Here is a 40594-nt window from a genome sequence, read left to right as displayed (position 1 = left end):
GGCCTAGTGCTAGAGAAAATATTTATGAGCTTGTTATGGATACTAAACTTATTTTTGACGAATTAAATTCAAATAAAAATAAACTTTTTTCGTTAGCTTATGCTAAAAATTACCTAGTATAATTTTAATTCTGAACTTGGAACCCTATAGATGAAAAAAATAGATGCTAGTTCAAAGAATAATAAAAAATATCAATCATCCATAATGACCAAAATTAGTAACAATAATAATATTTTGTAATAAAATGGTATTAAAGCTTGGAATATGGAGATGATATATTTGAAAGTAGGAGATGTCGTTGTGAGAAAATCCTATGAAGGTGATATAGCTTTTAAAATAATTGACATAAAAAATGAAAATGGAAAAAATGTTTATGTTCTTAAGGGACTAAATATAAGAATAGAAGCGGATGCTACGGAAGAAGATTTAGAAGTACTAAGTGGAAGCAGATTAGGTGAGATGGATAAAGTTTTTAATAAAAAAGTTAATAGTTCTTTAAAAAGAATTGTAAATAAAAGAAAAGGTAATTATAGAGGTGAAGCTGCACATATATTAGACAAGTCTTATTATGATTATATGAAAAGGCATAATAGTGTTATAGATAAAAAAGAATTATTTTTTGGAAGACCAGGAAAAATACTTCATATTGATGGAGACTTAAATTATTTAGAGATATGTTTAAAAACTTATAAAGAATTATCTATTGATGCTGAGGGGAGAATTGTAAAAGAGTGTGACCAGCCCAAAGTAATATTAGACTTAGTAAAAGAAGTTAATCCGGATATAGTTATAATAACAGGTCATGATGGAATGAATAAGGAGATAAATGATTATATGGACTTAGGTCAATATAGAAATTCTAAATATTTTGTGGAAGCAGTTTCTATACTAAGATCTTATAAATCTAATTATGATGATTTAGTTATATTTGCAGGAGCATGCCAATCGTGCTATGAGGCACTTCTAGATGCAGGTGCTAATTTCGCTAGCTCTCCGAATAGGGTACTTATTCATTGCTTAGACCCAGTTTTGATTTGTGAAAAAATAGCCTATACAAGTATAGATTCTATAGTGAATATACAAGATGCATTAGAAAACAGTATAACCGGTATAAGGGGGGTAGGTGGATTACAAACTAGGGGAAAATATAGAGAAGGATATCCAAAATCTCAATATATAAAGTAATAAATAATAGAAATTAAGGTTTGTATATAAGTATATTTTTAGCGAGTATATAATTTGTATTTAACTATAAATTGTATACTCGTTTTATGTATTTTAAGTGAGTTAAACCGTTAGAATTCAGGATTATAGACTTTTTTATGTTAACAATTTGAAAACAAAAGTAGTTGTTAAGTATATAAAACTAGAAGACTACACATACTAAACTCGTTATTGTTTAATTCATAAGTTGAAAAACAAAGGAATATGGATTTATAATGAGGAAAAACTATAAAATTCAATAAAAACTTAATTATTATAACAGCTATAAAGCATTGACAATATGGCTTGAAAATAATAGAATTAAAATTTTGCATTGAATTTTAAGAGGTTTTACGATATAATGATAATGAAAGAAGGTGTTTCCCATGCATACCAAAAATGTTCTACTTTCAATAAAACAAGACATTGAAAGTCATGTAGGTGAAAAAGTTACATTAAAAGCTAACGGAGGCAGAAGAAAAATCCTAATTAATGACGGAGTATTAGAAAAGGCATATGAGAGCATCTTTACAGTTAGGTTAGAAGATTGTGCACAAAGAACCGTTTCATATAGTTATTCAGATGTATTAACTAAAACAGTTCAGTTAGTATTTGCTAGTTAGACATTGACATAAATAGAAAAGGATACATGAAAATGTATCCTTTTTTTTATATAAAAATATTTTTATAATGTTCTATTAAATAGTTTTTCTCAATAATATTATATTATAAGAGTTAGTTTATAAAAAAAATGAAAGATGGGGGATCCATCTTTCAGCTATGGTATAAAAGGGTATTGAGAATTTATGAGAGGTTATATGGTCAATAACCAATTTTATAATATAACAAATATCGACAAATGTCAACAATAAATTTAAAAAAGATAACAAGAAAAATTTTGTAATTTAGTTGTTTAATTTGAAGATAAATGTAATTTATTTTTATTAAAAAATATAAGGATTTAGTAATAAATAATATAAATTATATATATAAATTACTAGTAGGTATTTAATAGATAGGAGGGATTCTTTTATGGATTTGAATCTAGTTAAAGATAATATAGACTACGAGCAATCAATTGGAGAAAATTCTCAAGACGTTGTAATAAAAGAAGAATATGTCATACCAGATACGCTTCCAGATGTTTCAGATGTATTGATGCTAAATGCAAAACCTTTAGTTGTAAATAAGGAAGTTATGAATGGTAAGGTGTTAGTGGAGTTTGAGGTTGATTTTAACATTCTTTATATGAATAAAGAGGAAGATAACACAGAGGCGCATGCTGTAAACTACACAACAAAAATAAGTACAAATGTAGATGCAGATGGAGCAACTGCTGATATGAATTGCGACTCAAATGTAGATATTGAACATATTCAATGCATAATTGTAAACGAAAGAAAAATATGCATTCAAGGAGTAGCTAATATTGTTTGTAATGTGATAAAGAAAAATACTTTTGAGATTGTTAAGGATGTTGAAAGTGATGGAGATTTACAATTTTTAAAACAACCTATGATTCTTGATAAAGTTATTGGTAGTTTTGAGGGAGAAATGATAGGTAAAACAGAACTTAAAATTGATATGGATAGACCAGAAATAGGAAAAATAATTAAGTACTTCATTACATTGGGAAAAAAAGAAGTAAGGTTATATGATGGTGGTATACACTTAGAATGTGTAGCAAATCTTCAAGTGTTATATAAAGGGAAAAATAGTAAAGAAGTTATATGTATAAGTGAAAATGTACCTATAACAAAAGAATTAGAAAACGATAAAATAAAAAATGGTATGGAACATAATACAGATTTTTCAGTACATTCTTTTGAATATGATATAAAAGAAGATGATATGGGAGAGAATAGAATTTTAGATATAGAATTTTTAGTTAAAACAATCACTCATGTTATGGCTAAAGAAGAAATAGAAATGATAGAAGATGGGTATTGTCCAACAAAAATGATTAAGATGGACAAAGAAGAATTTAATATTAATGTTATTCAAGGACAAAATCAAATAGAAACATTAGCAAAAGGTGATATAGAAATTTCAGATGATATGCCTAAACCTAGTAAGGTTATAATGACAACTGCAGATGTAAATATCACGGAGAAAAAGTTAATGGATGATAAAATTTTAGTAGAAGGAGTATTAAAAGCAGATGTGCTTTATTCTACTGGCGATGATAAAGAATATTTAGCTTGTGCAAGTGATGAAATACCATTTTCAACAACTATAGATATAGATGGCGCTAAAATAGATATGGACTGTATTTGTAAATTGAATTTAGAAATGCTAGAATCCTCTATTGAGGCTGGAAATGTATGTGTTAGAGCTATAATAAAAGGATATGGAATAGTATCATATCCTATTAAACAAAAGTTTTTAGTTGAAATGGATGTAATTGAAGGTGAAATTCCACAGAAGAAAGCAAGTGTAACTATATATGTAGTTCAAAAGGGCGATAATTTATGGAAAATATGTAAGAGATACTATACTACAAAAGAAAAAATATTAAATATTAATGGTATTGAAAATGAGAAAGATATAAAACCTATGGATAAATTAATAATACCAGGTAGAGCAGTTATTTAGATTAGAAAAATTATATTATGATAATAGACTATCTTAAGGGATAGTCTATTTTTTAGCTTGAATTTAAAGTTTATATATAAATTACGAATTAATCTTTAAACTTTTCAATAGCTTTGGTATACTAAATTGTAAAATAATTTAATTTGGTGGTGAATAACTTTATGAGAGTTAAAGCTTACGGTAAAATAAATATATCATTAGATGTAGTTGGAAAAAGAGAAGATGGGTATCATTTATTAAGAATGATAATGCAAACAGTTGATATATATGATGAATTAGAGTTTGAAAAATGTGACGAAGATATAATTATAAATTGTAATAAGAAGTATTTGCCTGTTGATGAAAATAATTTAGTGTATAAGGCTATAAAATTATTTATGGAAAAGTATAACATTTCATCTGGGGTAAAAGTTAATATAGTAAAAAATATACCGGTTGCTGCTGGCATGGCAGGTGGAAGTGCAGATGCAGCTGCTACACTTAAAGCTATGAGAAGTATGTTTAAAAAAGATGTCACTGATGGTGAGTTAATGGAGTTAGGGCTTAAAATAGGTGCTGATGTTCCTTATTGTGTAGTGGGGGGAACTGCTTTGTGCGAAGGTATTGGCGAGGTTGTAACGAAATTAAAGCCATTTAAGAATAAAATATTAGTTGTAGTAAAACCTAATTTTGGAGTATCTACAAAAGATGTATATAAAGCATTAGAAATAAATAAAATACATAAACATCCAGAAACTGAAAAATTAATAAATGCAATGAAGCAAGAAAATATAAAATATGTATCTAAAAATATGAGAAATGTGCTTGAAAATGTAACTATAAAAAAACACTTACTTATAAAACAAATAAAAGAAGAAATGATGAGAAACGGAGCTTTAGGTTCTATGATGAGTGGTAGTGGACCTACAGTTTTTGGATTCTTCGAGGATATGTTAAAAGCACAAGATTGCTATGATAAACTAAAAGAAAAATATAGAGATTGTTATATAACAAGGACAATATAATTAATAAGAATTTATTGTAAGATATAAAAACAGACTAGAATTTAAAAATGCTAATTTTAAAGGTAACTTTAAAATTAGCATTTTTTTTGAATATAGAAACAAAATATTGCAAACAATAAACTGACTGGAAAAATGAGAGGTGATAATTTTGCAGCTAATTGAAAAATTTGATTTATATTTATTGATTTTAGTGATAATTTCTGGGAGTATGGTATTTTTTGCTGATGCTAAGTATTTTAAGCTTAAGGGAAATTATAAAGCGTATAAACAAGCAAGATATATTAGTGGCGGGGTTATGTTATTAACAATAATATTATTTTTTATAAGATTGATATATGTAATTTAATAATAAGATTAATATACTATTGTGTTTTTCAAGATTGGGAGTGATAGTTTGGAATATAAATTAGAAAATATGGAAGAAAAAATTCATTTATCTACTAAAGAAAATATGGATTTTGTTAAAGCTGTATTTAAAAATGCTACTGATGTAGTTTTTAGAGATTTTTATGCTGGAAATAGAAAATTGGGATTAGTTTATATTGATGGTATGGCAGATAAAGATTTACTAAATGATTTTTTATTAAAACCAGCTATGGCAAATAAAGATAAAATAGATGGGTTTGAAACTTTAAAAAATAGTATAATATCGGTTTCTGATATTAAAGATGTCACTAAAATGAGTGATGGAATACTGTCTGTTCTTTCAGGGGAAACACTAGTGTTTGTTGAAGGACTTCCTTATGCTCATGTAATAGCAAATAGATCTTGGCCTAATAGAGGTATTGGAGAGCCAGCAGGTGAAACTGTTATTAGAGGATCTAGAGAAGGGTTTACTGAAACTATAAGATTTAACACCGCTTTAGTAAGAAGGAGAATAAGAGATACTAGATTAAAAGTAGAGTCTAAACAAATTGGAGTAAGATCTAAAACTGATATTGCAATAATGTATATTGAAGATATTGTTGATCCAGAAATATTAGAAGAATTAAAAGAAAGATTAGACAATATAAATTTAGATGCTATTTTAGATAGTGGATATATAGAGCAGTATATAGAAGAAAATCCTTTTAGTCCATTTCCACAAATTCAAAGTACGGAAAGACCAGATGTGGTAGCAGCTGGTTTATATGATGGCAGAATTGGTATATTAGTTGATAATTCACCTTTTGCATTAATTGTACCAGCAGTAATGGCTACTTTTCTTCAATCTCCAGATGATTATTATAATAGATGGTTAAATGGATCAATTGTTAGAATCATAAGGTTTCTAGCTATAATGTTAGCAATAGTATTGCCAGCATTATATGTTGCTATAACTTCATTCCATACCTCATTAATACCATCGAAACTTGCTTATGCAATGGCTAGGTCCAGAGAGGGTGTTCCATTTCCTGCATATATGGAAGCTTTATTTATGGAGTTCAGTTTAGCTCTTCTTATAGAAGCTATAACAAAGCTTCCTAAACCTGTTGGTTCTACAATAGGTATTGTTGGAGGTTTAATTTTAGGGCAATCAGCAGTAACGGCAGGACTTGCAAGTCCTATAATGGTAATAGTTTTAGGAATTACAGCAATAGCTACGTTTTTGATACCAAATTATGTTATTACCTATGCCTTTTCTTATTTTAGGGTAATGATTATAATATTGGCAGCATTTTTAGGTTTATATGGAGTGGTTATAGGAGTTATATTTTTACTTATTCACTTAATAAGGTTAAAGAGTTTTGGAATACCTTATTTATCTCCAGGAGTAAATCTTTCAGAGAAAGATATGAAGGATATGTATGTAAGACTGCCATTTAGCATTTTTAAATATAGACCTAGATTTATGCATACTCAAGATAAGATTAGACAAAAAGAGTAATTTAAAATTATATGGCATAAATCTTAATGGAGGTTTTAAAAATGAAAGATAAATTTATGATAAAAGACTATGGATTATTTACCACTTTAGTAGCTTCTATGGTTGGTATAGGTCTATTTTATGGGCCCTCTTTTGTAGCAAGAATAGTGGAACAAGATAGTTGGATTTCATGTATACTTATGACAATATTTCTTTTTATAGTTCTTTATATGATACATAGTTTAATTAAGATGAATGATTATCAAGGAATAGTAGTAATACTAAGAAACACATATGGACGGTTTTGGGGCAATCTAATAGCTCTGGCATATTCAATAGCCATGATAATTGTTTTATCAGTATCATTGAGATCATTTGCTGATGTTGTTAAAATATTTTTACTACCAAAGACAGAACTAGAAGTGGTAATAGTGTTAATAATATTTGTTGGTATATATTTAGTTAGAGGTGGTTTAGCTAATTTAGTATATTTTAATGAAATAATATTCTTTTTATTATTCATACCGGTAACAATAATATTACTACTTGCAATACCAACTGCAGATTTTCAAAGAATATTACCAGTGTTTACCCACACACCTACAGAGTATATGAAGAGTGTTTTTGAGTTATTTTTTCTGGTAAATGGATTTTGCATAGCATTTGTGTTATTGCCACTTGTAGAAAATAAGAAAAATATAAATAAAATCTTAAGAAGAAGTACTATATTTATAGGTGTTTTCTATACAATCACTATAATTTTAGTAACTGCTAATTTATCTGTTGCTCAAACAGCAGAAAGAATATTTCCTACCATAACTATGCTAAGATCAATCAATGTAAGAAGTGGTGTATTAGAAAGATGGGATGGATTGGTTATGGCTTTATGGGTTTTATTTTATTATGCAACATTTGTTAGTACATATTATTTTTCCACACATATGGTTAAAGATATATTTAATATAGAAGACATAAAGATTGCGGCGATAATATACATACCTTTAGTCTATGCTATGTCCTTATATCCAGAGAATATGGCTCAAATATATACTGCTGGGCTTGGACCGTTTAAAATTATATTTGGAGTAGCTTTAATAATAGTTATATTCCTATCTTACTTTATAAATCTGATAAAGAAGAAAAGGAGTGCTTAAATTATGAAGATGAAAAGAATTATAGTAATAATGATTATGAGTTTAATGTTAGTTGGATGCTCAGATAGTGTAGAAATTGATAATAAAGCATTTGTATCAACTATAGCTATAGATGTAGGCAAAGACATAGAAAATAGAAATAATATAAAAGAAATTAAAACCAAGGATCCATTTACTGAAGAAGGATTAGCATTAATAGAAGTTACTTATGGTATGCCTGATATAAGAAATATGGAGCCAGAAAAAGGGTCCGCAGAAGAAATATCTATAACATCTACTGGGTATTCTATGACAGATGCGTATTTTAATGCATTATCTAAAACTAGTAGAGAATTGCATTTTGGACATAGTAAATTATTATTATTAAGTGAAAGAATTTTTGACTATCCAGATGTGCTAAGTGGAGTTTTGGATTATATAAGTAGAGATTCTATTTTAAATAGATCTATGCTTATGGTTATAACAAAAGGTGATGCTAAAGATTATGTGGGATATAAACCTGTAACAGAAGATAATATAGAAAATTACATATCAGGGCTTATGCTTAACAGCAGTAAGAAAAGTATAATAGTACCAGTGACTCTTCATAATTATTTTTCAAGTATTGGAAGGGATGAGGTGCTAATACCTTATATAGGAATAGAAGGGGAAGATTTAAAGATTTATGGTATGAAGGTGCTAGAAAAATTAACACCAAAGGGAATTTTAAATAATTCTCAAGTATCTAATATTCAGCTTATAAAGGGTGATATAGGAGCTACTGAAAAAATAGCATTTATAGAAGATAAAATAGTTGATTATCAAATTGATGATACTGATGCAAAACTTAGAGTTTCTTATGATAAAGAAAAAAATAAGCTGCATTTAAATTATCATGTTATTACAGAAGGTGAAATAACAGGGGCTTATATGGGTGCTAGAATGCTTGATAGTGATAAAATAAATAATATACAAAATCAACTAAGTGATTCTATGGAAAGAGAATTTTTGGAAACCTTTAAAGTATTGCAAAAGGACTACAATATAGACCCACTAGAAATACGAGATCATATAATAAAATTTAAGCCAATGCTTTGGAGTGAGATAAAAGACAATTGGAGTCAATTGTATAAGGATGCAGATATAACTTTTGATGTAGAAAGCAAGATAAGAAATGTAGGGGTTTCTAATTAAATTTAACAAGAAGACTGCTGAAAGTCAGCAGTTTTTTTATTTTGAAAAATTATAAATTTAAAGATAAATTTTTTATAAAAATATATTAAAAAATAATTTTTGATGTATAAAATTTGAAATCATGTAAATAATTAAAATATAAGTTGAAAGTTATAGGGGGAGTTAAAATGAAAAGTGTACAAGTTAATATAAAAAAAATAATAGCATCAGCAATGGTAGCAACTATGACCTTGGGAAGTATATTAGGTTTTTCAATATATAAAAAAAATTCAAATCCATCTATAGAGGAAGTATCTAAAAAGATTATAAGATTTCATGTTATTGCAAATAGTGATGATGAAAATGACCAAGCTGTAAAATTAAAAGTTAGAGACAATGTTTTAAAATATATATCTCCAAAGTTAAAGGATTCAAAATCTATAGGCGAATCTAGAGAAATACTAAAAAAAGAAGATAAAGAAATATTAGATATTGCACAGAATACTCTAAAAGAAAACGGATATAATTATAAATTACAAAGTACATTGTCTAATGAGTATTTTCCTGTTAAAACATATGGAAATATTACATTACCACAAGGAAAATATGAAGCTTATAGAATAATAATAGGGAACGGAGAAGGCCAAAATTGGTGGTGTGTCATGTTTCCACCTCTTTGTTTTGTAGATGTAGAACAGGGGAAGGTAGCCTATCAAGAAACAGAAAAAGAAATGAAAGAAGTTTTAGATGACAAAGAGTATGATATGGTTAATAACTTAAAGAATAATCCTACAAGTGATAAAATAATAGATAATACACAACAAAATGATATAGTTATAAAATCAAAAGCAGTAGAAACAATAAAAGAAATAATAAAAAAATAAATTATATAATAAAGTAGTAATGAAATTATTTGGAAATTAATATAATTATTACTTTATTTTTTTATTTTAGACAATAAATGTAATATTAAAATCGATTTCATTTTAAACTACCTACATAAATCGTAAAAATAAGTATCTACATTTCGGTAGTGGGCGAAAAATTGATTTAAAACCTATATTTATCAAAAAGTAAAAAGTTTTAAGGGTTAAATTGAGGTTGAAACTATTAGGTGAGTTCATTTAAAATAAGATTACATTTATCAATATCATATTAAAAATGTAGCAATTGATAAAACTATAAATGTATAAAACGGCATTTGAAAAAATTTTTATCTAAATAAACAGGATAAAAATTCATAGTTCAATTCTATATACATATGAACAGATTTAAAGTAAAATTTTATTATGATAGTATAAAATGATGATTGACTTTTTAAATGAAATCTAAGGAGAGATGAAGAATGAAGAAAAAAGTAGCAGTTTTATTTGGTGGACAATCAACAGAGCATGAAGTTTCTAGAGTATCTGCAACTTCTGTATTAAAAAATATAGATCAAAATAAATATGATATATATCCTATTGGTATTAACAAAGAAGGAAAGTGGTTTGAATACACTGGAAATGTAGATAATATAGAAAGTGGAAACTGGGAAAATGATGAATTTTATAAGATTCCATCAGGAGAAAAAATAATATTTAATAAAGAGGTTGATGTAGTATTCCCTGTTTTACATGGTCAATTTGGAGAAGATGGTACAATACAAGGTTTATGCAAGTTAATGAATGTTCCATGTGTTGGTCCTGGAGTTATGAGTTCAGCTGTTTGTATGGATAAAATATATACAAAATATATTTTAGAACATGCAGGTATAAAACAAGCACCTTATGTTGTTGTTGTAAATAGTGAATATAATAAGAATAAATTAGAATTAATAAATAAAATAGAAAACCATTTAACTTATCCTGTGTTTGTTAAACCAGCTAATAGCGGATCGTCAGTTGGAATAACTAAAGCTCACAATAGCGAAGAATTAGAAAAAGGAATAGAAGAAGCATTAAAACATGATAGAAAAGTTTTAGTTGAAAAAGGTATAAATGCAAGAGAAGTTGAAGTTGCTGTACTTGGAAATGATAATCCATCAGCATCTATACCAGGAGAAATAATACCTGCAAAGGAATTCTATGATTATGAAGCTAAATATCATAATGCAGCTTCAAAACTATTAATTCCAGCTGCGTTCAATGATAAAGATATAGAATTAATAAGAGATTTAGCTGTGAAAATATTTAAAGCATTAGACTGTGCTGGCATGGCAAGAGTAGACTTCTTAGTAGATAAAGATACAAATGAAGTTTATTTAAATGAAGTAAATACAATTCCAGGATTTACAAGTATAAGTATGTATCCAAAAATGTGGGATGCAACAGGAAAACCTTATAAAGAATTAATAAGCGATTTAATAGAATTAGCTATAGAAAGAAATAATAGATAATTAAACTATAAGGCACTGTTAGAGGAATCTAGCAGTGTTATCGCTTTATATAGGAAAAAACTTTTTAAAAGTATAAGTTGAAAATAATTTTTTATTGTTATATTAAAAAAGGATAAAATAAAATCAAAGTTAGAGGTATAAAAAATAAATAGTATAAACGGTATTTGCATAAATAAGTTTTGTATTATAATATAAAATGTAATAATTATTTAAATTTAAATGATTTTATTATTATGTTTATAAAAAAATACATATTGAACAAAATAATAGAGATATAAACTATAGTAAATTATTATATATAATGTTTTACGTATAAATAAAAAAATAAGGAGAGTATAATATATATGACAAGAGCATTAGCGATGATTTCAGGTGGGCTTGATAGCATATTAGCCGCTAAATTAATGAAGGATCAAGGGATAGAAGTTATAGGAATATGTTTTAAATCATATTTTTTTAATGAAGACAGTGCAAGAAGGATGGTTGACCAAATCGGTGTTAGACTTGAAGTTGTAGATTTTAGCAAAGAACATTTTGAAATGGTTAAAAACCCTAAAAATGGTTACGGAAAAAATATGAATCCATGTATAGATTGTCATGCTATGATGATGAGATATTCTGGAGAACTGTTAGAAAAGTTCCAGGCTGATTTTATAATAACTGGTGAAGTTTTGAATCAAAGGCCTATGTCTCAAAATAGAACAGCTTTAGATAAAGTTAAAAAGGAAAGTGGAATAGGAAATAAGATATTAAGACCGTTATGTGCTAAAAATCTTCAACCAACTGAGATGGAACAGCAAGGTTTAGTTGATAGGGAAAAACTTTTAGATATAAGTGGAAGAAGTAGAAAAGTTCAGATGGAACTTGCAGAAAAGTGGGGTATTAAAGAATATCCGTCTCCTGCAGGTGGATGTAAGTTAACAGAACCAAATTACTCAAAAAGATTAAAGGATATACTACAAAATAAAAAAGATGTAGAAGAAAGAGAAATACAACTTTTAAGATTTGGTAGACACTTTAGGGTAAGCGAAAATGCAAAAATAATATCAACAAGAACAGCTGACGAAGCAGAACACATTAAAAAATTATTAGGTAAAGATGATACTATATTCTTAGCTAGAGATTTTAAAGGTTCTATGGTTATTGGTGTAGGAGAATTATCACAAGAAGATATCGAGTTTGCAGCAAAAGTAACAGCTAGATATTCAAAAGGAAAAGATTCAGAAAAAGTTGTTGTTAAATATGGCAAGTATGGTAAACCATCAAATAACATAATAGAAGTAGAAACGATAACAGATAAGGAATTAGATAAATATATTGTAAACTAGTGGAGGGCATATGGAGAAAGAATCTATAAAAAAAGAAGCTATAATAAGTATTATAAGTACACAAGGGGATGATGGGGCAGTAGAAGTTGTGACAGCTGGGTCTTTTTATAAAGAAGATGGCTATTATTATGCTACTTATGAAGAAACAGAAGCATCTGGTATGGAAGACACTAATACTACTCTAAAAATAAATGAAACAGGATTTTCTTTAATAAGAGAAGGTTCTATAACTACAAAAATGAACTTTGAAAGAAATAAAGAAGATGATATACTGTATAGTACACCTCATGGTGGGTTATCTTTAAAAATAAGAACAAAATCTATTAAAATTGATATAGGTGATTTTGGAGGAGAAATAAAAGTAGAATATGATATGTCTGCTATGGGTCAACCACCATTAGAAACAAAATTAATTGCAAAAATAACTATAAAAGAGTAATGTGAGATAAAAAGGTGACATGGAAAATGTCACCTTTTAAAATTATAAAATATTAATAAAATCCCAATGGGTATAATTCAATATGAATATTTTCTATTTGTTGAATTTTATAGTACCAGTATGTATAATGGACTATTATAGTTTGAAAAAATATAAAAATATAATTGAAATGTTAAAAAGAGTAATGATTTTTTGCTTTTTAACACATATTAATATTAAATTATTGTAAAAATTTATTAATAATATAAAAAAACATGTTAATTATTTGAATAATATGGATAAAATAAACTATATACGTTATAATTTATTTCAATGACGTATATTTAAATAATTTAAAAAATGTTAACATATTGTTTGTGATATAAATTTTATTATAAAAATGGTTATAATAAATTTTAAAAATAACTAGGAAGAGAGGATTGTGTAGGTGGAAAAATTAATGGAAAAGAACTTAGAAGATATGAATTTATCAGAGCTTAAAGAAATTGCAAAAGAACTTTCTATAAAAGGAATCTCTAAGTTTAAAAAGTTGGAATTAATAGAAGCAATAAAAAAAGTTTCACCTGTTTCAATAGAAAAATCAGGAGTAGTATTAAGAGAAAAGATTGCTCCTAAGGACAATAAGAATGATGATACTAAAACTATTGAAAGCGATGACATAGATAATAGACAAAGCCAAAACAACGGGGTAACAGAACGAGAATCTTTTGAAGAAAAGAAAGAAAGATTAAAGGAACTTATAAGTGAGTCTGGTTCTTCGAAAGGTGTTTTAGAGATTAGTGATAATGGAAACTTCGGGCTTTTAAGGTCAAACAATTATTTAAGTGGTCCAGATGATATTTATGTTTCTTTATCTCAGATAAGAAGATTTAATTTAAAAACTGGAGATGAAGTATCCGGAAAGGTGAGAATACCTAAAGAGGGAGAAAAATATAAGGCTTTATTGTTTGTTGAAAGTATAAATGGAGAAAACCCAGAGATAGCTGCAAGAAGAACATCTTTTGAAAAACTTATTCCAATATACCCAAAGGAAAGAATACAATTAGAAACTGATTCAAGTGATTTATCTTCTAGATTAATGGATATAATATCCCCAATCGGAAAAGGTCAAAGAGGAGTTATAGTAGCACCTCCTAAAGCTGGAAAAACAACACTTTTAAAGAAAATAGCTCAAAGCATATCAAAAAATCACCCTGAAATTAATTTAATTGTTTTATTAATAGATGAAAGACCAGAAGAAGTAACGGATATGCAACGTTCTATCCAAGGAGATGTAATTTATTCTACTTTTGATGAAGAACCAGAACATCATGCAAAAGTTGCTTATATGGTTCTTGAAAGAGCTAAAAGAATGGTAGAACAAGGTCAAGATGTTGTAATTCTTTTAGATAGTTTAACAAGACTTGCAAGAGCATATAATTTAACAATAACAAGAACAGGAAGAACTTTATCTGGTGGATTAGATACCGGTGCACTTTTAATGCCTAAAAAGTTTTTTGGCGCAGCTAGAAATGTTGAGCAAGGAGGCAGTTTAACTGTACTTGCAACAGCGTTAGTTGAAACTGGCAGTAGAATGGATGATATGATTTTCGAAGAATTTAAGGGTACAGGAAACATGGAAGTTCATCTAGATAGAAAACTTCAAGAAAGAAGAATATTCCCGGCTATAGATATATATAAATCAGGAACTAGAAGAGAAGATTTATTATTAAGTAAAAATGAGTTGGAAATTACATATAACATTAGGCAAACTATGTATAGTGATGGAAATTCACAAGGGGTTACGGAAAAATTAATAAATCTTTTATCAAAAACAAAGAATAATAAAGATTTCTTTGATATAATTGGAAAAAGTTCTGACTTATTAAAATAAATAACTAAAAAAATAGAAGCTATGAATTAAAAAAATAATTCATAGCTTTATTTTTTTATAAATTACAAAAAAATAAAAGCAAGAAAACATCTTGCTTTTTATAACCTTACTACTTAAGGTTGAATTTTTTCATGAACTTGTCAACTCTTCCACCAGCATCAACAATTTTTTGTTTTCCAGTGAAGAATGGGTGACATTTAGAGCAAATCTCTACTTTTAATTCATCCTTAACAGATCCAGTTGTGAAAGTTTCACCGCAAGCACATTTAACTACTGCTTCGTGATTGTAATTTGGATGTATTCCGTTTTTCATGTATTTCACCTCTTTCGAATTACATATCCGTATTGTCAACTACTAAATTATATCACGGCATAAAATATAAAGTCAACAACATTAACATTATATCCAATATTTAATAACTATAGTCTTTAAAAATATTGAAACTAAAGGATAGGAAAAATTTTCTTTGTTTGATTTAAAAATAATAATGGATTACAATAAAATATGCAATTTAAAGTGAAGTGAAAAAATATATCTTGGAGGTGTTTTATGAGTAAATTGTATTTTAGGTATGGTGCAATGAACTGTGGAAAATCTACAAATTTATTGCAAGTAGCTCATAATTATGAGGAAAGAGGAATGAAGGTTCTTATAATAAAACCGAAAACAGATACTAAGGGAGCAGACAAAGTAGTATCTAGACTAGGTGTTACAAGAAACGTTGATTTTTGGATAGACAAAAATATAAATATATATAATTTGATAAATGATTATATAAAAAATAATGGAGGTGTGAATTGTGTACTGGCAGATGAAGCTCAATTTTTTACATCAAAGCAAATAGATGAGCTATTTGAAGTAGCTGTAAAATTGGATGTGCCTACAATATGTTATGGCTTAAGAACAGATTTTCAAATGAAGGGGTTTGAAGGAAGTGCAAGATTGCTTATGTTGGCGCATAGCTTAGAGGAACTTAAAACTATATGTAATTGTGGGAAAAAGGCTCTTTTAAATGGTAGAAAAATAAATGGGAAATTCGTATTTGAAGGAGAACAAATTGCTATAGATAAAGAGGATAATGTAGAGTATGAAGCATTATGCCCAAAATGTTACTTTGACTATAAAGAAATATATGAAAGTGATAAAAATTAATTTTATATTTAAGTAGGTGTTTATTATGGAAGAGGGTTTAAATAGTAAAAAAAGAAAGACTTCTGTTGGCGGGCAAGCTGTAATAGAAGGCGTAATGATGAGAGGAAAAGAACGAATAGCCACTGCTGTTAGAGTTGATGATAAGACTATAAAAGTTGATGAAAAAGAATGCAATATAGCCAGTAAGAGATTTAAAATATTATCCTTACCTATAATAAGAGGTTTTATTGCACTTATAGAATCACTTATTATAGGTATAAACAGTTTAAATTATTCAGCATCACTATTTGAAGATTACGAAGAAGAATCTAAGTTTGATAAATGGTTTGAAAGTATTTTTAAAGATAAGAGTAATGATGTACTAGTAGGAATATCATTGGTTTTAGGAGTAGCTTTTGCATCGGTATTGTTTTTTATAATACCAACGGTACTAGCGAGTTTTATAAAAAAGTATTTAACTGCTAATACTATAATTTTAAATATAGCTGAAGGGGTCATAAGAGTTTTAATATTTTTCTTGTATGTAGTATTAATAGGAAAGCTTGATGATATAGAAAGAACATATATGTATCATGGCGCGGAACATAAGACTATAGCATGTTATGAAGCTGGAGAAGAGTTGACTCCTGAAAATGCGAAAAAATACACAAGATTTCATCCTAGATGTGGAACAAACTTTTTATTTTTGGTTATGATTATAAGTATAATGATATTTTCATTAACTGGTTGGGAGTCAGTATGGCAAAGAATAATATCAAGATTATTATTATTGCCAGTAGTTACAGGGGTTACCTATGAAGTAATAAGATTTTTAGGTAAAAGTGAAAGTAATTTAGCAAAAATAATAGCAAAACCAGGTTTAATGTTACAAAAACTAACAACAAAAGAACCGGACTTAAAAATGTTAGAGGTTGCTATTATTGCATTAAAATCTGCTGAAGGAATAGAAGATTCTAAAGAAGAGGTAAAAAATGAAAATAGCACAGTTATTAACTAAAGGATATGATATATTAAAAAAAAATAGTATAGAAAGTTATATGATAGATACCCAATTATTGCTTTGCAATGTTTTAAAGGTTGATAAATTGTATATAATGATTAATAGGGACAAAGACATTGAAAATGAAAAAGTAGAAAAGTTCCTAGAATTTATAAAATTAAGAAGTGAAAAAATGCCTATAAAATATATTTTAGGTGAAACTGAGTTTATGGGTATTAATTTAAATGTAAAAGAAGGTGTATTAATACCAAGACCAGATACAGAGATTTTAGTTGAAGAATGTATAAAAATTATAGAAAATAACAATCTTAAGGATATATGTGATTTGTGTTGTGGAAGTGGTGCTATAGGATTATCCATAGCTTACCATACTAAAAATACTAATATAAATTTATATGATATTAGTAGTGATGCAATAGAAGTTACTGGTGATAACATAAAAAAACTTAACATGGATGAAAGATGTCATTTAGAATTTAGCAACTTACTAGAAAAAAGTATTTTAAATAAAATAGAGTTTGATATGATAGTATCTAATCCACCATATATAAGAAGGGATGTAATTCCAAACCTTATGGATGATGTTAAAAACTATGAACCACATTTAGCTTTAGATGGTGGGGAAGATGGTTTAATTTTCTATAGGAAAATAGCTAAACAAAGCAAAAATGTATTGAGAAATAATGGATATATTGCTTTCGAAATTGGTCATGATCAAAAGGAAGCTGTTATGGAAATACTAGAAATAGAAGGCTTTTCAAAGGTTTATAGTTTAAAAGATTTATATGAAAATGATAGAGTTGTTATAGGTCAAAAATAGTTAAATAAATCTGATTAAATTGCAAAGAAAAAAAAATATTGGTATAATGAAATGATGAAATTTATTACTTAAATAGGACGTTAAAAAGAGTGATTCATGGCAATGGTAATAAATCTAAAAGATTGAAATATAATAAAAATTTCCTTAAGAATTAATAAGGTTTAAAAATAAAATTTATGATGTACGGAGTGATAAAGTTATGTTAGAGAGATTGGAATTCATAGAAAATAAATATGACGAGCTTTCAAATAAAATAAGCGATCCTTCTGTTATGGCAAATCAGAAAGAATGGCAAAAACTATGCAAAGAGCATTCAGATATGGAAATTATGGTTGCTAAATATAGAGAATATAAAAATGCTTTATCTAGTTTAGAAGAAAACAAAGCAATGCTAGTTGAAGAAAGTGATAAAGAAATGAAAGACATGATTCAAGAAGATATTAAAAGTCTTAATGAAATAATTGAATCATCACAAGAAGAATTGAGAATACTACTATTACCTAAAGATCCAAATGACGATAAAAACGTATTTATCGAAATAAGAGGTGGAGCAGGTGGAGATGAAGCTGCACTATTTGCTGCAAACTTATTCAGAATGTACACAAGATATGCTGAAAGAAATAGATGGAAAGTAGAAGTTATGAGTGCAAATGAAACTGATATTGGAGGTTTCAAAGAAGTTGTATTCATGGTAAAAGGTGATAAGGCCTATAGTAAGTTAAAATATGAAATAGGAGTTCATAGAGTACAAAGAGTTCCAGATACAGAATCAAGTGGTAGAATTCACACTTCAACAGCTACAATTGCAGTTTTACCAGAGGTTGATGATGTAGATATAGAAATAAATGCAAATGACTTAAAAATAGATGTATTTAGAGCATCAGGAAATGGTGGACAGTGCGTTAACACTACAGACTCAGCAGTTAGAATGACACACTTACCAACAGGACTTGTAGTATCTTGTCAGGATGAAAAATCACAGCTTAAAAATAAAGAAAAAGCTTTAAAAATATTAAGAGCTAGATTATATGAACAAGCAGAAGCGGAAAGATCAGCAGGAATAGCAGAAGATAGAAGAAGTCAAGTAGGAACAGGGGACAGAAGTGAGAGAATAAGAACCTACAACTATCCACAAGGAAGAGTTACTGACCATAGAATAGGTGTAACATTATATAAATTAGAAAGTTTCCTTGATGGAGATATAGATGAAATGTTAAATGCTTTAATAACAGCAGATCAAGCGGAAAAAATGAAGTCAATGGGAAATAATATTGGCTAATAAATAGATAAATCTATGCTCAAAAAATATGGTATACCTAATAATATTTGGGGCTTACTTAGTATAAAAGTCATAAGAAATTCTAATTATATTAAAATTACAATTGATTTAAATTAGAATTCTTATATGGGTTCTAAAATGTATTTTAATTTAGATATTGTGAATTTTAGACATTCATAAGAGTGGAACACATGCTCGGAAGTATTTTCAATTTAAATTCGAGCTTGTATCCATGTAATATACAAAAGTGAAAATGCGTTAAAATTTGAATAATGAATAAAAGTTTTTATATTTAAATTTTTTATTGGAGCGTGAGAGTATGGATATATATAAAGTCCTAAAGAAGCAAAAAAAATCTTATAAGAGATTTGTGCTGTTTATGGGCTTTATTTTTATATTATTGCCAGCAGTACTTATCTATTCAAAGATGCTTAGTGCTTTCTTTATAGGATATTTGATAATACTTGAAATATTAATATTTCAACTAATACTTATAAGATATAATGAGGAACATTTACATTTTAAACAAGTTAATAAAAAGATAGTGATAGAAGTCGGTGTATTAAGAAGAAAATATACTATATCAACAGATAAAGTGGCGATAATACATACTGTGAAATCTGTTAAAAGTTTTGAAATTTTAATTATAACTAAATCAAGATTTAGAAATAAAAGGCTGAAACATGTAGATTTTAGATTTTTAGATAAACAAAAAACAATAAGCAAATATTATAATAGAGTAAAATTGGAAAGTGACGATCCTTATTTTTATTTTGTAATAAGAAAAGGTGGAGTGAAAAAGTATTTATTATTAGATTTTTTATATAGAACTTGTGTTGGAGCTGCATTTACAGATGAAGCTATAGAAAAGATAAAAGAATATAGAAGTTAAGAATAAAATTAGTTTCCTTAAAATACATTGATTATGTAGGGAGTCAAACTTAAAGTTAAGTTTATCATTCAAAATTTTCTAATGATAAAGTTATAAAATAAAGTTTTATACCTTATAATTTGTAATGAGTGAGGGATTTTTATGGGAACTATAATTTATATAGGTATATTTTCAGCATTAATATCTGTATTAGGAACACTAATAGGAGCTTCAATAGGTGTTTTATTGAAAAAACCATCTAAAAAATTAATGGGAAGTATTTTAGGCTTTGCTACCGGAATAATGATTGCGATAATATTTTTAGAACTAATTCCAGAGGCCATAAAATATAATGGTTTTGGAATTACGTTAATATATATTCTTTTAGGAATAATAGTAATTTTAATTACTGATGTATTAAGTCAAAAGATAAATGAAAAAAGAGATTCTCATTTAAAAGTTGCTTTTTTATTGGCTTTGGCGATGATGTTACATAATTTTCCAGAAGGACTTATAATGGGATTTGGTTTTTTAAAAGAAAGTAATTTAGGAATGAAAATGGCTATTTTAATATCTATACATGATATACCAGAAGGCTTAGCTATTGCTACACCTTTAGTTGTATCAGGGGTTAAACCAAGTAAAATATTAAGATATGCATTTTGGGTTGCATTTCCAACAATGATAGGTGCGTGGCTAGGAATAGTATTAGGTACAATATCGCCGCTAATTTTAGGTGGATGTATAGCTTTTGCCAGTGGTGTTATGATATATGTAGTCTTTGGTCAAATGATGTTGGAAACAAATGAGTTAACTGATGGATTTACAGCAGGAATAACTACAATTTTAGGTATAATTATAGGATTTATAATGTTAAATACTATTTAAAACATTATGATAAATTAAAATCATTAAATAGATAAAAAATAGAGGTGTTTTTATGGAAACAAAAGTTGCAAGATTAACAGAAGAAAATTTAGATCATGTTATATTGGAAGAAGCTGGACAAGTAATAAAAGAAGGTGGATTAGTAGTTTTCCCAACAGAAACAGTTTATGGATTAGGTGCAAATGCCTTAGATGAAGAAGCTGTAAAAAAAATATTTTTAGCAAAAGGAAGACCACAAGATAATCCTTTAATAATCCATGTTGCAGATTTTGATATAGAAAAGTATGTAAAAGAAATACCAGCTGCAGCAAAAGAGATTATAAATAAGTTTTGGCCAGGCCCAATAACATTAATTTTAGAAAAAAAAGATATAATACCAGGAGTTACAAGTGCGAATTTATCTACAGTAGGGGTAAGAATGCCTAGCAATAAAGTCGCTTTAGAACTTATAAAAGCCTCTAATACCCCTATAGCAGCACCATCTGCAAACATATCAGGAAGACCAAGTCCAACAGATTTAGAAAGTTGTATTGAAGATTTAAATGGCAAGGTAGAATATATATTAGGTGGGAATGAAAGTGAAGTAGGTATAGAATCTACTATAGTTGATTGTACTTCTGAACCACTATGCATATTAAGACCAGGTGGAATAACATTAGAAATGTTGAAAGAGATAGATAAGGATGTTTATATAGATCCATCGGTATGTTCAAAACCAAAGGAAGATTTTAAGCCAAAAGCGCCAGGAATGAAGTATCGTCACTATGCACCAAAAGCTCCTGTGAAAATTTTTAAAGGAGAAATTAAAAAAACTATTGCAAAAATTAACGAAATGATGTTAAATTATATAGAAAATGAAAAAAAGGTAGGAATCATAGCAACAGATGAAACTATGGAAAAATATAATGGTGGATTAGTAAAAACTTTAGGTAGTAGAGATAGTTTAAATGATGTTGCAAAACATTTATTTAGAGTTTTAAGAAGCTTTGATTCTGAAGATGTGGATGTTATATTTTGTGAAGCCTTTGATGAAACTGGAGTTGGTTTAGCTATAATGAATAGATTAAACAAAAGCGCAGGCTTTGACATTATAGAAATTAAATAAAAAAATATAGTTTGAATAAATATTGAAAGGAGAAGGATAATAATGAAGATATTGTTTATATGTACTGGTAACACCTGTAGGAGCAATATGGCGGAAGCATTGTTTAATTATCATTGCAAGCTTAAAAATGTATCTGCAATTTCAGCAGGCTTATTTATTAATCCTTCTTCTAAAACCTCTTTTAATACAGGGTTTGTATTAAAAGATAAGTATGACATAGATATATTGAACAGAAAGCCAGTACAATTAAATATGGAAATTATGAAGCAATCACATTTAGTCTTAACAATGACTAAATATATGAAAACTTACATATTAAATGAAGAGCCTAGCTTTAAGGACAAGGTATTCACATTTAATGAGTATTTAGGTAAAAGTGATGATATCATCGATCCTTTTGGTGGTGACGTTGATATGTATTTAAAGACTTTTAACCAGTTAGAAGAAAATATTCTATTGCTTATTGATAATTTAAAAAAAGATACTAGTAATTAACTGATATCTTTTTTTTTATATAATTTGGAGGTGTTCAATTTGAGAATTGCATTAGGCAGTGATCATGGTGGATTAAACTTGAAAAAAGAAATAATACTACATTTAGAGAAAAAGGGATATGAAATAAAAGATTTCGGAACATATACTGAAGACTCTTGTGATTATCCAGATTTTGCGTTACAGGTTGCAGAATCAGTAGTGAAAAAGGAATTCGATTTTGGAATTTTAGTATGTGGTACAGGAATAGGAATTAGTATAACAGCTAATAAAGTACCGGGAATTAGGGCAGCGCTTTGTAGTGATACTTTCAGTGCACATGCAACAAGAGAACATAATAATGCTAATATATTAGCTTTAGGTGAGCGCGTAGTTGGAAAAGGTCTTGCATTAGACATAGTAGATACTTTTTTAAATGCAGAATTTCAAGGCGACCGTCATCAAAAGAGAATAGATAAAATTACTAAAATAGAAGAAAAATATTCAAAATAGGGGGAACAAATAATGAGTAAAGTAACAATAATAACACATCCATTAGTACAACATAAATTAGCAATAATAAGAGATAAAAATACAGGGGCTAAAGATTTTAGAGAATTAGTTGAAGAGGTAGCTATGCTTATGGCATATGAAGTTACTCGTGATATGCAAGTTGAAGATGTAGAAATAGAAACTCCTATATGCAAAACAACTTGTAAAATGCTTTCAGGTAAAAAGATGGCTATAGTACCAATATTAAGAGCAGGTCTTGGAATGGTTGATGGTATGTTGAAATTAATACCAGCAGCAAAAGTTGGTCATATAGGAATGTATAGAGATGAAGAAACATTACAACCAGTAGAATATTTCTGTAAATTACCTCAAGATATTGAAGAGAGAGAAGTAATAGTTACAGATCCAATGCTTGCAACAGGTGGTTCAGCAATTGATGCAATATGTGCTCTAAAAAGTAGAGGAGCTAAAAGTATTAGATTAATGTGTTTAGTATCTTCACCAGAGGGAGTAAAAGCAGTTCAAAATGTACACCCAGATGTAGATATATATCTTGCAGGTTTAGATGAGAAATTAAATGAGGATGGCTACATAGTTCCGGGATTAGGCGATGCCGGAGATAGATTATTCGGAACAAAATAAGTTATTAAAATGATAAGTAGAACCTATCTACTTATCATTTTTTATTTGAAAAACAAATAGATAAATATTAATTATAATAAATTTACATAATTGTTACAAATGCTCAAATTCTGTGCTATTCTCTATTAAGACTATTTACAAAATAAGTTAAATAAGGGGAGATTTTTATGAAGAGCAAAAGATTTTTATGTTTTGCATTATCAGCTTTTTTAACATTAGGGCTTGTAGGCTGTGGCAATAAAAATTCAGTTAACACAAAAGGGGATTCAGCAAAAACAGAACAAACACAAATAAAAGATGGAGGAACAATGATATTTTCATCATCTACTGATCCAACATCTTTAAATCCATTTTTTCAACAAAACAGGGTAACATATACTATAAATAGAGCACTGTTTGATCCATTATTTGTAATAGATAAGGATGAAACAAGATATTATCTAGCAGATTCTATGGAAGTATCAGAAGATAAACTTACATATAAGATAAAATTAAAAGACAATTTAAAATGGCATGACGGAGAAAAAATAACAGCAGAAGATTTAATATATACTGTTAATGTTGCTAAAGATGAAAAACAAGGAATAGAAGATAGAGAAGTTTTTATAGTAGATGGTAAGGAAGTTGAAATGAAAAAGGTTGATGATTTAACAGTTGAATTTAAGTTACCTCAACCGTATGCACCATTTGATGCAGGAATAGGTTCTTTGAAAATAATTCCAAAACATGTATTTGAAGGGGAAGCAGATTTAGCAAAATCAGAAAAAAATAATAATCCAGTTGGTTCTGGTCCATTTAAATTTAAAGAGTGGAAAAAAGGAGAAATGGTTACATTAGAGAGATTTGATGATTATTATAGTGGAAAACCACATTTAGATAGTGTAGTTTATAGAATAATACCAGACGCTAATACATCTAGAGTTGCCTTTGAGAATGGTGAAATTTCAGCATCTTATTTAACAGAAGAAAGATATGAAAAATTTTCTCAAGATTCTAAATTTAATACTTTAAAATTTGAAGAAGGTATGTTGAATTACTTGGTATTTAATGAGAAAAATGAAAATTTAAAGAAAAAAGAAGTAAGACAAGCTATATGCTATGCCTTAAATAAAGAAGAATTATTGAAAACTATGTTTAAAAATTTAGATAACACTCAAAAAGCATACTCAATTTTAACGCCAAATACTAAATATTATAGTGACGACGTTGAAAAATATGATAATAATATAGAAAAAGCTAAAGAACTTATGAAAAGTGCTGGAGTAGATAAAATAAAAATTAATTTTCAATATATAGAGGGTGATGACAATTTAGTTATGATGATTAAGCAACAATTAGAAGCTATAGGAATAGAAATTGACCCTCAAAAACTTGATAAAAATACATTCTTTGCTAAAATGTTTGGTGAAGTAGAAAGAGATTATGACATAATTTATAATGGATATGTTATGGGAAATGACCCAGATGGCTATTCAAGTGCATTTACTTCAGATGGAGAGATGAATGCTCAACTATATGAAAATAAAGAATTAGATGAATTATGGAAACAAGGTGCAAAAGAAGTTGATGAAGCTAAAAGAAAAGAAATATATATAAAAATTCAAAAGACACTAGCAGAAGATGCAGTTGTTTATCCTATTGAATATTCAAAGTCTTTAATAGGGGTAGATGCTAAGTTTGGTGGAATTGAAGAAGCTAAATTAGTGCCTATATATATGTTTGAAGATTTATCAAAAATTTATATGAAACAAGAATAAAATAATAAACTAGGCTCATTTACCTTTTTATATGATACATTAGGTTTTTGAGCCTTTTTTAGTGAGGAAGTGAAATTTTTGAAGAAAAAAATTTTAAAAAGAGTTACTCAAGCAATACCTATGTTGTTTTTCATATCTTTTATATCATTTATGCTTATGAACTTAGCACCTGGTGACCCAGCGCAAGGTTTTATAACAGCTAGAATGTCAAAAGAACAAGCTGATTTAATAAGAGCAAGTTTAGGACTAGATCAACCGGTGATGATAAGATACTTTTCTTGGCTTAAAACAATATTAAATGGAGATTTAGGATATTCATTAATAACAAAACAGCCAGTAATTAGCGAAATTGCCTCAAGAATATTGCCAACACTAGGTCTTATGGGAGCATCACTTGTTTTATCGGTAACAATATCTATTCCATTAGGATTATATACAGCATTACATAAAAATAAGTTATTAGATAATATAGTAAATTTTTTTAGTTACATTGCTATATCAATACCAAGTTTTTGGTTTTCTATGATATTAATAACTATATTTTCTTTAAAGCTTAGGTGGTTACCAAGTGTTGGGATGAGGACTATTGGTATAGAATCTGCATGGGATATAATAAAACATGGAATACTTCCTACTGTTGTTCTTAGTTTTTCAAGTACAGCAGTTTTAACTAAATATGTAAAATCTAGTACAATAGGTCAACTTAAAGAGGATTATATAACTACTGCTATGGCAAAAGGATTGCCACGTAATAAAGTTTTATTTAAACATGTTATGAAAAACTCTCTTTTACCAATAGTAACAATACTAGGTATGAGCTTACCATCGCTAGTATCTGGTGCTTTTATAACTGAAACAGTTTTTGGATGGCCAGGAATGGGAAGACTTGGTGTAAATTCTATTCAAGCGTTAGATTATCCAATGATTATGGCTATGACTATGTTAACATCAATAATGGTTCTTATAGGTAATCTGCTGGCAGATATATGTTATCTTATTATAGATCCAAGAATGCGTAGAGGTGAATAACTGTTAAAGTAAACCTATAAATATGTATAAAAAAATACTGTTATTTTATAGATGTAGTTGTATAATTTAATTGAGGTGATAAAGTATGAAATACTACTCAATAGGAGAATTTGCAACTCAAATAGGTAAAACAATTCAAACTCTTAGAAATTGGGATAAAAATGGAACACTAAAACCATCACATATAACAGCAGGAGGAACAAGATATTATTCACAAGAACAACTTAATCACTTCTTAGGTTTAAAATCAGAAGTGCAACTAAGTAAAAAGACAATTGGTTATTGTAGGGTTAGTTCTCATAAACAAAAAGATGATTTAGCAAGACAGATAGAAAATGTTAAGACATATATGTACGCTAAAGGTTATCAATTTGAAATCATACAAGACATAGGAAGTGGGATTAACTATAATAAAAAAGGTCTTAATCAATTAATAGATATGATTACCAATTCAGAAGTAGATAAAATAGTAGTTCTTTACAAAGATAGACTAATCAGATTTGGATATGAGCTAATCGAAAATCTATGTAATAAGTACGGAACAACTATTGAAGTCATTGATAATACTGAAAAATCAGAAGAACAAGAATTGGTTGAAGACTTAATTCAAATAGTAACTGTCTTTAGTTGTAGATTACAAGGTAAAAGAGCTGATAAAGCGAAGAAAATGATTAAGGAGTTGTTAGAAAGTGATTCTAGCCAAGAAAGTTAGACTATATCCAACTAAAGAACAGGAACAAAAGTTATGGCAATCAGTTGGTACTGCAAGATTTATATATAATTGGACACTTGCAAAACAACAAGAAAATTATAAAAATGGTGGTAAATTTATTTCTGATAATGTTTTGAGAAAAGAGATAACTATCTTAAAGAAAACAGAACTTAATTGGCTTAATGAAGTATCCAACAATGTAGCAAAACAGGCGGTTAAAGATGCTTGTGATGCTTATAAGAGATTTTTTAACGGTTTATCAGATAAGCCAAGATTTAAAAGTAGAAGAAAGTGTAAACCATCATTTTATAATGATACTTCAAAGCTTAAAATTAAAGACAATATAGTATTAATTGAAAAAGTAGGTTGGATTACTATAAGGAAAAACTCAATACCTATGAATTGTAAATATACTAATCCAAGGATAAGTTTTGATGGAAAGTATTGGTTTATAGCAGTTGGTATTGAAAAAGAAAAACTATTAGTAGAACTAACTAATGAAAGTATAGGCATAGATGTTGGAGTCAAGGACTTAGCTATATGCTCCAATGGAATGACTTTTAAAAATATAAATAAAACTAAAGAAGTTAAAAGACTTAAAAAAGTTTTGAAAAGAAAGCAAAGGAAAATTAGTCGAAAATATGAAATAAATAAGATTGAAAGTGAGGTGAAAAGCCGTTGTCAATTCAAAAAAACTAATAATATTATAAAACTTGAAAAAGAAATCAAATTACTTCATAGAAGATTAGCAAATATAAGAAGTAATCATATTCACCAAGCAACGAATATGATAGTGAGAACCAAGCCATCAAGAGTTGTTATGGAAACACTTAATATCAAAAATATGATGAAAAATCGTCATTTATCAAAAGCTATTGCAGAGCAATCATTATATGATTTTAAAGTTAAGATGAAATATAAATGTGCAATATATGGAATAGAATTTGTAGAAGCTGATAAGTGGTTTCCATCCAGTAAAACTTGTAGTAAGTGTGGCGCTATCAAGAAAGATTTAAAGCTAAAGGATAGAGTTTATCAATGTTCTTGTGGACTAAAGATAGACAGAGATTTTAATGCTTCAATCAATCTCTCAAGATATAAATTAGCATAATATCACTTAAAAGATAATGCTAATATGTAGGATTCGTTGTATCCGAATTTAAGCCTTTGGACTGTCATATCAAATGAGAGTAGTAAATGAATTTATTCATTGCAAAATCAGACAGGGTGAATAAGGAATTAAACAAGATTTATAGATCTTTATAGATTTTTGGCAACGGTGATAGGGATGTTTAGTAATGGATGTAAGGAAAGATTAAAAAGAGAGTTTCAAAAAAATAAATTAGCCAAATTTTCTTTGATAGCATTACTTATTATAGTAATATGCTCAATATTTATATTTTTAAGTCCCTATGATGCTAATAGAATAGAATTGGTTCAAAAATTTGAAGGGCCAACTTTGAAACATATATTTGGAACTGATGAGTTAGGAAGGGACTATTTTACTAGGGCTATGTATGGCACAAGAGTATCGTTAGTAGTTGGAATAATGTCTATGATAGTATCAGTATTTATTGGGACTTTAGTTGGAGCTTTAAGTGGATTAATAGGGGGAAAAGTAGACTCTATAATTATGAGGTTTATAGATATGCTTATGAGCATACCATTATTCTTTTTACTTTTAATTGCAAATGCTTATTTAAGACCTAGTGTAATAAATATAATAATAATAATAGGTGTATTTGGCTGGATGGGTATAGCGAGAATTGTCCGTTCAGAAGCATTATCTATAAAAGAACGAGATTATGTGTTATGTTCTAAGGCTTTAGGTGCTTCGAATAAAGATATATTAAAAAGGCATATTATACCTAATGTGCTTTCTACAGTAATAGTAGCATCAAGTATAAACGTAGCAGATGCAATATTAACAGAATCTGCTCTTAGTTTCTTAGGGCTCGGTGTTCAACAACCAATGTCATCCTTAGGAAGTATGTTACAACAGGCACAGTCAAGAATGGGAGATCAAATATATTTGGCGTTGTTTCCAGGATTATTGATATTAATTATAGTAATGAGTTTTAATGTATTAGGTGATATTTTTAGGATGGGATTAGAGCCTGAAAGTAATAATTAATAAAAAAGTACTTTAAAATAATTCTTATTTTAAAGTACTTTTTAGTATTATTATAAGTTATAAATAATTATTTTTCTCTAGATTTAACATCACATAAAATGTTCTTTATGCTGTTTAAATGATAAATCATATCTTCTATTTCGTTTTCTGTAAAAGAAGATAAATTTTCCTTAATTTTACAAATAGTTAAATTCTTTTGATTTTCAACAAAACTTTCACCTTTGCTAGTTAATTGTATATTATAAATTCTTCTATCGTCGTTATCAACAATCTTATAAACTAAATCTAAGTTTATAAGATTGTTGATTATTGGTGTCAAATTGCACTTGTTGATACATAGTTTTTTAGATATATTAGACATTGTTAAAACTCCAAAAGTATCTAAAAGGCATAATATATTTTTATGAGAATTAGGAAGACAATGATTTTCTTCTAAGTCATCTATTTTACCAAAATTTTTCATAAAAATAGGAAAAATTGAAAGTATACCTTCCGCAAAAGCTGTAAGATTTTTATCATCCATTACAATTACTCCTAACTTTTATTTTTAAAAAGCATCATAAATTTATTAAATTTTGTATCAATTTATATTGTGACTGTTATATTGTGAAATGTCAATAAATTTTACAAAAAATTACAAAAATCGAGTGATTAAAAAATGATTATAAATTTTTACAAAGAGTTATAAACAGTAAATATGAATTTTATCAACATATTTGTGTATAAAGTTATATTTGATTGTTTATAATTTATAAGATTTTTTATAAGTTTTATAAGTGATATAATTATAGGGTTCAAAGTTGATTGTTGAAATTCTTTATTGCAAAGTTTGAATCCCTATAATATTTAGTTTCCTAATAGAAAAATAATAAAAAATTATTAAGATAACAATAATAAATACTAAAGAAAAGATGGAGTGATAGTTGTGGATAGGTATAATTTAATAAAAGGAAAAAATGAAAGAGAGATTGTTCTTTTAAAGGGGAGCCCATGTGTATGGGGAAGGTGTACTTTCTGTGATTATATACATGATAACGATGAAAATGAAAAAGAAATGATTGAGTTAAATAAGACAGTTCTTAAAAACGTTACTGGTGAATTAAAAGCATTGGAAGTAATAAATTCAGGAAGTGTATTTGAACTTCCAAAAGAAACTTTAAATGATATAAAAAAAATAGTGGAAGAGAAGGATATAAAAAAACTGTTTTTTGAAAGTCATTGGAGTTATAGATATAGATTGGATGAAATTAGAGAGTTTTTTAATGTACCTATAATATTTAAATGTGGAATTGAAACTTTTGACAATTATTTTAGAAATAAAGTTTTAAAAAAAGGTGCTATTTTTAGTGGACCTAAAGAGGTTAGAAAGTATTTTGAGTCCATATGTCTTTTGGTAGGCATACAAGGGCAAACAAAAGAAATGATAGATAAAGATATTGAGTATCTTTTAAAATATTTTTCAAAAGGGTGTGTAAATATATTCATTGAAAATACTACTGATATAAAAAGAGATGAAAAGCTTATAGGGTGGTTTCAAGAAAAATATAGTTATTTACAAAATGATTCTAGAGTAGAAGTTCTCTTTGAAAACACAGATTTTGGTGTAGGAGAATAAGAAAAAACAGTTTTAAGTAATGTTACTTAAAACTGTTTTATTATATATTATTTTCCAAAATATCTGTTTAATAATCCGTTAAAAGCAGCACCGTGTCTAGCTTCATCTTTACACATTTCATGAACTGTATCATGAATTGCATCTAGGTTTAATTTTTTAGCAAGTGTAGCTAAATCCTTTTTACCTTGACATGCTCCGTGTTCAGCATCAACTCTAGCTTGTAAGTTTGCTTTTGTATCAGCAGCTACAACTTCTCCTAATATTTCAGCAAATTTAGCAGCATGTTCAGCTTCTTCAAAAGCTATTCTTTTATAAGCTTCAGCAACTTCTGGATAGCCTTCTCTATCGGCTTGACGACTCATAGCTAAGTACATACCAACTTCAGTACATTCTCCCATAAAGTTAGCTCTTAATCCTTCTACAACTTCAGCATCTATATCTTTAGCAATTCCTATTCTGTGTTCATCAGCCCAAGCCATTCCATCTTCACATTTTTCTATAAATTTATCAGCTGGAGCTTTACAAATAGGGCAAAACTCTGGAGCTGAATCTCCTTCGTGAATATATCCACACACAGTACAAACAAATTTTTTCATAATAAAAACCCTCCTAAAACTTAAATAATATTTTTAAAGTAATATATTTTTATTTATAATTTTTTTCCAAATTCCTTATGATATTATTATATATCATTGGAAAGTAATTATCAATAGAAAATCATTATTTTTATTAAAATTTTTAGAAATATCTTTTAAATTCCTAATATATACTTAATTTCTTCTAAATTTAATATTTCAATAGATTTTCTATCAAAATTAATTATACCCTCATTTTTCATATTTATTAATTCTCTAGATAAAGAAGGGCGCTGGACTCCTAAATGTTCAGAAAGTATTTTTTTAGACATGTTTAATGAAAGCTTTAAGCTATCTTGTTTTTCATATTCTTCCATTATAAAAAAACAAATTTTCTGTCTTAAATTTTCTAATGAAAGGATTGTAACTTTTTTATTTAACATTAGTATTTTAGAAGATAGCACTTCCATAAAATTTCTTAAAATAGTTTGATTTAAGCTACACATCAATAACACATCTTCTTTTGAAAAATAAATAATCTCAGTATTTTTATAAGCTACAACTGTTGAGGGATAATTGTGTTCTTTGGAAAATAGTATAGCTTCACCAAAAGCATTTCCAGGATAAAGCGTGCTAAGAGAAACTACTTTACCATTAGAATAATGCTTTTGAATTTCAACTCTACCAGACAAAACAATAGCTAAACTATTGCAAGGCTCTCCTTCTAGAGCTATGACGCAATTTTTACATTTTAAACAATTTTTACATTTATCATATATTGTGTAATTCAAATTTTTAATTAGATTTATAATGTCATCCTCTGATAGACTCTTGAAAAGAATAGACTTTTTTAAAACTTTTGCATAAAAATTTATCATATAATCATTCCTAACTGTAGTATTAGATATTATAAATAAGAAAAATATCATTATTGTTACAAAACATTATTCTAAATTTTAATTTATAATTAAGTCTAGAATTTATATCCCTATAATAAGAAAATGTAATATAACAAAGATATAAAAGTCAAGAAAATGAAATTTTGTTAACTTATTATTTATAGAATCATAATAAATTATGTGCTTTCAGAGTTATTTTTATAAGGTTTCAATTTATATTCTCTGAAAGTAAAAAAATTTAAGATTAAAGACAACTATATATTAGGGGATAGTGGTTAGTTGCAAATGGATAGTGAAATTTAATATATAAGTTAAATTTAGACGCTGTACACTTATAATTAACGATATTATTTGCTTACTATTTTTTTATTCTATATAATAGAAAGGAATGATAAATGATAAAGTAAATTTTACAGTAGAAAAATCAGGTTATAAACAGTGATTAAAAGAGAGGTTAATGTATGAACAGAATAGATAAACATAATTACTACTTAGATATATGTGAAACTGTTTTAGAAAGAGGAACTTGTTTAAGAAGAAATTTTGCAGCGATAATAGTTAAAAATGATGAAATAATGGCAACAGGCTATACTGGTGCTCCTAGAGGTAGAAAAAATTGCAGTGATATAGGCCATTGCAAAAGAGAAGAGTTGAATGTTCCAAGAGGAACAAGGTATGAAATTTGTAGGTCTGTCCATGCAGAACAAAATGCAATAATATCAGCAAGAAGACATGATATGATAGGATCTACTTTATATTTAGTTGGAAAAGAATATAATACAGGCGAGTTAGTGAAAAATGCATCTCCATGCACTCTTTGCAAAAGATTTATAATAAATGCTGGTATAGAAAATGTTATAATAAGAGACACAAATACTTTTTACAGAGAAGTTGAAGTTAAAGAGTGGATAGAAAATGACGATTCTTTAACTGATGATATTTCTTACTAAAAACGAAGTAGGAAGGTTAATTATGAATAAAGTTTTTTTATTAATGGTTTTAACTGCTATAATTTCAGCATGGATAACTCCTATTGTAAAAAAGATAGCTATAAAATTTGGGGCAATTGATGTTCCAGACGATGACAGAAGAATACATAAAAAACCTATACCTCGTATGGGAGGAGTAGCTATATATATAGCCTTCATTTTAGGAGTAATAATAAACAAAGAACAATTTTCCATGGATGATTTGGGACTTATATTAGGTGCTAGTGTAATTGTTTTAGGTGGAGTTATAGATGATATTAGAGAATTAAGACCTAAATACAAATTGATTTTTCAAGTTATAGCAGCTATTATACTTGTAGCCTTTGGGTTGAGGGTAAATTTTGTGACTAATCCACTATATATAGGTGAAGATTATATCAATTTAGGATTTATAGGAATACCATTAACTATTATTTGGGTTATTGGGATTACAAATGCATTTAATTTAATAGATGGATTAGATGGTCTTGCTGCTGGTGTTGGTATAATATCGTCATTAACTCTAATGATAGTATCTTTCATAAATGGAAGAGTGGATGCGGTGTTTTTAACAGCTATATTAGCAGGCTCTATAATGGGATTTTTACCATATAATTTCAATCCAGCAAGTATATTTATGGGGGATACAGGATCTCAATTGTTAGGTTTTTTACTTGCTGCAATATCTATAAATGGAGCTATAAAATCTGCTACAGCATTGGTCATAGCTGTTCCTTTGTTAGCATTGGGACTTCCTATATATGATACATTGTTTGCAGTTATAAGAAGAAAGGCTAGTGGAAAACCTATAATGCAAGGTGATAATGGACATCTTCATCATAGATTGCTAGCTTTGGGGTTAAGTCAAAAACAAGCTGTAATAATAATATATTTAATAAATGCTATACTTGGAGGCATTGCAATAATAGCTATGCAATTAAGCAATAAAAAGTCTTATTTTTTACTTGCTACAGTTGTTATTATTATTACTTTTATAGCTTGGAAAGTTGGATTATTAAAAGAAGATAAAAATAATTAAGGTTTGAAATAAAATATCTAATTTAAATGCATCTTAAAATATTTAAGGTGTATTTTATTATTTTGAAATGGATCTTAAAAAAATATGTGTTTTATTAAAAAGAAGAATATTTCAATGAAGTTAGTGAAAAAATAATTAAAAGAGGCAATATTCATTGTTGTTGGTGTAAAAAAATGAGAAATGTAAAGAAGAAAACGATTTACTTCCATGAGAACTGTGAATTTAAATTTTTCAATTAACTCCAAATCAATGATTTGATTAGGGCTAATGTATGAATTAATAAAAAAATATTATTTCATACATAAATGCCTATGTCGTAAAAAGTAGAAAAAGGTCATATTATTTCATGCTAGGCAAATCAATGTTTCATAAAGATGAGTCTAGATTCATAAAAACATTGACAATAGATGGAATAATGTTTAATATAACAAATAGTGACTTTATTCATAAAAAACAATTCAAAATACAGAAAATACAGAAAAGTAAATATTTATAATTTACTAAAAAATGAAATTTTGAATAAAATTTCTTTCAAAATTACGAGTGTAAAATATACATTTGTCATTAATAGTGAATAATAAATAAAAAAGTTATTCATAACCATTTATTCATTTTGTAAAAAAAAATTTAATAAGTTAAAAAAATGAATTAGAGTTCTGAGAAATATTTAATACTGTAGTAAAAGTGAGATAAAAAGAGTAAAACACATTAAAAAATAAATATTTTCAAACAACTAAGGTACACTATTAAATATCAAGGAATACAGTGAAATTAGCTTGTTTATTTATATGAGCACCAGGCATATAATCTTATAATGTAATTAAAATATTGAAACGAGGAAATGAAGTTGCATAAAGAAAATAAGTTGCTTTTAAAAAGTATATTTAAATATGATTTATTATTATTAATAACAGTAACTATAATAGGGTACTTTATAATAGGTGAAAGGATTTTATTTTTTGCATCAGGACTATCTATAGCATTTATAAATTTAGTTATAAACACAGTTTCATTAAATAAATTTCTATCAGAAGATAATAGCAATATACAAAGTGTACTTATAATTAGCAAACTTATTAGGGTAATAATAGTAGTAATAATATCTATACTTATTATTAAGAATACAACAATTGGTTTTATTCTATTTATAGTGGGCTATAGCTTACAGTTTATTTCTTTTATATTATATGGTAATAAGTATAAGAACAAATAAAAGAAAGGGGTGTTATTATGGAAGAAGTTTTACCGATAGTTACCTATAATATTTTTGGATTCCCAATAGATATTACAATGAGCATGGTAGTTCAGTGGGTCATTATAGGTATAGCTTTAATTTTAGGAATTTTATATAAAGCTAATATGAAAAAAATTCCTGGAAAAATCCAAGCGGCAGTTGAGGTTGCAGTTTTAAAAATCAACAGCATTGTCCTAGAAAACATGGGGGAAGGCAAAGAAGGGTTTGCGCCATATATATTTGCATTAGCTATATATATACTTTCATTAAATATGGTAGGTATGTTTGGCATAAAACCACCAACATCAGAATTGAGTGTAACCTTTGGATTAGCAGCAATTACTTTCTTCGTTATACAAATTTATACTATTAAGAAAAATGGAATCTTAGGATACTTTAAAGGGTATGCAAGACCAATACCAGTGTTACTTCCAATAAATATAGTTGAAAGAATAATGCTACCAGTATCATTAAGTTTAAGACTTTTTGGTAATGTATTTGCAGGAACTGTAATTATAGATCTTATATATAGTGCACTAGGTAAATTAGGTTTTGTAGCGACTATAGGTATACCAATACCGTTCCATTTTTACTTCGATTTATTTGATGGAGCAGTACAAACATTAATATTTGTAATGTTAACAATGATAAATATCAAAACAATATCAGAACACTAAAACATATGAATTTTAAGGAGGATTATTATTATGGAATCAGGAGCATTTATCGCAGGAATGTCAGCATTAGGAGCAGGAATAGCAGCACTATCAGTTATAGGTGGAGGTATAGGAACAGGAAATGCAGCAGGAAAAGCTGTTGAGTCTATAGCAAAGCAACCAGATGCTAGTGGTAAAATAATGAACGCATTAATAGTTGGTGCAGCGTTCTCAGAAGTTACAGCAATATATGGTTTCCTTATAGCATTATTATTAGTATTTAAAGTAGGCTAATATACTGACAAAAAAATAGGAAGGGTAGGTGAAAATCCTAACTATTTAAACGTTAGGATAGCATATGGATATAAATCCAAGTGTGATTGCGGCAGCGATTATTAATTTTTTTATATTCTTTCTAATAATTAAAAAGTTTATATATAAGCCAACAATGGCTATGGTTGATGGCAGAAGAGACGAAGTAGAAACAGCGTTAAATCATGCTAAGTCAGAAGAAGCTAAAATTGAAAGCTTAAGAATAGAACAAGAAGAAAGAATTAAAGAATACAAAGATGAAGGACAAAAATTAGTTGACGCTTATAAAGAGAAGGCTGAAAGAGTTTCAGTGGATATAATAGCTGAAGCTAAGAAAGAATGTGATGTTTTACGTTCTAGAACTAAGCAAGAAATTGCTAGAGAAAAACGTAAAGCTGAGGATGAAATGAAAACACAAGTTGTTGATTTATCATTAAACTTAGCAGAAAAAGCATTAGAAAAGAAAATTGATGAGGATGAACATAGAAGACTTATTGATGAGTTTATTTCTAAGGTAGGTAATTAATATGTATGAATTTCTTGACAGAAGATACGCACAGGCTTTATATGACGTTTGCGAAAAGGCTGGAATTTTAGAAGAAACTCTAGAGGATTTAAATAGCATTGTAGAGAGTATGGAGCAAAGCGAAGAACTAATGAAAATAATAGAGCATCCTCAGATACACCGAGCTGAAAAAAAGGCAATATTTAAAAGGCTTTTTGAAGATCAAGTTAGTCCTGAACTATTAGGTTTTTTAATTCTTTTAATAGATAAAGATAGAATTTTATATCTAAAAGAAAAATATAATCAATTTAGGTTAATTTACTTTGAACGTCATAATATGTTAGAAGCTAAAGTAAAGACTACAATTCCACTAATAGATGAACAAAGAGAAGCTTTAAAAGTAAAATTAAAAAACAAATACAAAAAAGATATTATACTTTTAGAAGAAATTGATGAAAGTTTGTTAGGTGGAATGGTCGTAAAAATTGGTGATGATGTTATTGATGGCTCTATAAAAAGAAGAATGGAATCTATGAAGCAACTAATGCAAGAAAGAAAAGACATTAAAGTAGATGTTAGTGAAAAATTCAAACCATTAGTTGCTAAAGTTAAAACTGTTCAACCATTAAATGAAGAACAGAAAGAGCAAATAATAAAGAAGCTAAAAAACTATTATAATAGAGAATTTATAATAGAAGAAAGCATAGATAAAAAAATCTTAGGTGGAGTTTATATAACTGTTGGTGATGATGTTATAGATGTAACAGTAAAAGGTAAACTTATAGAACTAAGAAGAAACATGAATGGCTAAATAGCAAATTTACCATAAAGATAAATACTATGAAGATAGCAAGAATTTATAAAATTTATAAAGGCATCTTTATACAGGATTGAGGTGAGAATATGCATATAAAACCAGGAGAAATAACGTCTATACTAAAAAAAGAATTAGAGAAGTATGAAAATAAAATAAATACTGTAGACGCAGGAACAATTATCCAAATAGGTGATGGAATAGCTAGAGTTTATGGTTTAGATGATTGTCTTGAAGGTGAACTTTTAGAATTTCCAAACAATGTTTATGGAATGGCTTTAAACCTAGAACAAGACAACGTAGGTTGTGTTTTGCTTGGGTCAGAAGAGGGCATAAAAGAAGGAGATATAGTAAATAGAACTGGAAGAGTAGTTGAAGTTCCAGTTGGAGCTGATTTACTAGGAAGAGTAGTTGATCCATTAGGAAATCCAATAGATGGAAAAGGTCCAATAAATGCAGAAGCTCATAGACCAGTTGAGGTTAATGCACCAGGAGTTATTGAACGTCAATCAGTAAAGCAACCTATGCAAACTGGAATAAAGGCAATTGACACAATGATTCCAATAGGAAAAGGACAAAGAGAGTTAATAATTGGAGATAGACAAACAGGTAAAACAGCATTAGCTTTAGATTCTATCTTAAATCAAAGAGGAAAAGATGTAATTTGTATATATGTAGCTATAGGACAAAAACAGTCAACAGTAGCACATATTGTTAATACATTAGAAGAAATGGGAGCTTTAGATTATACAATAGTTGTATCAGCTAGCGCTTCTGAATCAGCACCATTACAATACTTAGCACCATTTGCTGGTTGTAGTATGGGTGAACACTTTATGCATCAAGGAAAAGACGTATTAATAGTATATGATGACTTATCTAAACACGCAGTAGCTTATAGAACAATGTCATTATTACTTCGTAGACCACCAGGAAGAGAAGCATACCCAGGAGATGTTTTCTATCTTCATTCAAGATTACTTGAAAGAGCAGCAAAACTTTCTGATAAATTAGGTGCAGGTTCATTAACGGCGCTTCCTATAATTGAAACATTAGCTGGAGATGTAACTGCATATATACCAACAAATGTAATATCAATTACAGATGGACAGATATTCTTAGAAGCGGATTTATTCCATTCAGGACAAAGACCAGCAGTTAATGCAGGTATATCTGTTTCAAGGGTTGGTGGAAGTGCTCAAATTAAAGCTATGAAACAAGTAACTGGTACTTTAAGAATAGAACTTGCTCAATACAGAGAACTTGCATCTTTTGCACAGTTTGGATCTGACCTTGATAAGGATACTAAAAAAAGACTTGAAAAAGGTAAGAGATTAATAGAAATATTAAAACAAGATCAATATGTACCAATGGCTGTTGAAGATCAAATAATGATTCTATATGCTGGAGTAAATGAACATATAATGGATATACCAGTATCTAAAATAAGATTATTTGAAAAGCAATTCTTAGAGTTTATGAATACTTATCATAAAGAAGTTCCTGATCTAATTAAAGAAAGAAAACAATTAGATAGTGAAATAGAAGGAAAGCTTGTAGAGGGCATAAAGGAGTTTAAACAAAAATTTTTAGTAGAACTATAGAGGTGAGAAAATGGGCGCAGCAGGACTTGTTGAGATAAAGAGAAGAATTAAGTCTATAAATAATACCAAGAAAATAACAAAGGCATTAGGCTTAGTTTCTACCTCAAAATTAAGAAAAGTTAGGGAAAAATTATCTTCAAATAATGATTATTTTAAGCAATGTGAAGATGTATTTGCAGAAGTAGTTAATAGTTATGAAGAGGAAAATATTTATACCAAAAGTAATAAAAGTTCCAAGAAGTTATATATTGTGCTTACCTCCGATATGGGTTTATGTGGCTCCTTTAACAGTTCTATGATTTCTCATGTTGCAGAAATTACTCGAAATGATAGAGAAAATGCTCTTATTTTAATGGTGGGAGAGAAAGGAAGATCGTTTGCTAGAAGATACAAACTAGAGACTATGGCTGAGTATATAGAAGTTGGCGATCTTCCAACTACTAAAGAAGCTTCTACTGTGTATAATGATGCATTTGAAATGTTTAGAAAAGGTGAAGTTTCAGAAGTGAATATTGTTTATGCAAAATTTATTTCTCAATTAAAGAAGCAAATTGAAGTTGAACAATTATTACCTATAGATAAGAGTAAATTTAGTAATATTGAATCAAAAGCAGAATTTGAAAATGGGTCAGATATATTATTTGATAATGTAGTAAATTTATATTTTACAAGTAAAATATTAAATTCTATGATTCATGCAAAATGTAGTGAACAAAGTTACAGAATGGAAGCTATGGAAGGTGCTACAAAAAATTCTGATGATTTGTTAGAAAAACTTAACTTGAAATATAATAGAATAAGACAGAGTGCTATAACACAGGAAATTTCGGAAATAGTAGGTGGAGCAGAAGCACAAAACTAGAATTAGTTAGATTGGAGGGATAATATGTCACAAAAAATAGGAACCGTTGTACAAATTATAGGACCGGTTATAGATATAAAGTTTGAAGCGGGTTCACTTCCAAATATATACAATGCTATAGAGATAAAAATGGATGGAAGAACTATAATAGCTGAAGTAGAACAAC

General features: G+C 28.0%; 43 protein-coding genes (1 of these 43 running past the window's edge). 39 read left to right on the top strand and 4 right to left on the bottom strand.

The annotated features are described in order from the left end of the window. Positions 1-279 precede the first annotated feature (279 nt). The 13 genes from yabG (at position 280) to rho (ending at position 14971) form a co-directional block, all read left to right on the top strand. Positions 280-1185 carry a sporulation peptidase YabG gene (gene yabG, locus ACYUE0_RS09240; protein ID WP_460270301.1) on the top strand — a complete coding sequence of 302 codons (906 nt, stop codon included), beginning with the start codon at positions 280-282 and terminating at the stop codon, positions 1183-1185. A 404-nt stretch (positions 1186-1589) separates the two neighbouring features. Then, the gene (locus tag ACYUE0_RS09235; RefSeq protein WP_010293838.1) at positions 1590-1826 is read left to right on the top strand and encodes a Veg family protein; all 237 of its coding nucleotides are present in this window, start codon (positions 1590-1592) and stop codon (positions 1824-1826) included. Positions 1827-2235: 409 nt separating this feature from the next. Then, entirely contained in the window at positions 2236-3798 is a 1563-nt protein-coding gene (locus ACYUE0_RS09230) for a DUF3794 and LysM peptidoglycan-binding domain-containing protein (RefSeq protein ID WP_460270300.1), read from the top strand. A 161-nt stretch (positions 3799-3959) separates the two neighbouring features. Further along, positions 3960-4802 carry a 4-(cytidine 5'-diphospho)-2-C-methyl-D-erythritol kinase gene (ispE, locus tag ACYUE0_RS09225; protein ID WP_061994073.1) on the top strand — a complete coding sequence of 281 codons (843 nt, stop codon included), beginning with the start codon at positions 3960-3962 and terminating at the stop codon, positions 4800-4802. 139 nt (positions 4803-4941) lie between these two features. After that, complete coding sequence (locus ACYUE0_RS09220; protein WP_431603321.1) at positions 4942-5148, top strand: CLC_0170 family protein; 207 nt, start codon at positions 4942-4944, stop codon at positions 5146-5148. Positions 5149-5217: 69 nt separating this feature from the next. Further along, positions 5218-6669: a spore germination protein gene (locus ACYUE0_RS09215; protein WP_061994097.1), complete on the top strand. Its 1452-nt coding sequence runs from the start codon at positions 5218-5220 to the stop codon at positions 6667-6669. A gap of 41 nt (positions 6670-6710) precedes the next feature. Beyond that, positions 6711-7802: a GerAB/ArcD/ProY family transporter gene (locus ACYUE0_RS09210; protein ID WP_061994075.1), complete on the top strand. Its 1092-nt coding sequence runs from the start codon at positions 6711-6713 to the stop codon at positions 7800-7802. Positions 7803-7805: 3 nt separating this feature from the next. Next, entirely contained in the window at positions 7806-8975 is a 1170-nt protein-coding gene (locus ACYUE0_RS09205; RefSeq protein ID WP_460270299.1) for a Ger(x)C family spore germination protein, read from the top strand. Between the two features lie 188 nt (positions 8976-9163). Continuing rightward, the gene (gene spoIIR / locus ACYUE0_RS09200; RefSeq protein ID WP_460270303.1) at positions 9164-9838 is read left to right on the top strand and encodes a stage II sporulation protein R; all 675 of its coding nucleotides are present in this window, start codon (positions 9164-9166) and stop codon (positions 9836-9838) included. A 461-nt stretch (positions 9839-10299) separates the two neighbouring features. Beyond that, positions 10300-11331, top strand: coding sequence for a D-alanine--D-alanine ligase family protein (locus ACYUE0_RS09195; RefSeq protein WP_460270298.1), 1032 nt, complete (start codon positions 10300-10302; stop codon positions 11329-11331). Between the two features lie 344 nt (positions 11332-11675). Then, positions 11676-12659, top strand: a complete 984-nt coding sequence (locus ACYUE0_RS09190) for a DUF814 domain-containing protein (protein WP_061994078.1) — start codon at positions 11676-11678, stop codon at positions 12657-12659. 10 nt (positions 12660-12669) lie between these two features. After that, positions 12670-13098: a YwiB family protein gene (locus ACYUE0_RS09185; protein WP_157450815.1), complete on the top strand. Its 429-nt coding sequence runs from the start codon at positions 12670-12672 to the stop codon at positions 13096-13098. Positions 13099-13537: 439 nt separating this feature from the next. Continuing rightward, positions 13538-14971, top strand: a complete 1434-nt coding sequence (gene rho / locus ACYUE0_RS09180) for a transcription termination factor Rho (protein ID WP_061994079.1) — start codon at positions 13538-13540, stop codon at positions 14969-14971. Positions 14972-15080: 109 nt separating this feature from the next. Here rho and rpmE read toward each other — a convergent pair whose 3' ends face one another. Next, on the bottom strand, positions 15081-15284 hold the full coding sequence (gene rpmE / locus ACYUE0_RS09175; protein WP_061994080.1) for a 50S ribosomal protein L31: 204 nt from the start codon (positions 15282-15284) through the stop codon (positions 15081-15083). Positions 15285-15521: 237 nt separating this feature from the next. Here rpmE and ACYUE0_RS09170 point away from each other — a divergent pair, with 237 nt between their 5' ends. From ACYUE0_RS09170 to ACYUE0_RS09100, 15 genes are all read left to right on the top strand, one after another. Next, positions 15522-16124, top strand: a complete 603-nt coding sequence (locus ACYUE0_RS09170) for a thymidine kinase (RefSeq protein ID WP_460270296.1) — start codon at positions 15522-15524, stop codon at positions 16122-16124. A 25-nt stretch (positions 16125-16149) separates the two neighbouring features. Beyond that, positions 16150-17121, top strand: a complete 972-nt coding sequence (locus ACYUE0_RS09165) for a DUF1385 domain-containing protein (protein ID WP_460270295.1) — start codon at positions 16150-16152, stop codon at positions 17119-17121. Further along, complete coding sequence (gene prmC, locus ACYUE0_RS09160) at positions 17096-17944, top strand: peptide chain release factor N(5)-glutamine methyltransferase (protein ID WP_460270294.1); 849 nt, start codon at positions 17096-17098, stop codon at positions 17942-17944. Before ACYUE0_RS09165 ends, prmC begins: the two co-directional genes overlap by 26 nt. Before the next feature lie 199 nt (positions 17945-18143). Beyond that, on the top strand, positions 18144-19223 hold the full coding sequence (prfA, locus tag ACYUE0_RS09155; RefSeq protein WP_061994084.1) for a peptide chain release factor 1: 1080 nt from the start codon (positions 18144-18146) through the stop codon (positions 19221-19223). A gap of 319 nt (positions 19224-19542) precedes the next feature. Further along, positions 19543-20115 (top strand): hypothetical protein, encoded by a 573-nt coding sequence (locus ACYUE0_RS09150; protein WP_460270293.1) that lies wholly within the window; start codon positions 19543-19545, stop codon positions 20113-20115. Positions 20116-20256: 141 nt separating this feature from the next. Beyond that, a complete protein-coding gene (locus ACYUE0_RS09145; RefSeq protein WP_460270292.1) occupies positions 20257-20982 on the top strand; it encodes a ZIP family metal transporter in 726 nt (241 codons plus the stop codon). Positions 20983-21034: 52 nt separating this feature from the next. Continuing rightward, on the top strand, positions 21035-22087 hold the full coding sequence (locus ACYUE0_RS09140) for an L-threonylcarbamoyladenylate synthase (protein ID WP_199869298.1): 1053 nt from the start codon (positions 21035-21037) through the stop codon (positions 22085-22087). Positions 22088-22129: 42 nt separating this feature from the next. Then, a complete protein-coding gene (locus ACYUE0_RS09135; protein ID WP_460270291.1) occupies positions 22130-22582 on the top strand; it encodes a low molecular weight protein arginine phosphatase in 453 nt (150 codons plus the stop codon). Positions 22583-22621: 39 nt separating this feature from the next. Then, the gene (gene rpiB, locus ACYUE0_RS09130) at positions 22622-23071 is read left to right on the top strand and encodes a ribose 5-phosphate isomerase B (protein ID WP_199869300.1); all 450 of its coding nucleotides are present in this window, start codon (positions 22622-22624) and stop codon (positions 23069-23071) included. A 12-nt stretch (positions 23072-23083) separates the two neighbouring features. Beyond that, on the top strand, positions 23084-23713 hold the full coding sequence (gene upp / locus ACYUE0_RS09125; protein ID WP_061994090.1) for a uracil phosphoribosyltransferase: 630 nt from the start codon (positions 23084-23086) through the stop codon (positions 23711-23713). Between the two features lie 167 nt (positions 23714-23880). Continuing rightward, positions 23881-25470: an ABC transporter substrate-binding protein gene (locus tag ACYUE0_RS09120; protein ID WP_460270290.1), complete on the top strand. Its 1590-nt coding sequence runs from the start codon at positions 23881-23883 to the stop codon at positions 25468-25470. 69 nt (positions 25471-25539) lie between these two features. Continuing rightward, positions 25540-26499 carry an ABC transporter permease gene (locus tag ACYUE0_RS09115; RefSeq protein WP_460270289.1) on the top strand — a complete coding sequence of 320 codons (960 nt, stop codon included), beginning with the start codon at positions 25540-25542 and terminating at the stop codon, positions 26497-26499. A gap of 85 nt (positions 26500-26584) precedes the next feature. Then, the gene (locus ACYUE0_RS09110) at positions 26585-27211 is read left to right on the top strand and encodes an IS607 family transposase (protein ID WP_460270288.1); all 627 of its coding nucleotides are present in this window, start codon (positions 26585-26587) and stop codon (positions 27209-27211) included. Beyond that, positions 27189-28322, top strand: coding sequence for an RNA-guided endonuclease InsQ/TnpB family protein (locus ACYUE0_RS09105; protein WP_460270287.1), 1134 nt, complete (start codon positions 27189-27191; stop codon positions 28320-28322). Before ACYUE0_RS09110 ends, ACYUE0_RS09105 begins: the two co-directional genes overlap by 23 nt. 177 nt (positions 28323-28499) lie before the next feature. Next, positions 28500-29345 carry an ABC transporter permease gene (locus ACYUE0_RS09100; RefSeq protein WP_460270286.1) on the top strand — a complete coding sequence of 282 codons (846 nt, stop codon included), beginning with the start codon at positions 28500-28502 and terminating at the stop codon, positions 29343-29345. Between the two features lie 67 nt (positions 29346-29412). On the opposite strand, the gene ACYUE0_RS09095 is transcribed toward ACYUE0_RS09100, so the two are convergent. Next, positions 29413-29868, bottom strand: coding sequence for a MarR family transcriptional regulator (locus tag ACYUE0_RS09095; protein WP_199870642.1), 456 nt, complete (start codon positions 29866-29868; stop codon positions 29413-29415). 402 nt (positions 29869-30270) lie between these two features. Between ACYUE0_RS09095 and ACYUE0_RS09090 the strand changes: the two genes are divergently transcribed. Then, positions 30271-30960: a radical SAM protein gene (locus ACYUE0_RS09090; RefSeq protein WP_460270285.1), complete on the top strand. Its 690-nt coding sequence runs from the start codon at positions 30271-30273 to the stop codon at positions 30958-30960. A 47-nt stretch (positions 30961-31007) separates the two neighbouring features. Here the strand turns inward: ACYUE0_RS09090 and ACYUE0_RS09085 are convergent, their stop codons facing one another. Then, positions 31008-31556: an NADH peroxidase gene (locus ACYUE0_RS09085; RefSeq protein WP_061996164.1), complete on the bottom strand. Its 549-nt coding sequence runs from the start codon at positions 31554-31556 to the stop codon at positions 31008-31010. A gap of 155 nt (positions 31557-31711) precedes the next feature. Beyond that, positions 31712-32413: a Crp/Fnr family transcriptional regulator gene (locus ACYUE0_RS09080; RefSeq protein WP_460270284.1), complete on the bottom strand. Its 702-nt coding sequence runs from the start codon at positions 32411-32413 to the stop codon at positions 31712-31714. Between the two features lie 482 nt (positions 32414-32895). Between ACYUE0_RS09080 and ACYUE0_RS09075 the strand changes: the two genes are divergently transcribed. From ACYUE0_RS09075 to atpD, 10 genes are all read left to right on the top strand, one after another. Further along, entirely contained in the window at positions 32896-33384 is a 489-nt protein-coding gene (locus ACYUE0_RS09075) for a deoxycytidylate deaminase (RefSeq protein ID WP_061996162.1), read from the top strand. Between the two features lie 22 nt (positions 33385-33406). Next, entirely contained in the window at positions 33407-34441 is a 1035-nt protein-coding gene (locus ACYUE0_RS09070) for a glycosyltransferase family 4 protein (RefSeq protein ID WP_460270283.1), read from the top strand. Between the two features lie 847 nt (positions 34442-35288). Continuing rightward, positions 35289-35654, top strand: a complete 366-nt coding sequence (locus ACYUE0_RS09065) for an ATP synthase subunit I (RefSeq protein WP_061996160.1) — start codon at positions 35289-35291, stop codon at positions 35652-35654. Positions 35655-35671: 17 nt separating this feature from the next. Further along, entirely contained in the window at positions 35672-36352 is a 681-nt protein-coding gene (locus tag ACYUE0_RS09060; protein ID WP_199870648.1) for a F0F1 ATP synthase subunit A, read from the top strand. 30 nt (positions 36353-36382) lie between these two features. Continuing rightward, positions 36383-36625, top strand: coding sequence for an ATP synthase F0 subunit C (gene atpE, locus ACYUE0_RS09055; RefSeq protein ID WP_010293792.1), 243 nt, complete (start codon positions 36383-36385; stop codon positions 36623-36625). 64 nt (positions 36626-36689) lie between these two features. After that, the gene (locus ACYUE0_RS09050) at positions 36690-37169 is read left to right on the top strand and encodes a F0F1 ATP synthase subunit B (protein ID WP_199870650.1); all 480 of its coding nucleotides are present in this window, start codon (positions 36690-36692) and stop codon (positions 37167-37169) included. Position 37170: 1 nt separating this feature from the next. Then, positions 37171-37959 carry a F0F1 ATP synthase subunit delta gene (locus ACYUE0_RS09045; protein WP_061996157.1) on the top strand — a complete coding sequence of 263 codons (789 nt, stop codon included), beginning with the start codon at positions 37171-37173 and terminating at the stop codon, positions 37957-37959. Positions 37960-38051: 92 nt separating this feature from the next. Beyond that, complete coding sequence (gene atpA, locus ACYUE0_RS09040) at positions 38052-39566, top strand: F0F1 ATP synthase subunit alpha (protein WP_199870652.1); 1515 nt, start codon at positions 38052-38054, stop codon at positions 39564-39566. A 10-nt stretch (positions 39567-39576) separates the two neighbouring features. Beyond that, positions 39577-40428, top strand: coding sequence for an ATP synthase F1 subunit gamma (gene atpG, locus ACYUE0_RS09035; protein ID WP_460270282.1), 852 nt, complete (start codon positions 39577-39579; stop codon positions 40426-40428). Between the two features lie 24 nt (positions 40429-40452). Beyond that, a protein-coding gene (atpD, locus tag ACYUE0_RS09030; RefSeq protein WP_061996154.1) for a F0F1 ATP synthase subunit beta crosses the window boundary here: on the top strand, positions 40453-40594 show its 5' end (the start). 1253 nt of this gene lie beyond the right edge of the window; only the first 142 of its 1395 coding nucleotides appear in the window; the start codon lies at positions 40453-40455; its stop codon lies beyond the right edge, outside the window.

The organism is Clostridium sp. CTA-19 (genome assembly GCF_054767855.1).
The sequence above is the reverse complement of the archived record's forward strand: the minus strand, read 5'-3'. Positions and strand labels throughout refer to the sequence as shown.

Bases quoted from the DNA above. Each gene is read 5' to 3' on its own strand.
- ACYUE0_RS09235 (WP_010293838.1), top strand. From the start codon at position 1,590: ATGCATACCAAAAATGTTCTACTTTCAATAAAACAAGACATTGAAAGT.
- ACYUE0_RS09230 (WP_460270300.1), top strand. From the start codon at position 2,236: ATGGATTTGAATCTAGTTAAAGATAATATAGACTACGAGCAATCAATT.
- ispE (WP_061994073.1), top strand. From the start codon at position 3,960: ATGAGAGTTAAAGCTTACGGTAAAATAAATATATCATTAGATGTAGTT.
- ACYUE0_RS09215 (WP_061994097.1), top strand. From the start codon at position 5,218: ATGGAAGAAAAAATTCATTTATCTACTAAAGAAAATATGGATTTTGTT.
- ACYUE0_RS09210 (WP_061994075.1), top strand. From the start codon at position 6,711: ATGAAAGATAAATTTATGATAAAAGACTATGGATTATTTACCACTTTA.
- ACYUE0_RS09205 (WP_460270299.1), top strand. From the start codon at position 7,806: ATGAAGATGAAAAGAATTATAGTAATAATGATTATGAGTTTAATGTTA.
- ACYUE0_RS09195 (WP_460270298.1), top strand. From the start codon at position 10,300: ATGAAGAAAAAAGTAGCAGTTTTATTTGGTGGACAATCAACAGAGCAT.
- ACYUE0_RS09190 (WP_061994078.1), top strand. From the start codon at position 11,676: ATGACAAGAGCATTAGCGATGATTTCAGGTGGGCTTGATAGCATATTA.
- ACYUE0_RS09185 (WP_157450815.1), top strand. From the start codon at position 12,670: ATGGAGAAAGAATCTATAAAAAAAGAAGCTATAATAAGTATTATAAGT.
- rho (WP_061994079.1), top strand. From the start codon at position 13,538: ATGGAAAAGAACTTAGAAGATATGAATTTATCAGAGCTTAAAGAAATT.
- rpmE (WP_061994080.1), bottom strand. From the start codon at position 15,284: ATGAAAAACGGAATACATCCAAATTACAATCACGAAGCAGTAGTTAAA.
- ACYUE0_RS09170 (WP_460270296.1), top strand. From the start codon at position 15,522: ATGAGTAAATTGTATTTTAGGTATGGTGCAATGAACTGTGGAAAATCT.
- ACYUE0_RS09165 (WP_460270295.1), top strand. From the start codon at position 16,150: ATGGAAGAGGGTTTAAATAGTAAAAAAAGAAAGACTTCTGTTGGCGGG.
- prmC (WP_460270294.1), top strand. From the start codon at position 17,096: ATGAAAATAGCACAGTTATTAACTAAAGGATATGATATATTAAAAAAA.
- prfA (WP_061994084.1), top strand. From the start codon at position 18,144: ATGTTAGAGAGATTGGAATTCATAGAAAATAAATATGACGAGCTTTCA.
- ACYUE0_RS09150 (WP_460270293.1), top strand. From the start codon at position 19,543: ATGGATATATATAAAGTCCTAAAGAAGCAAAAAAAATCTTATAAGAGA.
- ACYUE0_RS09145 (WP_460270292.1), top strand. From the start codon at position 20,257: ATGGGAACTATAATTTATATAGGTATATTTTCAGCATTAATATCTGTA.
- ACYUE0_RS09140 (WP_199869298.1), top strand. From the start codon at position 21,035: ATGGAAACAAAAGTTGCAAGATTAACAGAAGAAAATTTAGATCATGTT.
- ACYUE0_RS09135 (WP_460270291.1), top strand. From the start codon at position 22,130: ATGAAGATATTGTTTATATGTACTGGTAACACCTGTAGGAGCAATATG.
- upp (WP_061994090.1), top strand. From the start codon at position 23,084: ATGAGTAAAGTAACAATAATAACACATCCATTAGTACAACATAAATTA.
- ACYUE0_RS09120 (WP_460270290.1), top strand. From the start codon at position 23,881: ATGAAGAGCAAAAGATTTTTATGTTTTGCATTATCAGCTTTTTTAACA.
- ACYUE0_RS09110 (WP_460270288.1), top strand. From the start codon at position 26,585: ATGAAATACTACTCAATAGGAGAATTTGCAACTCAAATAGGTAAAACA.
- ACYUE0_RS09100 (WP_460270286.1), top strand. From the start codon at position 28,500: ATGTTTAGTAATGGATGTAAGGAAAGATTAAAAAGAGAGTTTCAAAAA.
- ACYUE0_RS09095 (WP_199870642.1), bottom strand. From the start codon at position 29,868: ATGGATGATAAAAATCTTACAGCTTTTGCGGAAGGTATACTTTCAATT.
- ACYUE0_RS09085 (WP_061996164.1), bottom strand. From the start codon at position 31,556: ATGAAAAAATTTGTTTGTACTGTGTGTGGATATATTCACGAAGGAGAT.
- ACYUE0_RS09080 (WP_460270284.1), bottom strand. From the start codon at position 32,413: ATGATAAATTTTTATGCAAAAGTTTTAAAAAAGTCTATTCTTTTCAAG.
- ACYUE0_RS09075 (WP_061996162.1), top strand. From the start codon at position 32,896: ATGAACAGAATAGATAAACATAATTACTACTTAGATATATGTGAAACT.
- ACYUE0_RS09070 (WP_460270283.1), top strand. From the start codon at position 33,407: ATGAATAAAGTTTTTTTATTAATGGTTTTAACTGCTATAATTTCAGCA.
- ACYUE0_RS09060 (WP_199870648.1), top strand. From the start codon at position 35,672: ATGGAAGAAGTTTTACCGATAGTTACCTATAATATTTTTGGATTCCCA.
- atpE (WP_010293792.1), top strand. From the start codon at position 36,383: ATGGAATCAGGAGCATTTATCGCAGGAATGTCAGCATTAGGAGCAGGA.
- ACYUE0_RS09050 (WP_199870650.1), top strand. From the start codon at position 36,690: ATGGATATAAATCCAAGTGTGATTGCGGCAGCGATTATTAATTTTTTT.
- ACYUE0_RS09045 (WP_061996157.1), top strand. From the start codon at position 37,171: ATGTATGAATTTCTTGACAGAAGATACGCACAGGCTTTATATGACGTT.
- atpA (WP_199870652.1), top strand. From the start codon at position 38,052: ATGCATATAAAACCAGGAGAAATAACGTCTATACTAAAAAAAGAATTA.
- atpG (WP_460270282.1), top strand. From the start codon at position 39,577: ATGGGCGCAGCAGGACTTGTTGAGATAAAGAGAAGAATTAAGTCTATA.